General features: G+C 66.5%; 60 protein-coding genes, 1 tRNA gene and 1 pseudogene (2 of these 62 only partly in view). 36 read left to right on the top strand and 26 right to left on the bottom strand.

Annotated features, from left to right (window positions below):
- From PXD02_RS14750 to clpB, 3 genes are all read right to left on the bottom strand, one after another.
- Positions 1–76, bottom strand: the beginning of a protein-coding gene (locus PXD02_RS14750) for a hypothetical protein (protein WP_275104585.1). Its footprint begins 596 nt before the window's first position; the window shows 76 of its 672 coding nt (coding positions 1–76); the start codon lies at positions 74–76; its stop codon lies off the left edge, out of view.
- A gap of 55 nt (positions 77–131) precedes the next feature.
- Positions 132–1187 carry a glycerophosphodiester phosphodiesterase family protein gene (locus PXD02_RS14745; protein ID WP_275104584.1) on the bottom strand — a complete coding sequence of 352 codons (1056 nt, stop codon included), beginning with the start codon at positions 1185–1187 and terminating at the stop codon, positions 132–134.
- A gap of 141 nt (positions 1188–1328) precedes the next feature.
- Positions 1329–3968, bottom strand: a complete 2640-nt coding sequence (clpB, locus tag PXD02_RS14740; RefSeq protein ID WP_275104583.1) for an ATP-dependent chaperone ClpB — start codon at positions 3966–3968, stop codon at positions 1329–1331.
- Between the two features lie 156 nt (positions 3969–4124).
- Between clpB and pyrF the strand changes: the two genes are divergently transcribed.
- Positions 4125–4808: an orotidine-5'-phosphate decarboxylase gene (gene pyrF, locus PXD02_RS14735; RefSeq protein WP_275104582.1), complete on the top strand. Its 684-nt coding sequence runs from the start codon at positions 4125–4127 to the stop codon at positions 4806–4808.
- Between the two features lie 27 nt (positions 4809–4835).
- Complete coding sequence (locus PXD02_RS14730; RefSeq protein WP_275104581.1) at positions 4836–5555, top strand: hypothetical protein; 720 nt, start codon at positions 4836–4838, stop codon at positions 5553–5555.
- Here the strand turns inward: PXD02_RS14730 and PXD02_RS14725 are convergent.
- Genes PXD02_RS14725 through PXD02_RS14710 form a run of 4 tightly spaced genes read right to left on the bottom strand, consistent with a single transcriptional unit; the run spans position 5503 to position 8030 of the window.
- On the bottom strand, positions 5503–5994 hold the full coding sequence (locus PXD02_RS14725; protein WP_275104580.1) for an NUDIX hydrolase: 492 nt from the start codon (positions 5992–5994) through the stop codon (positions 5503–5505). The genes PXD02_RS14730 and PXD02_RS14725 overlap by 53 nt on opposite strands.
- Positions 5991–6251 carry a hypothetical protein gene (locus PXD02_RS14720; RefSeq protein WP_275104579.1) on the bottom strand — a complete coding sequence of 87 codons (261 nt, stop codon included), beginning with the start codon at positions 6249–6251 and terminating at the stop codon, positions 5991–5993. Before PXD02_RS14720 ends, PXD02_RS14725 begins: the two co-directional genes overlap by 4 nt.
- Positions 6248–7150 (bottom strand): SPFH domain-containing protein, encoded by a 903-nt coding sequence (locus tag PXD02_RS14715; protein ID WP_275104578.1) that lies wholly within the window; start codon positions 7148–7150, stop codon positions 6248–6250. Before PXD02_RS14715 ends, PXD02_RS14720 begins: the two co-directional genes overlap by 4 nt.
- Positions 7151–7163: 13 nt before the next feature.
- Entirely contained in the window at positions 7164–8030 is an 867-nt protein-coding gene (locus PXD02_RS14710) for an N-formylglutamate amidohydrolase (RefSeq protein ID WP_275104577.1), read from the bottom strand.
- 159 nt (positions 8031–8189) lie between these two features.
- On the opposite strand from PXD02_RS14710, the gene PXD02_RS14705 reads away from it, so the two are divergent.
- From PXD02_RS14705 to PXD02_RS14675, 7 genes are all read left to right on the top strand, one after another.
- Positions 8190–8264: transfer RNA gene (locus PXD02_RS14705), tRNA-Val, on the top strand.
- A gap of 77 nt (positions 8265–8341) precedes the next feature.
- The gene (gene ykgO, locus PXD02_RS14700) at positions 8342–8467 is read left to right on the top strand and encodes a type B 50S ribosomal protein L36 (RefSeq protein ID WP_042245282.1); all 126 of its coding nucleotides are present in this window, start codon (positions 8342–8344) and stop codon (positions 8465–8467) included.
- Between the two features lie 366 nt (positions 8468–8833).
- Positions 8834–9103, top strand: a complete 270-nt coding sequence (rpsO, locus tag PXD02_RS14695; RefSeq protein ID WP_103172335.1) for a 30S ribosomal protein S15 — start codon at positions 8834–8836, stop codon at positions 9101–9103.
- Between the two features lie 166 nt (positions 9104–9269).
- On the top strand, positions 9270–9821 hold the full coding sequence (locus PXD02_RS14690; RefSeq protein WP_275104576.1) for a hypothetical protein: 552 nt from the start codon (positions 9270–9272) through the stop codon (positions 9819–9821).
- Positions 9822–10098: 277 nt separating this feature from the next.
- Positions 10099–12243, top strand: a complete 2145-nt coding sequence (gene pnp, locus PXD02_RS14685) for a polyribonucleotide nucleotidyltransferase (protein ID WP_275104575.1) — start codon at positions 10099–10101, stop codon at positions 12241–12243.
- 83 nt (positions 12244–12326) lie between these two features.
- A complete protein-coding gene (locus PXD02_RS14680; RefSeq protein WP_275104574.1) occupies positions 12327–13076 on the top strand; it encodes a hypothetical protein in 750 nt (249 codons plus the stop codon).
- A gap of 81 nt (positions 13077–13157) precedes the next feature.
- Complete coding sequence (locus PXD02_RS14675) at positions 13158–13940, top strand: hypothetical protein (protein ID WP_275104573.1); 783 nt, start codon at positions 13158–13160, stop codon at positions 13938–13940.
- A gap of 52 nt (positions 13941–13992) precedes the next feature.
- Here the strand turns inward: PXD02_RS14675 and PXD02_RS14670 are convergent, their stop codons facing one another.
- Positions 13993–14649, bottom strand: coding sequence for a peroxiredoxin (locus tag PXD02_RS14670; RefSeq protein ID WP_275104572.1), 657 nt, complete (start codon positions 14647–14649; stop codon positions 13993–13995).
- 156 nt (positions 14650–14805) lie between these two features.
- Here PXD02_RS14670 and PXD02_RS14665 point away from each other — a divergent pair, with 156 nt between their 5' ends.
- The 10 genes from PXD02_RS14665 to rfbA all read left to right on the top strand — a co-directional run bounded on the left by PXD02_RS14665 (position 14806) and on the right by rfbA (position 25477).
- Positions 14806–16254, top strand: a complete 1449-nt coding sequence (locus PXD02_RS14665) for an aldehyde dehydrogenase family protein (protein ID WP_275104571.1) — start codon at positions 14806–14808, stop codon at positions 16252–16254.
- A 104-nt stretch (positions 16255–16358) separates the two neighbouring features.
- On the top strand, positions 16359–17096 hold the full coding sequence (locus PXD02_RS14660) for a flagellar motor protein MotB (RefSeq protein ID WP_275104570.1): 738 nt from the start codon (positions 16359–16361) through the stop codon (positions 17094–17096).
- Positions 17097–17164: 68 nt separating this feature from the next.
- A complete protein-coding gene (locus PXD02_RS14655; protein ID WP_275104569.1) occupies positions 17165–18481 on the top strand; it encodes a flagellar hook protein FlgE in 1317 nt (438 codons plus the stop codon).
- Between the two features lie 13 nt (positions 18482–18494).
- Positions 18495–19949 carry a flagellar hook-associated protein FlgK gene (gene flgK / locus PXD02_RS14650; RefSeq protein ID WP_275104568.1) on the top strand — a complete coding sequence of 485 codons (1455 nt, stop codon included), beginning with the start codon at positions 18495–18497 and terminating at the stop codon, positions 19947–19949.
- A gap of 2 nt (positions 19950–19951) precedes the next feature.
- Positions 19952–20962, top strand: coding sequence for a flagellin N-terminal helical domain-containing protein (locus PXD02_RS14645; RefSeq protein WP_275104567.1), 1011 nt, complete (start codon positions 19952–19954; stop codon positions 20960–20962).
- On the top strand, positions 20959–22062 hold the full coding sequence (locus PXD02_RS14640; RefSeq protein WP_275104566.1) for a flagellar basal body P-ring protein FlgI: 1104 nt from the start codon (positions 20959–20961) through the stop codon (positions 22060–22062). Before PXD02_RS14645 ends, PXD02_RS14640 begins: the two co-directional genes overlap by 4 nt.
- An 88-nt stretch (positions 22063–22150) precedes the next feature.
- Positions 22151–22711: a dTDP-4-dehydrorhamnose 3,5-epimerase gene (gene rfbC, locus PXD02_RS14635; RefSeq protein WP_275104565.1), complete on the top strand. Its 561-nt coding sequence runs from the start codon at positions 22151–22153 to the stop codon at positions 22709–22711.
- The gene (gene rfbB, locus PXD02_RS14630; RefSeq protein WP_275104564.1) at positions 22708–23748 is read left to right on the top strand and encodes a dTDP-glucose 4,6-dehydratase; all 1041 of its coding nucleotides are present in this window, start codon (positions 22708–22710) and stop codon (positions 23746–23748) included. The genes rfbC and rfbB overlap by 4 nt, the downstream gene beginning before the upstream one ends.
- The gene (gene rfbD / locus PXD02_RS14625; protein ID WP_275104563.1) at positions 23745–24602 is read left to right on the top strand and encodes a dTDP-4-dehydrorhamnose reductase; all 858 of its coding nucleotides are present in this window, start codon (positions 23745–23747) and stop codon (positions 24600–24602) included. The genes rfbB and rfbD overlap by 4 nt, the downstream gene beginning before the upstream one ends.
- Positions 24599–25477, top strand: a complete 879-nt coding sequence (gene rfbA / locus PXD02_RS14620; protein WP_275104562.1) for a glucose-1-phosphate thymidylyltransferase RfbA — start codon at positions 24599–24601, stop codon at positions 25475–25477. Before rfbD ends, rfbA begins: the two co-directional genes overlap by 4 nt.
- A 159-nt stretch (positions 25478–25636) precedes the next feature.
- On the opposite strand, the pseudogene PXD02_RS16920 reads toward rfbA, so the two are convergent.
- From PXD02_RS16920 to PXD02_RS14575, 10 genes and pseudogenes are all read right to left on the bottom strand, one after another.
- A pseudogene (locus PXD02_RS16920) lies at positions 25637–25933 on the bottom strand (glycosyltransferase); the annotation flags it as partial.
- Between the two features lie 54 nt (positions 25934–25987).
- Positions 25988–26548: a hypothetical protein gene (locus PXD02_RS14615; protein WP_275104561.1), complete on the bottom strand. Its 561-nt coding sequence runs from the start codon at positions 26546–26548 to the stop codon at positions 25988–25990.
- 9 nt (positions 26549–26557) lie between these two features.
- A complete protein-coding gene (gene flgH, locus PXD02_RS14610; RefSeq protein ID WP_275104560.1) occupies positions 26558–27283 on the bottom strand; it encodes a flagellar basal body L-ring protein FlgH in 726 nt (241 codons plus the stop codon).
- Positions 27284–27301: 18 nt separating this feature from the next.
- Positions 27302–27715: a flagellar basal body P-ring formation chaperone FlgA gene (gene flgA / locus PXD02_RS14605; protein ID WP_275104559.1), complete on the bottom strand. Its 414-nt coding sequence runs from the start codon at positions 27713–27715 to the stop codon at positions 27302–27304.
- A complete protein-coding gene (flgG, locus tag PXD02_RS14600; RefSeq protein ID WP_275104558.1) occupies positions 27715–28500 on the bottom strand; it encodes a flagellar basal-body rod protein FlgG in 786 nt (261 codons plus the stop codon). The genes flgA and flgG overlap by 1 nt, the downstream gene beginning before the upstream one ends.
- Positions 28501–28511: 11 nt before the next feature.
- The gene (locus PXD02_RS14595; protein WP_275104557.1) at positions 28512–29228 is read right to left on the bottom strand and encodes a flagellar hook-basal body complex protein; all 717 of its coding nucleotides are present in this window, start codon (positions 29226–29228) and stop codon (positions 28512–28514) included.
- Positions 29229–29231: 3 nt separating this feature from the next.
- Positions 29232–29498: a flagellar biosynthetic protein FliQ gene (locus tag PXD02_RS14590; RefSeq protein WP_126153031.1), complete on the bottom strand. Its 267-nt coding sequence runs from the start codon at positions 29496–29498 to the stop codon at positions 29232–29234.
- Positions 29499–29501: 3 nt separating this feature from the next.
- Positions 29502–29786 carry a flagellar hook-basal body complex protein FliE gene (gene fliE, locus PXD02_RS14585; RefSeq protein WP_275104556.1) on the bottom strand — a complete coding sequence of 95 codons (285 nt, stop codon included), beginning with the start codon at positions 29784–29786 and terminating at the stop codon, positions 29502–29504.
- 12 nt (positions 29787–29798) lie between these two features.
- Positions 29799–30191, bottom strand: coding sequence for a flagellar basal body rod protein FlgC (gene flgC / locus PXD02_RS14580; RefSeq protein ID WP_275104555.1), 393 nt, complete (start codon positions 30189–30191; stop codon positions 29799–29801).
- Positions 30191–30577: a FlgB family protein gene (locus PXD02_RS14575; RefSeq protein WP_275104554.1), complete on the bottom strand. Its 387-nt coding sequence runs from the start codon at positions 30575–30577 to the stop codon at positions 30191–30193. Before PXD02_RS14575 ends, flgC begins: the two co-directional genes overlap by 1 nt.
- An 86-nt stretch (positions 30578–30663) precedes the next feature.
- Here PXD02_RS14575 and PXD02_RS14570 point away from each other — a divergent pair, with 86 nt between their 5' ends.
- From PXD02_RS14570 to PXD02_RS14560, 3 genes are all read left to right on the top strand, one after another.
- On the top strand, positions 30664–31998 hold the full coding sequence (locus PXD02_RS14570) for a FliI/YscN family ATPase (protein ID WP_275104553.1): 1335 nt from the start codon (positions 30664–30666) through the stop codon (positions 31996–31998).
- Between the two features lie 110 nt (positions 31999–32108).
- Positions 32109–32896 (top strand): IS5 family transposase gene (locus tag PXD02_RS14565; RefSeq protein WP_275103592.1). Its coding sequence is split into 2 segments (ribosomal slippage): positions 32109–32448 and positions 32448–32896, totalling 789 coding nucleotides; the frame shifts between segments, so codons are not numbered across the junction.
- Positions 32897–33031: 135 nt separating this feature from the next.
- Positions 33032–33700: a Crp/Fnr family transcriptional regulator gene (locus PXD02_RS14560; protein WP_275104552.1), complete on the top strand. Its 669-nt coding sequence runs from the start codon at positions 33032–33034 to the stop codon at positions 33698–33700.
- A 15-nt stretch (positions 33701–33715) separates the two neighbouring features.
- Here the strand turns inward: PXD02_RS14560 and PXD02_RS14555 are convergent, their stop codons facing one another.
- Together PXD02_RS14555 and PXD02_RS14550 are read right to left on the bottom strand one after the other, a co-directional pair.
- Positions 33716–34468, bottom strand: coding sequence for an extensin-like domain-containing protein (locus PXD02_RS14555; RefSeq protein ID WP_275104551.1), 753 nt, complete (start codon positions 34466–34468; stop codon positions 33716–33718).
- Positions 34465–35748 (bottom strand): L,D-transpeptidase family protein, encoded by a 1284-nt coding sequence (locus PXD02_RS14550; protein ID WP_275104550.1) that lies wholly within the window; start codon positions 35746–35748, stop codon positions 34465–34467. Before PXD02_RS14550 ends, PXD02_RS14555 begins: the two co-directional genes overlap by 4 nt.
- Positions 35749–35920: 172 nt before the next feature.
- Here PXD02_RS14550 and PXD02_RS14545 point away from each other — a divergent pair, with 172 nt between their 5' ends.
- Positions 35921–37171 (top strand): TRAP transporter large permease subunit, encoded by a 1251-nt coding sequence (locus tag PXD02_RS14545; RefSeq protein ID WP_275104549.1) that lies wholly within the window; start codon positions 35921–35923, stop codon positions 37169–37171.
- Here PXD02_RS14545 and PXD02_RS14540 read toward each other — a convergent pair.
- Complete coding sequence (locus PXD02_RS14540) at positions 37168–37923, bottom strand: GntR family transcriptional regulator (RefSeq protein WP_275104548.1); 756 nt, start codon at positions 37921–37923, stop codon at positions 37168–37170. The genes PXD02_RS14545 and PXD02_RS14540 overlap by 4 nt on opposite strands.
- A gap of 211 nt (positions 37924–38134) precedes the next feature.
- On the opposite strand from PXD02_RS14540, the gene PXD02_RS14535 reads away from it, so the two are divergent.
- The 4 genes from PXD02_RS14535 to PXD02_RS14520 all read left to right on the top strand — a co-directional run bounded on the left by PXD02_RS14535 (position 38135) and on the right by PXD02_RS14520 (position 41772).
- On the top strand, positions 38135–39337 hold the full coding sequence (locus tag PXD02_RS14535; protein ID WP_275104547.1) for an MFS transporter: 1203 nt from the start codon (positions 38135–38137) through the stop codon (positions 39335–39337).
- A gap of 106 nt (positions 39338–39443) precedes the next feature.
- On the top strand, positions 39444–39923 hold the full coding sequence (locus PXD02_RS14530; protein WP_275104546.1) for an ureidoglycolate lyase: 480 nt from the start codon (positions 39444–39446) through the stop codon (positions 39921–39923).
- Positions 39920–40552, top strand: a complete 633-nt coding sequence (locus PXD02_RS14525; RefSeq protein ID WP_275104545.1) for a ribonuclease HII — start codon at positions 39920–39922, stop codon at positions 40550–40552. Before PXD02_RS14530 ends, PXD02_RS14525 begins: the two co-directional genes overlap by 4 nt.
- 113 nt (positions 40553–40665) lie before the next feature.
- On the top strand, positions 40666–41772 hold the full coding sequence (locus PXD02_RS14520; RefSeq protein WP_275104544.1) for a site-specific DNA-methyltransferase: 1107 nt from the start codon (positions 40666–40668) through the stop codon (positions 41770–41772).
- Positions 41773–41871: 99 nt separating this feature from the next.
- Here the strand turns inward: PXD02_RS14520 and leuD are convergent, their stop codons facing one another.
- From leuD to leuC, 3 genes are all read right to left on the bottom strand, one after another.
- Complete coding sequence (gene leuD, locus PXD02_RS14515; RefSeq protein ID WP_275104543.1) at positions 41872–42477, bottom strand: 3-isopropylmalate dehydratase small subunit; 606 nt, start codon at positions 42475–42477, stop codon at positions 41872–41874.
- A 149-nt stretch (positions 42478–42626) separates the two neighbouring features.
- Entirely contained in the window at positions 42627–43268 is a 642-nt protein-coding gene (locus PXD02_RS14510) for a VPLPA-CTERM sorting domain-containing protein (RefSeq protein WP_275104542.1), read from the bottom strand.
- 374 nt (positions 43269–43642) lie between these two features.
- On the bottom strand, positions 43643–45067 hold the full coding sequence (leuC, locus tag PXD02_RS14505; RefSeq protein WP_275104541.1) for a 3-isopropylmalate dehydratase large subunit: 1425 nt from the start codon (positions 45065–45067) through the stop codon (positions 43643–43645).
- 352 nt (positions 45068–45419) lie between these two features.
- Here leuC and rsfS point away from each other — a divergent pair, with 352 nt between their 5' ends.
- From rsfS to PXD02_RS14465, 8 genes are all read left to right on the top strand, one after another.
- Complete coding sequence (rsfS, locus tag PXD02_RS14500) at positions 45420–45803, top strand: ribosome silencing factor (RefSeq protein WP_275106445.1); 384 nt, start codon at positions 45420–45422, stop codon at positions 45801–45803.
- Positions 45804–45818: 15 nt separating this feature from the next.
- Positions 45819–46286 (top strand): 23S rRNA (pseudouridine(1915)-N(3))-methyltransferase RlmH, encoded by a 468-nt coding sequence (gene rlmH, locus PXD02_RS14495; RefSeq protein ID WP_275104540.1) that lies wholly within the window; start codon positions 45819–45821, stop codon positions 46284–46286.
- A gap of 117 nt (positions 46287–46403) precedes the next feature.
- On the top strand, positions 46404–47921 hold the full coding sequence (gpmI, locus tag PXD02_RS14490; protein ID WP_275104539.1) for a 2,3-bisphosphoglycerate-independent phosphoglycerate mutase: 1518 nt from the start codon (positions 46404–46406) through the stop codon (positions 47919–47921).
- Positions 47918–49093 (top strand): murein hydrolase activator EnvC family protein, encoded by a 1176-nt coding sequence (locus tag PXD02_RS14485; protein WP_275104538.1) that lies wholly within the window; start codon positions 47918–47920, stop codon positions 49091–49093. The genes gpmI and PXD02_RS14485 overlap by 4 nt, the downstream gene beginning before the upstream one ends.
- A 17-nt stretch (positions 49094–49110) precedes the next feature.
- Positions 49111–50541 (top strand): S41 family peptidase, encoded by a 1431-nt coding sequence (locus PXD02_RS14480; RefSeq protein WP_275104537.1) that lies wholly within the window; start codon positions 49111–49113, stop codon positions 50539–50541.
- Positions 50534–51025, top strand: a complete 492-nt coding sequence (locus PXD02_RS14475; protein ID WP_275104536.1) for an RNA pyrophosphohydrolase — start codon at positions 50534–50536, stop codon at positions 51023–51025. Before PXD02_RS14480 ends, PXD02_RS14475 begins: the two co-directional genes overlap by 8 nt.
- Positions 51026–51158: 133 nt before the next feature.
- A protein-coding gene (locus PXD02_RS14470; RefSeq protein ID WP_275103592.1) for an IS5 family transposase occupies positions 51159–51946 on the top strand; the annotation gives its coding sequence in 2 pieces (ribosomal slippage) (positions 51159–51498 and positions 51498–51946; 789 coding nt in all).
- Between the two features lie 9 nt (positions 51947–51955).
- Positions 51956–52351 (top strand): hypothetical protein, encoded by a 396-nt coding sequence (locus PXD02_RS14465; RefSeq protein ID WP_275104535.1) that lies wholly within the window; start codon positions 51956–51958, stop codon positions 52349–52351.
- 92 nt (positions 52352–52443) lie between these two features.
- Here PXD02_RS14465 and PXD02_RS14460 read toward each other — a convergent pair whose 3' ends face one another.
- Complete coding sequence (locus PXD02_RS14460) at positions 52444–53700, bottom strand: lytic murein transglycosylase (RefSeq protein ID WP_275104534.1); 1257 nt, start codon at positions 53698–53700, stop codon at positions 52444–52446.
- Positions 53701–53784: 84 nt separating this feature from the next.
- A complete protein-coding gene (locus PXD02_RS14455; RefSeq protein WP_275104533.1) occupies positions 53785–54120 on the bottom strand; it encodes a hypothetical protein in 336 nt (111 codons plus the stop codon).
- An 81-nt stretch (positions 54121–54201) separates the two neighbouring features.
- Here PXD02_RS14455 and PXD02_RS14450 point away from each other — a divergent pair, with 81 nt between their 5' ends.
- On the top strand, positions 54202–54537 hold the 5' portion of the coding sequence (locus PXD02_RS14450; protein ID WP_275104532.1) for a YbaK/EbsC family protein. The gene runs 135 nt beyond the window's last position; 336 of the gene's 471 nt are visible here — the first part of the coding sequence; its start codon is at positions 54202–54204; its stop codon lies beyond the right edge, outside the window.

The following is a 54537-nucleotide window of genomic DNA, read 5'->3' as shown; positions in this document are numbered from 1 at the left end:
TGGCGGCGGAAACGGGGGCCGACAGGACGGTCAGGACAAGCAGCGGCGCGGCGGCGCGCAGGATCGGATTGAACATGGTATCCTCGGAAAATCAGGGGAAAAAAAGGGCGGCGAAGGGCCGCCCGTTTGGGTCAGGCCCGGCGGCGGCGGATGCGCAGCGCGGTCAGCGCGCCAAGGCCCGCGGCCATCAGCGGCAGGCCCGCCGGCAGCGGCACCGGCGCCAGGTCAAGCGAATCGACGACTGCGCGGGCATAGTCGGGGTTGTCGGTGATGATGCCGTCCAGGCCCCAGTCCAGCAGATCCTTCAGCTGCGCGAAGGCCATGTCCTGATCGGCGGGGCGGAAGGTCCAGCCATAGACGCTGAGGCCCAGGCCATGCGCATAGTCGATCAGATCCTTGGTGATCGAGCCATAGCTGGCCGCCAGCGTATCGATATGGCCCGCGACCTGGCTGACCAGCACGCCGTCGATGGTCCACTGATCGCCAGCCTTGCCGATGCCGCCCAGCTGGGCCACGCCCATGTCCACGCCATATTCGCGCAGCAGGTTGCTGTAGGCGAAGACATTGCCGAAATCGAAGGACTGGACCATCGACTTTTCGCGGGTGGTATAGCCCTTGTCGATCAGCGTCTCGATCACCGCGCGGCTGGTGGCCTCGTCATAGGCGTATTTGCCCTCAGTCAGCATCCCGACCTGGGTGCCGTTCTTTTCGTTATAGGCGGTCAGCGCGTCCAGCATGTCGGCGAAGCTGGGGATGCGATAGGGATTCGGATCCTGGGGCGCGAAATCGGGATAGGTCCACTGACCCGAGCCGGTCGGCTCGACCGTCAGGGCCTGCAGTTCCTGATAGGTGAAATCCTTGACCGCATAGCCGCCGTTGCGCGGGGCATAGACGGATTCGACATTGGTGGTGCGGGCCAGGCTGGAATCGTGCATGACGACCAGAACGCCGTCCTTGCTCATCATCACGTCGGTCTCGACATAGTCGGCGCCCATCTTGGCCGACAGTTCGTTCCCGCCGATGGTGTTCTCGGGCAGATAGGCCGGGGCGCCGCGATGGGCGATCACGATCGGGGCCTGGCCGTTCAGCGTGGCATAAGGGTTGTCGACGGAAGCTGCCGCGAGGGGCAGCGCGAAAAGGGCCGAGGCGCAGACGGCTGCGGCGGTAAACTCTGCAATTCTTTGCATGATCTTGATCCTGAACAACGACTTCGCGTTTTTTCGCGATGCCGTCTGGGTATCAGGGCAAGATCAAGGAAACGTGGACAGGTCGTGACCGGTTGGTGACCGAAACATGAAAAGGCCCCGACGATGCGGGGCCTTTTCGGATCAATGGACGGTCAGGTCGGGTTTTGGCCCTTCGCCCACCGCGCCCAGCTTGTGGCCCGCGCGGCCGATCCGGTTGCCGACGATCAGCCCGTCCGGCCCGGCGCTGACATGGACGGTCTGGCCGTCCAGAACCTCGCCCGACAGAAGCAGCTCGGCCAGTGGATCCTGCAAGGCGCGCTGGATCACCCGTTTCAGCGGACGCGCCCCGAAGACCGGGTCATAGCCCTGGTCGGCCAGCCATTTGCGCGCCCCATCGTCCAGGTCCAGCGTGATCTTGCGCTGCGCAAGCCGCTGTTCCAGACGCCACAGCTGGATCTTGACGATGGCGTCCATATTGGCCCGCGTCAGGCGGCGGAAGATGATGATCTCGTCCAGGCGGTTCAGGAATTCGGGCCGGAAATGCGCCCGGACCGCCTCCATCACCTGGCTGCGCGCATCGCTGGAATCGGCGCCCTCGGGCAGATGCGACAGCGCCTGCGACCCCAGGTTCGAGGTCAGGATGATCAGCGTCTGCTTGAAGTCCACCGTGCGGCCCTGCCCGTCGGTCAGCTGCCCGTCGTCCAGAACCTGCAACAGCACGTTGAAGACGTCCGGGTGGGCCTTTTCGACCTCGTCGAACAGGATCACCTGATAGGGACGCCGCCGCACCGCCTCGGTCAGGACGCCGCCCTCGTCATAGCCGACATAGCCCGGAGGGGCGCCGATCAGCCGGGCCACGGAATGTTTTTCCATGAATTCGGACATGTCGATGCGGACCATCGCGCTGTCATCGTCGAACATGTATTCGGCAAGCGCCTTGGTCAGTTCGGTCTTGCCGACGCCGGTCGGACCCAGGAACAGGAAGCTGCCCAGCGGACGGTTCTCGTCGTTCAGGCCCGCCCGCGCGCGGCGGACGGCGTTGCTGACGGCGATCACGGCCTCTTGCTGGCCGATCACGCGGGCGCCGATTTCTTCTTCCATCTTCAACAGCTTCTCGCGCTCGCCTTCCAGCATCTTGCTGGTGGGGATGCCGGTCCAGCGTTCGACCACCTCGGCGATCTGTTCGGGGCGGACGGCTTCTTCCACCATCAGCCCGTCGGCGCCGCCGTTCTCGGCCTCGGCCAGCTTCTTTTCCAAGCCGGGGATGATGCCATAGGACAGTTCCCCCGCGCGGGCCAGATTGCCCTCGCGCTTGGCCTGGTCCAGTTCGGCGCGGGCGCGGTCAAGCTGTTCCTTCAGGTTGCGAGACCCTTCCAGCTTGTCGCGTTCGGCCTGCCAGCGGGCGGTCATCTCGGCGCTGCGCTGTTGCAGGTCGGACAGATCCTTTTCCAGCCGTTCCAGCCGGTCCTTGCTGGCCGCGTCGTCTTCCTTCTTCAGCGCCTCGGCCTCGATCTGCATTTGCAGGATCTGCCGGTCCAGCTGGTCCAGTTCCTCGGGCTTGCTGTCGACCTCCATGCGCAACCGGCTGGCCGCCTCGTCCATCAGGTCGATGGCCTTGTCGGGCAGGAAGCGGTCGGTGATGTAGCGATGCGACAGCGTCGCCGCCGCCACAAGCGCCGCGTCCGAGATGCGCACCCCGTGGTGCAGTTCGTATTTTTCCTTGATGCCGCGCAGGATGGAAATCGTATCCTCGACGGTCGGTTCCTCGACCATGACCGGCTGGAACCGCCGGGCAAGCGCCGCGTCCTTTTCGATATACTTGCGGTATTCGTCCAGCGTGGTGGCGCCGACGCAATGCAGTTCCCCGCGCGCAAGCGCGGGCTTGATCAGGTTCGCGGCATCCATCGCGCCATCGGTCTTGCCCGCGCCGACCAGCACGTGCAACTCGTCGATGAACAGGATGATCTCGCCCGCGGCGGTCTCGATCTCTTTCAGGATCGCCTTCAGACGCTCCTCGAACTCGCCCCGATATTTCGCACCGGCGATCAGCGCGCCCATGTCCAGCGCCATCAGCCGCTTGTCGCGCAAGCTTTCGGGCACGTCGCCATCGACGATGCGCAGGGCCAGCCCTTCGGCGATCGCGGTCTTGCCGACGCCGGGTTCGCCGATCAGGACCGGGTTGTTCTTGGTCCGGCGGCTCAGCACCTGCATGGCGCGGCGGATTTCCTCGTCCCGGCCGATGATCGGGTCGATCTTGCCGTCGCGCGCGGCCTGGGTCAGGTCGCGGGCATATTTCTCCAACGCCTCATAGCTGTCTTCGGCGCTTGCCGAGTCCGCCGTGCGGCCCTTGCGGATGTCGTTGATCGCCGCATTCAGGTTCTGCGCGGTGACGCCGCCCGCGGTCAGCGCGTCGCGGGCATTGGTGTTGACCATCGCCAGCGCCATCAGGATCCGCTCGGCCGGGACGAAGCTGTCGCCCGCCTTCTTGGCGACCTGCTCGGCCTCGTCCAGCAGGCGCACCAGGCTGGGGTCCACATAGACCTGGTTGTTGCCGCCCTTGACCTTGGGCAGCTTGGCGACGGCCTGATCGACCGCCTGCCGGACGGCGCGCGCGTCGCCGCCCGCCCGCGTGATCAGGTTGGCCGACAGCCCCTGATCGTCATCCATCAATGCCTTCAGCAGATGTTCCGGCACGACCCGCTGGTTTTCCTCGCGGATCGCGATGGTCTGGGCGGCCTGCATGAAGCCCCGCGACCGCTCGGTGAACTTTTCCATGTTCATCGGCAAATTCCCCTTTCAATAGCCCCCGTTACCCGGACACCCCGAAGGCACGCCCGATTCGGGTCTTCGGAAGAAGATTTGGGAAGTTTCCGGGCGCTTTCAAGCCGCCTGGGCCTGTGCCATAACGCCGCGATTTTCCTGCGGATGGGGACGACCATGGATGACCGGCTGATCGTGGCACTGGACGTGCCGAACGCCGTGGCGGGGCTGGAGCTTGCCGAACGGCTGGGCGATGCCGTGGGCTTCTACAAGATCGGCCTGGGGATGCTGACCGGCGGCGGGCTGGCGCTGGCGCAGGAGCTGAAGGCGGAACACGGCAAGCGCATCTTCCTGGACATGAAGCTGTTCGACATCGGCGCCACGGTCGAGGCCGCGGTGCGGGGGCTGGCGGCATTCGACCTGGATTTCCTGACCGTGCATGGCGACCCGCATGTGGTCCGCGCCGCCAAGCAGGGCGCTGCGGGATCGGGGCTGAAGATCCTGGGCGTGACGATCCTGACCTCGTTGGAGCGCGCCGATCTGGATGCGGGCATGATCCGGCCGGGCGACCTGCACGAGATCACCGTGGAACGCGCCGCCCGCGCCTTCGAGGCCGGCGCCGACGGCATCATCTGTTCCCCGCGCGAGGCCCAGGCGATCCGCGCCCTGCCGGGGTCGCGGCTGATCGTGACGCCGGGCGTGCGACCGGCGGGCGCGGCGCTTGGCGATCAGAAGCGGGTCGAGACCCCGGCCAGCGCCATCGGGGCGGGGGCCGATCATATCGTGGTCGGCCGCCCGATCTGGCAGGCCGCCGATCCGCGCGCGGCGGCGCAGGCGATCCTGGCGGATCTGCGGGGCTGACGGGCACCGGCGAAAGGAGGCAAGGCGATGGCGGACGATCACGGCATAAGGCAGAAATCGCATAACGATCTGGTCCTGTCCTTCCTGGCGGTCCGGCGGGCCATCGGCGCGCTTGGCTTCTTCCTGCCGCTGGCGCTGCTGGCCTATGGGCTGGCTGTCGGCGAATTGCTGCCCAGCATCTCCTCGGCCTATTACAGCCCGATGCGAGAGGTCTTCGTCGGCAGCCTGATCGCCCAGGCGGTGTTTCTGTGGAGCTACGAGGGCTTTCGCCCCGATGCGGGCGATCTGGTCACGGACAAAGGCACGGCGCGGGTGGCGGCGGTGGCCATCGCCCTGGTGGCCCTGTCGCCCACCTGCAAGGACGGTTGCGTCCTTCCCGACGAGGCGGCCTGCACGCTGCTGCAATGCCTGCTGAAGCCGCCGCTGGCGTCGCTGGTGCATCTGGTCGCGGCGGCGGTGTTCTTTGGCGCCCTGGCGGTCTATTGCCTGGTGCTGTTCACCAAGGGCGCGGTGGACGGGGCGGAAAAGGACGCCTCGAACCGGATCTATCGGATCTGCGGCTGGATGATCGTCGCCAGCATCGGGTTGATCGGCGTGCTGTTCGCGACCGGGCTGGACGACCGGCTGGCCGGTCTGCGCCCGGTCTTCTGGCTGGAAACCGTCGCCACCTTCGCCTTCGCGACAAGCTGGATGGTCAAGGGCGACGCGCTGCGCCCGCTGGTACGGGGCGTGGCGGCGCTGCGATAAGCTCGCGGACCAGGGCGCGGAATTGCGGGACCGCGCGGGGATGGGCGGCGAAGTCCGCCAGCGGCATCATCCGCCATTCCTGCCCCTCGTCGCCGAAGCGGATGGCGGCGATCTCGGCCGCGTTCAGTTGCCCGGTGAACAGCCAGGACCGCCAGCCGGGATGCCGGATCGAGGCGAAGGACCGCCCCACCAGCCGCGACGGCGGCAGCGTCAGACCGAATTCCTCGCGCAATTCGCGCAGGGCGCAATCCAGAGGCGATTCGTCGCCCTCGCGCCCGCCGCCGGGCAGATCCCAGCAGGCCGGAAACGGCAGACCCGGCCTGTCGTCGCGCAGATAGGTCAGCAGCTGCCCGTCATGGACCAGGACCAGCTTGGCGCCGTGAAAGGCCGCTTCTTCTTGGCCCGGAGACCCGGCCCCGGCATCCGCCCCAGCCGTCATTCGTTGATGTCGCGGTCCCAGATCCGCTTGTCGCCCCGGCTGGTCGGCCACAGCCGCCGGAACAGCAGCCAGGCTGCGGCCGACAGCAGCGCGGTGACGACCAGCGTCGCGGGCAGATCCGCCGTCCACAGCCCGGTCAGCAGCAGCACCCCCATCAACCCGACCGAGGCCGCAAGCCCCATGAAGGCCCAGCCCGGCACCAGCAGTTCGATTCCCGCCAGCACGAAGGCGGCGATCAGCCACAGCCAGCCGTTCATGACGACGACCGCCCACGCAGCAGGCCGAAAGCGTCGCCAAAGGCATCCAGCGCGGCGGCGGGCAGCAACACGACCTGCTTGCCGTCGCCCCGGCCGACCTCGGCCAGCGCCTCGACCTGTTTCAGCGCCACCTGATACTGCGCGGCCTCAAGCCCGTTCTTCTGGATCGCCTCGGCGATGGCGGCGGTGGCATAGGCCTCGGCATCGGCCAACACGCGCTTGGCCTTGGCAAGCTGTTCGGCGGCATACAGATCGCCGTCGGCGGCCAGTTCGACCGCGCGGCGCTTGCCCTCGGCCTCGGTCACCTGGGCGCGGCGGGCGCGCTCGGCGTTCAGCTGTTGCAGCATGGCGGCGCGGGTCGCCTGATCCAGGTTCACGTCCAGGATCTCGGCCCGCGTCACCTCGATCCCCCAGTCGTCGACGACATTGGCCAGCGATTCGCGGATCCGGGTGATCAGGGACGCGCGGTTCGACTGCACCTGGTCCAGTTCCATCGTGCCGATTTCCGACCGCACGATGCCCGCGACGGTGGTGGCGATGGCCGCGTCGATGTCGCGGATGCGGTAGACGGTCTTTTCCGGCTCGATGATGCGATAGAAGACGCTGGTTTCCACCTGCACCAGCACGTTGTCGGCGGTGATGGCGTCCTGGCTGCTGGTCGGCAACTGCCGTTCCAGGACCGAGATCCGGTGCGCCACGCGGTCCAGGAAGGGCACGGTCAGGTTGATCCCCGGCCCCAGCACGGCATGCAGGCGGCCGAACCGCTCGACCACGTATTTTTCCGATTGCGGCACGATCCTGACCGCCGACAGCACGGCCAGCAGGATCAGGACCGCCAGCACGATCAGGGCAATGTTCCGGCCCAAGGCATCGGCAATCAGGTTCGGCAGGTCGTCCATCCGTTCACTCCTGTCATTCGGCGGCGATGGCGGGGTCCGACCGGTCGTCGCCTTCCAGGACCGCCAGCTTGCGAATCACCCGCCCCATCCTGGCTGCGACATCGTCGAACCCGTCATGCGGGGCGACGGCCTTTTCGTCCATATACAGCGCCCGGTCGATTTCCAGCTGCACCACATGGATGTTCCGGGCGGGCCGGCCATAGGCCGAACAGATATAGGCCCCCGCGAAGGGCGAATTGCGCCGGATCCGCCAGCCCTCGGCCTCGACGGCGGCGACGATGGCATCCGACACGCGCGGGGCGGCGGACAGGCCGTGGCGGTTGCCCAGCACCATGTCGGGGCGCGGTCCGTGCAGATGGGCCAGGGCGTCGTGCGGCATCGAATGCATGTCGATCAGGATCGCCTGCCCGAACCGCGCCTGCGCCTCGGCGATCAGGGCGGTCAGGGCCTGGTGATAGGGCCGCCAATAGGCGTCGATGCGGCGTTCGGCCTCGGCCCGGTCCAGGGGGCGTTCCAGGATGGCGCGGCCCTGCGACACGACCCGAGGGATCACGCCCAGGCCCGCCAGGGTCCGCTGGTTCAGGGGATGGCGGGGCACGCCGCGCACCACCAGCGGGTCGATCTCGTCCGGGGCGCGGTTCAGATCGACGATGGCGCGGGGCACCTGCGCGCGAATCGTCACCGCGCCAAGGGACGGGGCGCAGGCGATCAGCCGATCCACGAAGGCATCCTCGGACGACCGCAGGGTTTCCGGCGGCAGCTTCGTGCCTTCCAGGAACCAGTCGGGATAGACGCGTCCCGAATGAGGCGATCCGAAAATGACGCCGCTGGCCCAGCGGTCGGGCCGGTCGATCAGGACAGGCAGGTCGGATTCGGTCAAGTCAGACCCCGGCGGGCGGTTTCTTCCTGAACCTTATAGACGATAAGTTTCCTGCTGCGATAGGGCTTGAAACCCCCAAGGCCCGCCTATATAGACACGCGGACCAAAGGCGGTTCGGGACGTTTCCCCAGAGGGAAGCGGACGGGATCACCCAAGGACGGGCGGTTAGCTCAGCGGTAGAGCACTACGTTGACATCGTAGTGGCCACTGGTTCGATCCCAGTACCGCCCACCATGTTTTCGCCGCCCCCGGCAGCCGTCGGGGGTCTTTCGTTTTCCTGCGGCTGCGAGCCGCGTGATGGAGAAAAACCGATGAAGGTTCGCAATTCGCTCCGCTCGCTGAAAAGCCGGCACCGCGACTGCCAGGTGGTCCGCCGCAAGGGCCGCATCTATGTGATCAACAAGACCAACCGCCGCTTCAAGGCCCGCCAGGGCTGACAGGCCACGATCACTGCGAAAACGAAACAAACCCGCCCGATCCGGCGGGTTTTTTCATGCGCCGGGGCCGCCCTGGACCTGTCCGGCAGCCGTGACGGGGACGACGATACCGGCGATCCCGCCCCCGGCGGCACGGTCCTGGTGACGGTGAACGGCGATCCGATCGCGCGGATGCCGCAAGGCGGCGGCCTGGCCGTCGCGGAAATCGTGATCGTCCGGGGTCCGGGATAACTTGCCCCTTTCCCTGGCCGCGCTTTCCCTGTATGGGCGCGCATCCGGCCCGGTGCTTCGGGCGGACCCTCCACGGGCCAGTGCTGGACGACATCCCGGCCTGCGCCATAACCCCGTTCCGAAAAGGAGACCCCGATGTCGATCACCGTTGAAGAAAAAGCCCGCGTCATCAAGGAATTCGGCACCGCCGCAGGCGACACCGGCTCGCCCGAGGTGCAGGTGGCGATCCTGTCCTCGCGCATCGCCACCCTGACCGAGCATTTCAAGACCCACAAGAAAGACAACCATTCGCGCCGTGGTCTGCTGATGATGGTCGCGCAGCGCCGCAAGCTGCTGGACTATCTGAAGAAGAAGGACGAAGCCCGCTATACCGACCTGATCGGCAAGCTGGGCCTGCGCCGCTGATCGCAGCCCGACCGGACAGGCAGGCGCCCGCGATCCCGTCGCGGGCGTCTTGCGTTTCAAGGCCCCTGAACTGGTTAATGCTTCATTAAAATTCAAAGGGCTATTTCGTCGACTCCCGTTTGACGGCCTCTAAAATCGGGGGCGTTATCAACGAGGAACCGCGGAAATGATACTTGGTATTCTGAAACCGATCTTGCAGCCCCTTCTGAACCCAACGATCCCCGCAGCGCCCGCCGCAACCCCGTCCCGCGCCGCGACGACATCGACCGGGGCCGTGGTCCCGGCCGCCGCCGCGTCCCAGCAGACGATCCAGCAGGCCGCAGAAACGCCTCTGGTGGCGGCATCCCCGCAGCAAGGCAGCGCAGCGGCGCAGACTGAAGGCGTCAAGTTCGACCTGTCCGACAAGGCGCTGCAACGGGTCGCGGCCGCCGCCGCAAACCAATCCTCGGACCCTGCTTCGGCCCCGGCATCGGCCGAACCTGTGGCGGCCGTTTCTGAAACAGCCGCCGACCGACCCGCCGAGGCGGCCGATCCGTCCGAGGAAGATCGCGCCCGCGCCTGGGCCATCCGCGGGATGGAGCGGGAAAAGCTGCTGAACCTGGTCGACATCCTGAAGGTCACGCCCAAGGCCGACCCGGCTCAGAAGGAGGTGGCCGAACATGCCGCCGCGCAGCCCAGCGTCCAGGCCGCGCCGGCGAGCCAGCCGGGGGCCGCGTAACGCCTGGCCCGCCCGAACCGCAAGGAACCCGCCCGCGGCCCCGGCTGCGGGCGTTGCCGTTGACGACGAACCCGTGCCCCGCCCCGCGCCTTGGCGGGCCTCCGGCGGCGGGCCGGTCTGGCCACTTCCCAAGCCCCCTGTTTTCCTGTAAGGCCCCGCCATCTGTGACGTGACGCCCATGCCCTGGGGCACATGCAAAGGATAGGGGCGGCGGCAATGGGGCCGCCATATGACACGGGCGCGAACCAGAGGGCTGGCGCGGCCCAGAGGAAATCAGATGTTTGATGAAGTGAAGAAATCCATCCAGTGGGGCCAGGAAACGCTCACGCTGGAAACGGGCAAGGTTGCCCGTCAGGCCGACGGCACGGTCATCGCCACCCTGGGCGAGACCAGCGTCATGGCCAACGTGACCTTCGCGAAAGAACCGAAGCCTGGGCAGGACTTCTTCCCGCTGACGGTTCACTATCAGGAAAAATACTATGCCGCGGGCAAGATCCCCGGCGGCTTCTTCAAGCGCGAGGCGCGCCCCTCGGAAAAGGAAACGCTGACCGCGCGCCTGATCGACCGGCCCTGCCGCCCGCTGTTCGCGCCGGGCTTCAAGAATGAAGTGCTGGTGATGTGCACCGTGCTGTCGCACGACCTGGTGAACGATCCCGACATCGTGGCGATGATCGCGGCCTCGGCGGCGCTGACCCTGTCGGGCGTGCCCTTCATGGGTCCGATCGGCGCCGCCCGCGTGGGGTTCGCCAACGGCCAGTATGTGCTGAACCCCGAAGTGTCGGACATGGACAACCTGCGGGCCAACCCGGAACAGCGGCTGGATCTGGTCGTCGCGGGCACCAAGGACGCCGTGATGATGGTCGAGTCCGAGGCCTATGAACTGTCCGAGGACGAAATGCTGGGCGCCGTGAAGTTCGGCCACGAGCAGATGCAGCCGGTGATCGACCTGATCATCGACCTGGCCGAGGCCGCCGCGAAGGAACCCTTCAACTTCCAGTCGCCCGATTACAGCGCGCTGTTTGCCCGCGTGAAGTCGCTGGGCGAAGCCGGAATGCGCGCCGCCTATGCCATCCGTGACAAGGGTGAGCGTCACGATGCCATCGAAGCCGCGAAAGCGGCCGTCAAGGCCGGCCTGTCCGAGGACGATCTGGCCGATCCGAACCTGGATTCGGCGCTGAAGAAGCTGGAATCGGGCATCCTGCGCGGCGACGTGATCAATGGCGGCGCCCGCATCGACGGCCGCGACAACAAGACCGTCCGCGCCATCGACAGCGAAGTCGGCATCCTGCCGCGCACCCATGGCAGCGCGCTGTTCACCCGTGGCGAGACCCAGGCCCTGGTCGTGACCACGCTGGGCACCGGCGACGACGAACAGATCATCGACGCCCTGCACGGCAACAGCCGCAGCAACTTCCTGCTGCACTACAACTTCCCGCCCTATTCGGTGGGCGAGGTGGGCCGCGTCGGTTCCCCCGGCCGCCGCGAGATCGGCCACGGCAAGCTGGCCTGGCGCGCGCTGCAAGCCGTGCTGCCCGCGCCGACCGATTTCCCCTATACCATCCGCGTCGTGTCCGAGATCACCGAATCGAACGGCTCGTCCTCGATGGCGTCGGTCTGCGGCGGGTCGCTGGCGATGATGGATGCGGGCGTGCCGCTGAAGGCGCCGGTCGCCGGGGTGGCGATGGGCCTGATCCTGGAAGACGATGGCCGCTATGCGGTCCTGACCGACATCCTGGGCGATGAGGATCACCTGGGCGACATGGACTTCAAGGTCGCCGGCACCGCCGAGGGCATCACCTCGTTGCAGATGGACATCAAGGTCGCGGGCATCACGCCTGCCATCATGGAACAGGCCCTGGCGCAGGCCAAGGAAGGCCGTCTGCACATCCTGGGCGAAATGGCCAAGGCCCTGACCGAAGGCCGCCGCGAATTTTCGGCCCACGCCCCCCGGATCGAGACGATGCAGATCCCGACCGACAAGATTCGCGAAGTGATCGGGTCCGGCGGCAAGGTCATCCGCGAGATCGTCGAGGTTTCGGGCGCCAAGGTCGACATCAACGACGACGGCACCATCAAGATCGCCTCGGCCAATGCCGATTCGATCAAGAAGGCCTATGACATGATCTATTCGATTGTGGCCGAGCCGGAAGAAGGCCGGATCTATACCGGCAAGGTCGTCAAGCTGGTCGATTTCGGCGCCTTCGTGAACTTCTTCGGCAAGCGCGACGGCCTGGTCCATGTGTCCCAGATCGCCAACAAGCGCCTGAACCATCCGAACGAACTGCTGAAGGAAGGTCAGGAGGTCAAGGTCAAGCTGCTGGGCTTCGACGATCGCGGCAAGGTCCGCCTGGGCATGAAGATGGTCGACCAGGAAACCGGCCAGGAGATCACCGAGACCAAGGAAGAACCGGCCGAGGGCTGATCCTTCCGCAAGATCGTGAAGCACCCGGCCTTGTCCGGGTTCTTCTTTTGACGGCATTCCAGTTCGGCAAGGGCCACAGGCGGATGGTCAGGCGCAGGAAATCCAGGATCGAGCGGTTCTTCTCGTTGAACCAGCACCGCAAACGCTGGGGCGCCCGGCGCCATATCGTCGCCGATCCCGATCTGGCCGCAATGCGGGACCGGATCATCGAGGCGGGCACGCCTGTGCAGACCCACGGGTCGGAAAAATCGCTCGACCAGCATCTGGCGAATCTGCGGAGAGAGTTCTCGGGGCAGGCGGAACTGCTTTTCCACCATGCCTCGCTGATTGTCCTGATTCGCCGCGAGGTGCGGCTGGCCGAAAACATCGCGCGGTTCGAAGCGCTTTGGGCGCAGGAGGCAGGGTTCCTGTGCCGACGCTTGAATCTGCGCTGGCTGATCTCGGCCGCGGATACGCTGGCCGACCATGCCGCCGATCCGCAGGCGCGGGCGGTGGCGATGATGGCCACGCTTCTGGGCAATATGGTCAAGATCGGCGAATCCGACCGCTATATCCACGGCGCCGAGACGCTGGCCCCGCTGCCCGAACGGATCGAGGGGCTTCAGGCGGGCATGGTCCCGCTGTTCGACGGGCTGGCCGTGTTCAAGGCGGGCAGCGATGACATGCTTCGCAACCTGTATTGGCGGCTGGAGCCTTATTTCGCCACCGGTCCCGCGGGGATGATCTTCAAGACGATCTATGACCGGATGCAGATCCATGACACGACCTTCGCCCGGCTGCGCGCGCTGCACCATCGCGATCGCACCGGCTGGTGGGACAGCGGCGAAACCTGAACCCGTCGGCTGGTCGTCACGTCCTTCTTGCCAGACCGATCCGGCCTGGCGCAAGCTGCCTCCCAACCACGAGAGCTGGACATGAATGGTGAGTCCCTGCTGATCCTGACAATGAAATGGGGCACGCTCTACAGTGCGGCGGATGTCAACCGGCTGGCCGCGCAGGTGCGCCGCCACCTGGACCGGCCGTATCGCTTCATCTGCTTCACCGATGATGCCGAGGGGCTGGCACCGGGGATCGAGGCCCTGCCGCTGCCCGAACTGGGGCTGCCCGAGGGCAGTTCCGATACGCGGTGGCGCAAGCTGGCGCTGTTTCGCCGCGATCTGGGGGGGCTTTCGGGGACGGCGCTGTTTCTGGATCTGGACTTGGTGGTCGTCGGCGATCTGGCGCCGTTCTTCGATTATCCGGGCGAGGTGCCGATCATCCGCGATGACGATCTGTTCCGTCCGAAACCCCTGCGCCGCCTCCGGCCCGCCCGCGACCGCTTCCTGCATCGGGTCGGCAATACCTCGGTCTTCCGCTTTACCATCGGCGCGCATCCCGAAGTGCTGGACCGCTATCTTGCCGACCCCGCCGACGCCTCGGCCCGTTATGAGCATGAACAGCAGATGGTCAGCGACCTGCTGGATCGGCAGGGCAAGCTGACCTATTGGCCGCGCGGCTGGTGCGTCAGTTTCAAGAATGACTGCGTGCCCCGGAATGTCGCCAGCTATCTGCGCGATCCAAGCCTGCCCCAGGGCGCAAGGATCGTGCTGTTTGCCGGGGCGCCGAAGATGGAGGAGGTCTTTGCCGGCCGGGGGCACAAGGTCTATCGCCGGATCGGCAAGATCGACTGGCTGCGCCGGGCCTGGGAAAACCCCTGAGGGCAGTCGGCCTGAGGATCGGCCGCACCCCCAGGCGCGGCCGAGAGGGGCCTTACGCCGGATCCCTGGCAAAGCGCAGATAGGGCAGCTTGATGTCCAGCGGGCCGTATTTTTCCTCGGCCGCCTTGTCGTCCAGCGACAGCGCCACGATCACGTCCTGGCCGGGCTGCCAGTCGGCGGGGGTCGCGATGGGCACGCCGTCGGTCTTGCGCACCGCGTCCAGAGCGCGCAGGATCTCGGCGAAGTTGCGGCCGATGGACATCGGATAGGTCAGCGTCAGGCGGATTTTCTTGTCGGGGCCGATGATGAACACGCTGCGCACGGTGGCCGAATGGGCGGGGGTTCGGCCTTCGTCCGGCAGGTAATACTCGGCCGGAAGCATGTCATAGGCCTTGGCGACGGTCAGGTCGCGGTCGTCGATGATCGCGAAATTCGCCGGGACGCCCGCGACCTGTTCGATGTCGCGCTTCCATTTGCCGTGATCCTCGACCGAATCGACCGAGACGCCCAGAACCTTGGTGTCGCGCTTCTCGAATTCTGGAACCAGCCGGGCCACGGCGCCGAATTCGGTCGTGCAGACCGGCGTGAAGTCGCGCGGATGGCTGAAGAGGATCGCATAGCTTCCGTCCAGCCAGTCGTGAAAGCGGATCTCGCCCTCGGTCGAGGAGGCGGTGAAATCGGGGGCGATGTCGTTGATGCGCAGGGACATGAGGGGCCTTTCGAGTGGGGTGACCCCGGCAGAATAGGGAAAACGAACCGGAATGCCAGTGATTTATCGACGTTCTTTGTCGAGATTTACAAGGCTTGCACAGGGCCGCCCGCCGCTTCACCTTGTGCGGGAAATCCGAACGGGGAAGGGATCGCCATGACCGGGCTTCTGGACAAGCGCAAGTTCTATATCGACGGGGCCTGGGTCGATCCCGCCCGCGCCAGCGACCTTGACGTGATCGACCCTTCGACTGAAGAGGCGGTGGTGGTCATCAGCCTGGGCGACCAGGCCGATACCGACCGCGCGGTCGCCGCCGCCAAGGCGGCCTTCGCCGACTGGTCGCGCACGGATCCCGCCGAACGGCTGCGCCATGTCGAACGGATCCTGGAGATCTACAACCGCCGGGCGCCGGACATGGCCTGGGCGATCAGTCACGAAATGGGCGCGCCGCAGGACATGGCGCTGGGCGACCAGACCGCCGCGGGCACCTGGCATATCCAGAATTTCATCAGTGCCTTCAAGGAATTCGACTTCATCCGTCCGCTGGGGGATCATGCCCCGACCTCGATGGTCGCATGGGAGCCTGTGGGCGTCGTGGGCCTGATCACGCCCTGGAACTGGCCCATGAACCAGGTCACGCTGAAGGTCATCCCGGCGATCCTGGCGGGCGATACCTGCGTGCTGAAACCGTCCGAGATCGCGCCCCTGTCGTCGCTGCTCTTTGCCGAGATCGTGGACGAGGCGGGCCTGCCCAAGGGCGTCTTCAACCTGGTGAACGGCGACGGGCCGGGGGTCGGCACGCAGCTTTCGACCCACAAGGATGTGGACATGATCAGCTTCACCGGCTCGACCCGCGCCGGGATCGCGATCACCAAGGCGGCGGCGGATACGCTGAAGAAGGTCGTGCTGGAACTGGGCGGCAAGGGGGCCAACATCGTCTTCGCGGATGCCGACGACAAGGCCGTGGTGCGCGGCGCGCGGCATTGCTTCTATAACAGCGGCCAGTCCTGCAACGCGCCGACCCGGATGCTGGTCGAACGCTCGATCTATGACCAGGCGGTCGAGACGGCGGCCAGGGTTGCCCAGGAAACCCAGGTGGCCAGCGCGCACCAGCCGGGCAAGCATATCGGCCCCGTGGTCAGCAAGCCGCAATGGGACCGGATCCAGGATCTGATCCAGAAGGGCATCGACGAGGGCGCGCGCCTTGTCGCCGGCGGCACCGGCCTGCCCGACGGCGTGAACCGCGGCTATTTCGTCCGCCCGACCGTCTTTGCCGATGTCGGCAACGACATGACCATCGCCCAGCAGGAAATCTTCGGCCCGGTCCTGTCGATCATCCCCTTCGACAGCGAGGAACAGGCCATCGAGATCGCCAACGACACGCCCTATGGGCTGACCAACTATGTCCAGTCCCAGGACGGCGCGCGCCGCAACCGCGTGGCGCGCCGCCTGCAGTCGGGGATGGTCGAGATGAACGGCCAGTCGCGCGGCGCGGGATCGCCCTTCGGCGGCGTCAAGATGTCGGGCCGCGCCCGCGAAGGCGGCGTCATGGGGCTGGAGGAATTCATGGATTCCAAGGCCATCAGCGGCTGGCACACCGACTGAGCCGGCCGTCCCGTCCGGGGATAATGCCTAGCATTTGAGGGGTCGGCTTGTTTCACGGCTGACTTGCCGCGACATTCCGCCTGAACAGCGACGGCGGGATGGCGATGGCACGGCAGAAGGGGGCGGCGGGCCCCACGATCATGATCAAGCGGGTGACCGCTTCGGACGAAGGCGGCCACCATGGCGGCGCCTGGAAGGTCGCCTATGCGGATTTCGTGACCGCCATGATGGCGTTCTTTCTGCTGATGTGGCTTCTGAACGCCACCACGGAACAGCAGCGCGTGGGCCTGGCCGAGTATTTCAACCCCACCATCGTGCGGACGCCCGGCGCCTCGGGCGAGGGGGTGGAACAGCTGGGCAAGGATGCCTCGGACGCGACCCTGGATCAGGTGGCCGAGGAGATCGGCCGCCAGCTTCGCGCCACCGGCGGCGAATCGCAGCAACTGACCAATCTCTTGCGCCACGTCGTCACCCGCATGACCGATGAGGGGCTGGTCATCGAACTGGGCGATCTGACCGACCAGGCGCTGTTCGTGGAAGACAGCGCCCAGCCGCAGCCGGTCCTGTCCGAACTGACGCGAATCATCGCCCGCGTCATTGCCAAGACCCGCAACCAGATCGCCGTTTCCGGCCATGTCCGGGCCTATCCCGAAATGTTGGTGAACTCTCCGGTCTGGTCGCTGTCGGATGCCCGCGCCCATGCGGTCCGCAACCTGCTGGAGGGATCCAGCCTGGACGCCAAGCGAATCCAGCGGGTTACGGGATATGCCGACCGCAAGAGCAAGACCGGAAACCCGATGGATCCGGCCAACAACCGGATCGAAGTGATTTTACTGAGATAGGCCGGCGCGATTAGGCGAATCTTAAGCCCTGCGTTGGATGATCAAGGCGAACTGAAAAAGGTGATGCCATGTCAATGTCTTCCGCGATGAGTGCCGGTGTTTCCGGGCTGGCGGCAAACTCCACCCGTCTTGCCACGATTTCCGACAATATCGCGAACTCGGGCACCTACGGCTACAAACGGATGGAAACGGACTTCAATTCCTTCGTGCTGAACCAGCATCGCATCGCCGGGCTGTATTCGGCGGGGGGCGTCACGGCCACGACGCAACGCCTGATCGAGGATGACGGGGCGCTGTCGACGACCTCTCACCCGCTGGATATCGCGGTGTCCGGGCGCGGAATGCTGCCGGTGACATCGGCGGTGGATCTGGACAACGGCTTTACCGACCTGCCCTTCATGATGACCCGGACCGGCTCGTTCCGCACCGATGCCGAGGGTATCCTGCGCACGGAATCGGGCCTGGTCCTGATGGGCTGGCCCGCCCAGGCGGATGGCAGCATCCCGGTGATGTCGCGCGATACCATGACCGGGCTGGTGCCCGTCCAGATCAGCGCCAACCAGACCGCCGGCGATCCGACGACCCAGATATCCCTTGGCGTCAACCTGCCCGCGACGGAAACGTTGCCCACGGCGTCAGGCGCGTCGATCCCTTTCAGGGTGGAATATTTCGGCAACCTGGGCACGTCCGAGGCCTTGAACATCACCTTCGCTCCCGACGCCTCGGACGCGACAGGCATGTCAAGCACCTGGGTGATGGAGGTGCGCGATTCGGCGTCGAATCCGGCGACCAACCTGGTCGGGTCGTATCGGATCGTCTTCGATGAAAGCCAGGCGAATGGCGGCAGCATCGCCAGTGTGACCACGCTCAGCGGCGGGGCCTATGACCCGGTAACGGGGGCGATCGGTCTGGCCGTGGCGGGCGGGTCCATGGATCTGGTCATCGGCACGCCGGGCGGGACGACGGGAATGCGCCAGCTTTCGGCCAATTTCTCGCCCACCAACGTCACCAAGAACGGCTCTCCGGTCGGCAACCTGACCACGGTCGAGGTGGATGCGGACGGGTTCCTGAAGGCCAGCTATGACACCGGCTTCGTCAAGACGCTGTATCAGATTCCGCTGGTGGACGTGCCCAATCCGAACGGTCTGATCTCGGTCGATTCGCAGGCTTTCAAGATCTCGCCAACCTCGGGCAGCTTCTTCCTGTGGGACGCGGGCGACGGTCCGACGGGTTCCGTTCAGGGCTATGCCCTGGAGGAATCGACCACCGACGTGGCCGAGGAACTGACCCATCTGATCATGACGCAGCGCGCCTATTCGTCGAACGCCAAGATCATCCAGACCGTCGACGAGATGCTGCAAGAAACCACCAACATCAAACGCTGAGGGGTAAGTTGGAATGAGCATCGCGCGCGCCCTTGGAAATGCCGTGTCGGGCTTGACGGCCACGGCGCGGGGCACCGAAACCGTCGCGGCGAACCTGGCCAATGCCGCGACCCCCGGCTATGCCCGGCGGGAACTGGCGGTCAGCGCCCAGACCGCGGGCGGCAATGCCGGGGGCGTGCGCGTCGATGGCGTCACCCGCGCCGTGAATGCCAGCGTGCTGTCCGAATCCCGCCTTGCCGAGGCCGCGCGGGCCGAGGCCTCCACCCGGCTGGCTTTCGCCACGACAATCGAGGATCAGATCGGCATCGCCGGCAAGGCCGGCAGCCTGGGCGCGGCGCTGACTGATTTCCAGACCGCGCTGTCATCGGCCGCCAGCCGCCCCGGCGACGAAATCCGCCTGACACAGGCCGTGGACAAGGCGCAGGCCCTGGCCTCGCGGCTGAATGCGGCCTCGAACCAGGTTCAGGCCGCCCGCAGCGCGGCGGATCAGGCGATTGCCGCCGATATCACCGCGCTGAACAAGTCCTTGGCCGAGGTCGCGCATCTCAATCGCCGGATCACGGTGATGGAAGCCGACGGTTCGGACCCCTCCTCGCTGATCGACCAGCGGCAGGGGATCATCAGCGAAATTTCCAAGATCGTCCCCATGCAAGAGGTGACGCGCGCCGCCGGTGCCGTGGCCCTGTTCACGACCGGAGGCGCTGTGCTTCTGGACGGGACCATGCCGACCGCATTCGCCTTCGACGCGGCAGGTCAGGTGACGGCTGGCCAGACGGTCGGATCCGGGCTGGCGCTTCTGACGCAGAACGGGGCCGAACTGACGCAGGCCCAGATGCGGCTTTACGCGGGCGGGTCGCTGGCCGCGAATTTCGCGATCCGCGACGAGTTGGCCCCAGCCGTCCAGGATTCGCTGGACGATCTTGCCTATGATCTTCACGAACGCCTGGCCGATCCTGCCGTCGACGGCACGCTGACCGCCACCTCGGCCGGATTGTTCACCGACGATGGCGCCCGCGCCCGTCTTGCGGACAAGACAGGGCTGGCCGGGCGGATCAGTGTGAGCGCCGCCGTCGTGGACTCCAAGGGCGGCGATGCCTGGCGTCTGCGGTCCGGGCTGGCGGCCGGTGCAGAAGGTGCCGTCGGCGACGCCAGCCTGCTGGTCGCGATGTCGGACGCCCTGAACCAGGCGACCGCAGCCTTGGCGGGCACCGGGTTCAGCGGTAAGGCCTCGTTGGCCGACCGCCTGGGCACGGTGGAATCGCAGGTTTCGACCGCGCGGGTCAATGCCCAATCCGACGCCGCAATCCGCAACGGGCAGGCCGATACGATCTGGTCGCGGCTGGCCGCGGACGGTGTGGATAGCGACGCCGAAATGCAGCGGCTGCTGCAATACGAACAGGCTTACGCCGCCAATGCGCGGGTCATTCAGGCGATCCAGACCATGATGGATCAGATACTGGGGATATGACGATGACGGTGCAATCCATCGGGGATCAGGCCCGCGCCTTCGCCATGCAGGCCGCGACGAACCGGATCAAGACCACCATGGCGACCTTGACCGCCGAACTGTCCAGCGGCGAAGTCGCCGACCTGGGCAGCAGGCTGCAGGGCAACACCCAGAACCTGGCCGGGATCGAATCGCGGCTGGCGGCGCTGGCGCAGTTCGGGCGCAACGCGGCCGAGGCCGCTGCCCATACCAAGGGAATGCAGGACGCGCTGACCTCGGTCCAGACGACGGCCGACAGGATGGGGCGAAGCCTTTACCTGGAACCCCAGGCCGCGACGGATGAGCTTGTGGCCACCCGCTCGGCGGAAGCGGCTTCGTCCTTGCAGGCGGTGATCGGCCATTTGAACGGCTCGGTCGGGCAACGCTTTCTGTTTTCCGGCACGCAAAGCGACACCCAACCCCTCGCCTCGGCAGAAGCCATCCTGACCGCCTTGACGGCCGAGGTCGCAGGGCTGACCACGGCGGCAGACGTGGCGCAGGCGGTGTCAAATTGGTTCGACGCGCCCCCCGGCGCGGGCGGTTTTGCGGATGTCGCCTATCATGGCGGGTCGGGCGGGCAGCTGGCCCCCATCGGCGAAAGCACGACGATCACCCTGACCACGACCGCTTTGTCGCCCGCCATCCGCGACAGTCTCAAGGGCCTGGCGACGGCGGCGATGGTCGATCGCGGTGCCTTGGCCGGGAAGGGAGCCGAAGAACGGAAGCTGTTGCAATCCGCAGGCAAGTCGTTGCTGGACAACTCGTCGCCCTTGATCGCCGAGATGTCGCGCGTCGGCTATGCCCAGCAGGTTATCGCCACGGCCCAGACGGAAGGGTCCGCCGCGACGGCCACGTTGCAAACCGCCCGCAACACCCTGCGAGAGGCCGATCCGCTGGCGACCTCGACCGCGCTCAACGATGCCGAAACCAGGTTGCAGACGCTTTATTCCGTGATCGGACGGCTGTCGCAGCTCAAGCTGGTGGATTATCTGTGATGCGGCGTCTTCTGGTGATGATCGTCATGGCGTTGCTGCCGGCGATCGCGGCTGCCGCCCCGGTCCGCATCAAGGATCTGGCCGATTTCGACGGTGTGCGCGGCAACGATCTGGTGGGTTACGGTCTGGTCGTCGGCCTGGACGGCACCGGCGACGGCTTTCGCAATGCCCCCTTCACCGAGGAGTTGCTGGCGGGGCTGCTGGAACGACTGGGCGTCAATGTCACGGACGAGGCGCTGCGATCCCGCAACGTCGCGGCTGTGGTCGTAACTGCGACCCTGCCGCCCTTCGCGCGTTCGGGAAGCCGCATTGATGTCAGCGTATCCACCATCGGGGACGCCAAAAGCCTGCTGGGGGGGACGCTGGTGATGACGCCGTTAAAGGCGGCGGACGGCAACATCTATGCGGTGGCCCAGGGCTCGATCATCGCCAGCGGTGCCGCGGTCGAAGGCGAGGCAGCCCGCGTGGTCGAAGGGGTGCCGACCTCGGGCAAGATTCCGGTCGGCGCGCGGGTCGAGCGAGAGGTCGAATTCGATTTCGCCGGCATCCAGAATATCCGTGTCGCCTTGCGGAACGCCGATTTCACAACCGCGACCCGGATCGAGGATGCGATCAACAGCGACTTCGATCGCCGCGTTGCCACGACCCAGGACAGCGGCACGGTTCTTGTCGAATTCCGCCAGCTCGGGGCGGTCAATCCGGCGCGCGTCCTGGGGCGCATCGAAAACCTGACCGTCGAACCCGAGGACCGCGCCAAGGTGGTCATCGACCACAAATCCGGCACTATCGTGATCGGGGAAAGGGTGCGCATCTCTCGTGTGGCGGTGTCGCAGGGGGCCTTGACGCTGAGCGTGAGCGAGGCGCCGATGGTTTCGCAGCCAAACCCCTTTGCGCGTGGCGAAACCGTGACCGTGCCCAGGACGGTTGCCGAATTGCGCAACGAACCCGGCATCGGTTTTGCCGAGGTGGCGGGCGAAACCTCGCTTAGCGATCTGGTCGAAGGGCTGAATGCCCTGGGTGTTCGGCCGCGGGAAATGATCGACATCCTGAAGTCGATTCACGCGGCGGGGGCGCTTCATGCCGATCTGGTGATCGAATGAAGGGACGGGATTCTTTCGCCTGACAAGTGACAGGCCCCGCCCTATCGCATAGACGTTGGGCGATGTTTCCAGTCCTTGGGTTGATCTGATGAAGATAGAAGCCACTGCCTTGCCCGATGTCCTGATCCTGACCCCCGAGCGTTTTGGCGATGAGCGGGGTTTCTTTTCCGAAAGCTGGAATCGCGAGACGTTGACGGATGCGGGGGTCGTGCTGCCCGATTTCGTTCAGGACAACCACTCGATGTCGCGCCGCGCGGGAACGGTGCGGGGGCTGCACTATCAGGCCCCGCCCTTCGCGCAGGGCAAGCTGGTGCGCTGCGGACGGGGCGCGCTTCTGGACGTGGCGGTCGATGCCCGGCGGGGCAGCCCCACCTATGGTCAATCGGTCACGGTCCAGCTCAGCCACGAAAACGGCCGCCAGCTTTGGATACCGGCGGGGTTTCTGCATGGCTTCGTGACCCAGGAACCGGATACGGAGATCATTTACAAATGCACTGCCCCTTATGACCGGGACAGCGATGGGGCCGTCCGATGGGACAGTCTGGGCATCGACTGGGGGGTGGACGATCCGCTGCTCTCCGACAAGGACCGCGATGCCCCGGCCTTTGCCGAATGGACATCTCCTTTTGAATACGGGGCCGCAGCATGAAGATCCTTGTGACCGGCGGTGCCGGCTTCATCGGTTCGGCCGTGGTGCGCCTGGCCGTTTCGCGCGGGCACGATGTGGTCAATGTCGACGCCCTGACCTATGCCGCCAATCCCGCGAATGTGGCCGAGGCCGCAGACAGTCCGCGCTATCGTTTCGAACATGTCGACATCCGTGATCGGGCGGCGTTGGACCGGGTTTTCAGGGACCATCGGCCTGACGCGGTGATGCATCTGGCCGCCGAAAGCCATGTGGACCGGTCCATCGACGGACCCGCCGCCTTCATCGAAACCAATGTGATCGGCACCTTCAACATGCTGGAGGCCGCGCGCGCCTACTGGACCGCGCAGGGCCGGCCAGAGGCATTCCGGTTCCACCATATCTCGACCGACGAGGTTTTCGGATCGCTGGGCGAGACCGGTCAGTTCACCGAAACCACCCCCTACGATCCGCGCAGCCCCTATTCCGCCAGCAAGGCGGGGTCCGATCACCTGGTGCGCGCCTGGCACGAGACCTATGGCCTGCCGGTGGTGCTGACCAACTGTTCCAACAATTACGGGCCTTATCATTTCCCCGAAAAGCTGGTGCCGGTCGTGATCCTGAAAGCCCTGGCGGGCGCGCCGATCCCCGTCTATGGCGACGGCGGCAACGTGCGCGACTGGCTCTATGTCGAGGATCACGCCGATGCGCTGCTGCTGGTTGTCGAAAAGGGTCGGGTCGGCAGCAGCTATAACATCGGCGGCGAAAACGAGGCAAAGAACATCGACCTGGTGCGCACCATCTGCGCGCATATGGACGATCTTCATCCCGAAGGCGCGCCACATGCGGACCTGATCACCTTCGTCGCCGACCGCCCCGGACATGACCGCCGCTATGCGATCGATCCTTCGCGGATCCGCACCGAACTGGGCTGGCGGCCATCCGTGACGGTCGAGGAGGGCCTGCGCAGAACCGTCGACTGGTATCTGACCCATCGAGACTGGTGGCAGCCGCTCTTGTCGCGCGACGGGGTCGGTCAACGCCTGGGGCAGTCCGGATGACCGGGCTGCTGGTTCTTGGGAAGTCCGGGCAGCTTGCGCAGGCCCTGGCGCGCCTGGCGCCGGAGGCGACCGTCTGGGGCCGCGCGGAAGCCGATCTGTCAGATCCTCAGGCCGTCGTTCCGCGGATCCGGGCGCTGCGGCTGCGGGCGATCATCAACGCCTCGGCCTATACCGCCGTGGACCGCGCCGAATCCGAGCCCGAGGCGGCGGCGATGCTGAACGCCACCGCGCCCGGTCTGCTGGCCGCGGCGGCGGCCGATCTGGGGATTCCGTTCCTGCATGTCTCGACCGATTATGTCTTTGACGGGACGGGCGATGGGGCGCGCGACGAGGATGCGCCGACCGGCCCCCTGGGCGTCTATGGGCAAACCAAGCTGGACGGCGAAGGACGGGTCGCGGCGGCCGGCGGGCAATGGGCGGTGATGCGGACATCCTGGGTGTTTTCGCCGGATGGCGCGAATTTCGTCAAGACGATGCTGCGCCTGGGGGCCGAGCGCGACCGGATCAACGTGGTCGCCGATCAGGTCGGCGGACCGACGGCCACCAGCCGGATCGCCGCCGCCCTGCTGGAGATGGCGCGCCAGATGCAGGCGGATCGCGGCAAGGGCGGGCTTTACCATTTCAGCGGTGCGCCCGATGTCAGCTGGGCGGATTTCGCGCGCCGCATTTTCGCGCGCGCGGGGCTGGATTGCGCGGTCCAGGACATCCCCGGAAGCGATTATCCCACGCCTGCGCGGCGCCCGGCCAATTCGCGGCTGGACTGTTCGCGCATCGCGCGCGATTTCGGTATTGCCCGGCCGGATTGGCGGGCCGACCTCGACCAGGTTTTGACGCAGTTGGGATATGCAAGATGACGGGACGCAAGGGCATCATTCTGGCGGGCGGGTCGGGGACGCGCCTTTATCCGATCACGATGGGCGTGTCGAAACAGCTTCTGCCGCTGTATGACAAGCCGATGATCTATTATCCGATCAGCGTGCTGATGCTGGCCGGAATCCGCGACATCGCGATCATCACCACGCCCGAGGATCAGGCCCAGTTCCAGCGGCTGCTGGGCGACGGCGCCCAATGGGGCCTGCGCTTCGAATGGATCGTCCAGCCCTCGCCCGACGGGCTGGCCCAGGCCTACATCCTGGCCGAGGATTTCCTGGCGGGCGCGCCCTCGGCCATGGTGCTGGGCGACAACATCTTTTTCGGCCATGGCCTGCCGGAACTGCTGAAGGCGGCGGACGGGCGGACCAGCGGGGGGACGGTCTTCGGCTATCGCGTGTCGGATCCCGAACGCTATGGGGTTGTTGATTTCCAGCCCGACGGCCGGGTTCGGGCGATCATCGAAAAGCCGGAACTGCCGCCATCGAACTTTGCCGTGACCGGGCTTTATTTCCTGGACGGCACGGCCTCGGAACGCGCCAGGCAGGTCTCCCCGTCCGAGCGGGGCGAGCTTGAGATCACCACGCTTCTGGAAAGCTATCTGCGCGATGGCAGCCTGACAGTGGAAAAGATGGGTCGCGGCTTTGCCTGGCTGGATACCGGCACCCATGGCAGCCTGCTGGATGCGGGCAATTTCGTGCGCACCCTGGAAAAGCGGCAGGGGCTGCAGACCGGCTGCCCCGAGGAGATCGCCTTCGAGGCGGGCTGGATCACCGAGGATGCCCTGCGCGACCAGGCGCAGCGGTTTTCCAAAAACTCCTATGGTCGTTACCTGATGGGGTTGCTGGGTCCGCGCTGACGCAGCCTGCCCAACATGGCCGCCGCGAACAGGGTGGCGTCGGTGATGACCGTGCGGGCCGCGTAATGGACGGGGCCGTCCCGCCGCCGCACAGCGCCGCCGCGGCGCGGGCCAGCTTGTCGGGAAACCGGATATCGTCCCGGTCGCAAAATCCTGGTCGCAAAAGGCGATGGCCCCGTGCGGTGCGGCGGTCAGCAGGTGCAGGAAATTCTGCGTGGCGCCTCGGCGCGGCCCGTCGATCATTTGCACCTGTCCGGCCGGGCGCGAGGCCGCGAACTCCGCGACGATGCCGGGGGTTCCGTCGTCCGATCCGTCATCGGACAGGATCAGGCGCCAGTTCTGGTAGGTCTGTGCCGCGATGCTGTCCAGTTGCGCCCGGATGAAGCCCGCGCCGCGATAGCTGGCCAGCAGGATCGTGATGCGGTCGCTTTCGGAGAAGGGTCGGTCCACCGGCATGTCCTTGATCGGGCAGGGCCGGTTTCTGCCCTGCCGCCCTTGCCGATGCAACCGTCAGCTTGCCTGGCGCGCGATATCCTCGATCAGGACGGCATTGACGGGCAGGTCGGTGCTGGCCTGCGCGGCTTTTTGCAAGCGCTCGCGCAGCGGCGCCAACCGCGCTTCGGAGGTGAAGTTGCCGTCGAAGCCGCCGGTATTGGCGTGGATCAGCAACTCGCGCAGCAGCGCGTCGCGCAGACGGTGTTCCTGCTGTTCCATCGCGGGCAGTTCGGCGGCGCCGGTTTCGATGGTCAGGGTCAGGATCATCACCGCACCCATATCGCCGTTGCGCATCAGCGGCACGAAGAACTGGGACGGGAAGGTGAACCAGGCCTGGGAGGGAACCGCGCCCCCCTTCCCGTTGACGCCGCCATGATCGGCAGCGGCGGCATGGCCGTCGGCCGGGGCAGCGTGGTTCGCGGCGGCGTGCCCATCATCGGCGGGTTTCGCATCGCCATGATCGCCCGCAGCCGCGGCCTGTCCGGTTCCCTCGGGCGCGGGCCGCAGGATGTCGCCGGCCGCGATTCCCGCGACAAGGGCCAGGATGGGGATCAGCAGGGTCAGGATCTTTTTCATGGACCGCCCTCAATACGGCAGGATCACATCGGCGATCTGCTGGCCGAAGCGGGGTTGCTGCACATCGGTGATCTGCCCGCGCCCGCCATAGCTGATGCGCGCGCCCGCGATGCGGTCATAGGCGATCTCGTTGCTGCGGTCGATGTCGGCGGGACGCACGAAGCCGCTGACGGTCAGTTCGCGCAGTTCAAAGTTCACCCGGACTTCCTGAGTCCCCTCGATCTGCAGGGTGCCGTTGGGCAGCGTGTCGATCACGGTCGCGGCGATGCGCAGCGTCAGCTTGTCGCGCCGCGTGATGTTGCCGCTGCCCTTGTAGGTCGAGGACGATTCCGCCTCGGCCAGGTTGTCGAAGCTGGCGCCCTCGGGCAGTTTCCTGTTCAGGCGCTGCGGAATGCCGATCATCTGCGGAACGCTGACGCTTTCCCCCGAGGAGCGGCTGCGGCCCGAGGTGTTGGTCATCTGCGCCTCGTCGTCGATCTCGATCACCACGGTCAGGATGTCGCCGCGCGTGGCCGCCCGCCGGTCGCTGATCAGCGACGAGGTGGTCCCCGCCCACAGCGAGGCCGCGGCCTCGGGGCGGCCGGAATCGACGGGGATTTCCAGCGGCGGATTGGTCATGGCGATGAACTCCTCGCTGTTGCGGGGCGAGGTGAGGGTGGGCGGCTTGCCCAGGTGGTCGGCCCGCGCGCAGGCGGTCACGGCAAGGGCAAGGCAGATCAGGGCGGTCGGTTTCATCGGATGTCCTTGGTCGGATTATTGCGCGGCCAGCAGGCTGCCGTCGGGCTGGACGACCGCGCTGATCGTGTTGCGGGATTCGAGGTTCATGACACGGATCACATCGCCCGCCGCGCCATCGGACAAGGTTCGCGCCTGGGCGACGATCCGCAGCCCGCCGCGCTGGAAGACCAGCGGATGGATCTGGTTTCGCCCGATCAGCTTCGGCGCCTGCAAGAGCGAGGCTTGCAGCGGGCGGCCTTCGTGGATGGTGATGCGGGTCTGCAAGCCGATGGCTTCCGATGGATCGGACAGACCGGGCCGGTCGCCATCGACGGCGCGCAGGTCGGCAGCCGTGATGACCGTGCCCGCGGGCAGCGTGCGCGCCGCCGCCAGCACCGCCGCCGAGGCGGGCAGGGGGGCAAGCGCCAGAAGAAGGGCCAGCCACCGCATCAGCGCACCTGGGTCGTGGCCGCCAGCATCTGGTCGGCGGCGGTGATGACCTTGGCGTTCAGCTCGTATCCGCGCTGCGCCTTGATCAGTTCGGTGATCTCGCGCACCGAATCGACCGAGCTGTCCTCCAGATAGCCCTGGCGCAGAATGCCCAGCCCGTCGACGCCGGGCGTCGTCACCTGGGGCGTGCCGGATGCGGCGGTTTCCAGGAACAGGTTCGAGCCGATCGCCTCGAGGCCCTTTTCGTTGGAGAAGCCCGCCATGGTCAGCTGGCCCAGCAGTTCCGGTTCGACCTGATCGTTGAAATAGGCGTGAACCTCGCCCGCGGCGTTGATGGAAATCGTGCGCGCGTCGTCCGGGATGGTGATGTTCGGGACCACCGGATAGCCGTCCGAGGTGACGACCAGCCCGTCCGGCGACCGCTTCAGCCCGCCGTCGCGCGTATAGGCCGAAATGCCCGAGGGCAGCGTCACCTCCAGATAGCCGTCGCCGTCGATGGCCAGATCCAGGTCGCCCCCGGTCTGGGTCAGCGATCCCTGTTGCAGGTTGATGCTGACCGCCGTGGGCCGCACCCCCAAGCCCAGCTGCACGCCCGCCGGGATGACGGTGCCGTCGGCGGCCGTCACGGTGCCCGGGCGCGTCGCCTGCTGATAGGTCAGGTCGGCGAATTCGGCGCGCCGGGCGTTGTAGCCGGTGGTCGACATGTTGGCGAGGTTGTTCGAGATGACCTCGACACGGGTTTGCTGCGCGCTCATGCCGGTCGCGGCGATTTGCAAGGCTCTCATCGGTAGTCCTTTCAGCGGCTCATGCCGGCGATCGCGCTGCGGATGCGCTGATCTTCGCGGTCAAGGAAGGATTGGCCCAGTTCGTAGGCACGCTGGACTTCGATCATGCGGGTGATCTCGAACACGGAATCGACGTTCGATTCCTCGAGGAAGCCCTGGCGGATGCGGACGTCGTCGACGGGTTCGGGCTGTCCGTCGATGGTGAAGGAGGTGCCGCCCTGATGGGCCAGTTGCGCATCCTCGGGCGCGGTGAAGACGCCGATCTTGCCGAAGGCCACGTCGTTCGCGGACAGCGTGCCGTCCGCGCCCACCGCCACGCCGCTGGCCCCGGCGGGGACGATGATCGGGGCCATGCCCTCGTCCAGCAGGCGGAAGCCTTCGGCGGTCATCAGCTCACCCTCGGCGGAGGGCAGGAAGGCCCCGGCGCGGGTCAGGCGGTTGCCCTCGGGCGTCTCGACCAGGAAGAAGCCGTCGCCCTCGATGGCCAGGTCGTAATTGCCGCCCGTCTGGGTCAGCACGCCCTGGTCGAGGTCGATGATCCGGCCCCGCGCATGGGCCATGGACAGCGTGTCGCCGCGCCGGTCCAGCGCCGACAGGTGTTCGGCGAAGATCACGCCTTCGCGCCTGAAGCCGGTGGTGTTGGCGTTGGCGATGTTGTTGGCCACCACCCGCATTTCCGCCATCAGCCCGGATTGCCGGGTCAGAGTCGCATAGATCGCGTTGTCCATCGCTCAGCTTCCTGCAATCAGGGGGATGATCTGGCCCAGGTAGAAATCGGACAGCGCCGTGGTCATGAAGCTCATCGTGACCCAGAAGACCCCCAGCATCAGCCCGACCTTGGGCACGAAGGTCAGCGTCATTTCCTGGACCGAGGTCAGCGCCTGGAACAACCCGATCACCACGCCTGCGATCAGCGCCACCGCCAGCATCGGGGCCGAGATGCGGACCGCGATCAGCAGGGCCTGGCGCAGCATGTCGAACAGCAGCGTCTCATCCATGGCTCACACCGGCATCCGCAGGATTTCCTGATAGGCTTCGACCACCTTGTCGCGGATGGCGACCACCGTTTCCATCGCCATCTCGGCCTCGGCCAGGGTCTGGACCAGGCGGTGGGTTTCGACCTGGCCGGTCATGGCGCCGGTGGCGACCTGGTCGACCTGGCCCATCTGGGCGGCGAAATCCTCGGCCGCGTTGGACAGGGCCTCGAGGGCGGGGGCGGGCTGGCCCGGCGCCACGGCGGTGCGGGCGGCGGAATAGGCGCTGGCTGCATTCAGACTGGTAAACATGGGGCGACCTTTCTAGCGGCGCAGAAGTTCCAGAAGCGACGCGCCCATCTGGCGTGTCTGCTCGAACATTTTCAGATTGGCTTCGTAGCTGCGGCCCGCCTCGCGCGAATCGGCGATCTCGATCACCAGGTCGACATTCGACCCCAGGTAATAGCCGTCCTTGTCCGCCATGGGGTGCGAGGGGTCGTAGACGCGGGGCAGATCCTTCCGGTCCAGGCGCAGCTTCGAGGCCTCGACCTCTCCGGTCGGGCGGCCGAAACGTGTCGCCTCCTCGAAGGTGACAAGCTTGCGGCGATAGCCGGGCGTGTCGAGATTGGCGATGTTCTCGGCGGTATGGCGCAGGCGTTCGCTTTGCGCGCGCATCCCGGACGCGGCCAGGTTCAGGGCGGATACGGGCTTGTCCATCACGCTCTCCTTCCGATGCTGGTGCGCATCAGGTCCAGGGCCGAGCTGTAGATGCCCAGCGACAGGTCGTGGCTGCGCTTGACCTCGGCCGCCTTCAGCATCTCCTCCTCCAGCGAGACGGAGTTGCCGTTGGGCGACAGGCCGGTCTCATCGACCGTCCGGCGCGTCATGGGCGACCAGTCGGGCGTGGCAAGGTGGCGCGGATCGGTGACCCGCATCGGCGCCAGGTCCGCGCTGCGATAGCTGTCGGCAAAGGACGCCGTATCGGCGGCCTTGAAGCCGGGGGTATCGGCATTGGCGATATTGCGCGCAACGACAAGGTGCCGCTGGCTGGCATGGGCGCCTAGGGCGCGGGCCATGCGCATCATCTCGATCTTTTCAAACATGAGGCTTTCCCCATTGGCGATAACCCGGTCTTAACTCCGATTCGTTTAGAAACCGTTTGCAGGCTGGGAAAAAACGGATGGCGGAGATGGATCACCTGACCTCGATCGCGACACGGATCGCGGATTTGCGCATGACGCGGCACTTTGGCCGGGTGCATTCGATGCAGGCCGGCCTGATCCGGGTCGACGGGTTGAACAGCCATGCCTCGGTCGGCGACAGAGTGCTGATTTCGCTTCAAAAAGGCCATGTCGCGGGGGAGATCGTGGGGCTTGCGCCGCGCCATGCCGATGTGCTGCCCGAGGGCGATTCCGAAGGGTTGTCGGTGGGCGCCGGGGTCGAACTGCTGTTCGCCCCCTCGATCGCGCCCTGCGATGCCTGGGTGGGCCGAATCATCGACCCGCTGGGCCAGCCCCTGGACGGCCGCCCCCTGACGCCCGGCCGCGAACCCCGTCCCTATCGCCGCGAGGCCCCGCCCGCCGTGCGCCGCAAACGGCTGGGCGCGCGCCTGCCCACGGGATTTGCCGTCTTCGACACGCTGCTGCCCCTGGTCACCGGCCAGCGGATCGGGCTGTTCGCCGGGTCTGGCGTCGGCAAATCCACGCTGCTGTCGGGGCTTGCCAGGGGCGTTCAGGCCGATGTGGTGGTCATCGCCATGATCGGCGAACGCGGGCGGGAATTGCGCGAATTCGTCGAAAAGACCCTGGGGCCAGAGGGCATGGCGCGGGCGGTGATCGTCGCCGCGACCTCGGACCGGTCGCCGCTGATCCGGCGGCGCTGCGCCTGGGCCGCTATGGCGGTGGCCGAACATTTCCGCGACCAGGGCCACCATGTGCTGTTCCTGGCCGATTCGATCACCCGATTCGCCGAGGCGCATCGCGAGATCGCCTTGGCTGCGGGCGAGCCGCCCAGCTATCGCGGCTTTCCGCCGTCGGTGTCGAACCTGATCATGGCGCTTGCCGAACGGTCCGGGCCGGGGCTGGAGGGGACGGGCGACATCACCGGCATCTTCAGCGTCCTGGTCGCGGGTTCCGACATGGAGGAGCCGGTGGCCGACATCCTGCGGGGCACGCTGGACGGGCATGTGGTCCTGGACCGCACGATCGCCGAACGCGGGCGCTTTCCGGCGATCGATGTGGTAAAGTCGGTGTCGCGGTCCTTGCCCGATGCCGCCACGCCTGACGAAAACAGGATGATCGGCAAGGCCAGGGCCGCCCTGGGCGCCTATTCGGAATCGGAACTGATGATTCGCGCCGGTCTTTACGCCCCAGGGGCCGACCCCCGGCTGGACGAGGCCGTGAAGCTGTTTCCCCAGCTCGACGACCTGATCACCGTCAGGACGCCGGGCATCGACGAGAGTTTCGCGGCCCTCGGCAGCGCCCTGCGGGTTCCGGCGCATGGGCGGCAGGCCGCGCGCGGCTGAGCAAGGTGAAACCGAGAGCCAAGCATTTGAGTTGGCTTAATGAATGTTAGGCCGTGTTGACAAAAGGGATTCACAGGACGTGCTGAACGTGATTCAAGCTGGTATCTGCGATGGAGACCAGCTTGGCACGAGACCTGATGTCTGACGAGGAATGGGCGTTTCACGAACGCTTCATTCTGGCCGTCCGCGCACCGAACGGGCGCAAACCCATGAACCATCGTCTTGTTCTGGATGGGATTTTCTGGATAGCCCGCACAGGTTCGCCGTGGCGTGACCTGCCGGAAGAGTTCGGCAAGTGGTCGTCGGTCTACCGCCAGTTCCGGCGCTGGACCCTGGCCGGGCTGTGGGAAGGGATACTGGAGGCCCTGAACGAGAGCGGGGTGGTTCCAGCGGCCTTGCAGATGATCGACAGCACCGTGGTCCGCGCCCATCATCAGGCAGCGGGCGCTAAAGGGGGACTCCGCGACAGGGTTTTGGCCGTTCGCGAGGTGGCTTCACGACAAAGATCCACCTCCGCGTCAATGGCGCAGGCCTGCCCATGAGGTCGGACATCACGCCGGGCCAGACATCGGACTATCTGGGCTTTGACCTCATCATGGACGACAACCTGCCAGAGCCCTCCGTCCTGCTGGCGGATCGCGGCTATGACTCTGACAGGGTTCGAGAAACCATGGAGGCGCGCAACGTCGTGCCGGTGATCCCGATGCGAAAGTCCCGCAAGCTGCGCGTGGCCGTGGACCGAACCCTTTACCGGCTGCGCAACCTCGTCGAGCGCTGCTTCAACAAGCTCAAGAATGCCCGCCGCGTCGCCACCCGCTACGACAAAACCGCAGAGAGCTTCCTGGGCTTCATCGACATCACCTCGATCCGCATCTGGCTCCGCCATTTGTCAACATGACCTAGATGAAACCTGATCCCATTGCGCCGGTCAGGGCGATTTGCCACACCACGGGAAAGGATGGGTAAAGAATTGGCGATTACCGAGTATTTTGTCCGCTATCTTCAAAGGCGTGACAGCCTCAGCACGAAAGACTTGGAACGCCTGCGGACGTTGAAGACCGTACATGCCAGCTATGCCCCTGGGGAGGTGATCGTTCCTGCGGGCAGCAGCCCCGATCGCAGCTGCATGATGCTGCGCGGGCTGTCGGCGCGGTCCCATCCGCTTGTCGGGCGGCCCGACGACCGGGTGATCACGGCGCTGCATGTGCCGGGGGATTTTGTGGATCTTCATGCCCTGGTGCTGGCCAGGCTGGATCATTCGATCATCGCCGTCGGCCCGACCGAGGTGGAATTCGTCGACCATGCCGAACTGACCGAGATCACCGAGAATTTTCCCCACCTGACCCGGCTGTTGTGGATGGCGACCTTGCTGGACGCGGCGATCCATCGGCAATGGCTGGTGGCGGCGGCGTCCCTGCGGTCCAGCGCGCATCTGGCCCATCTGCTGTGCGAAATCTATACGCGGCTGAACGCCGTGGGCGCGGCGTCCGAGCATCAGTTCCACCTGCCGCTGCTGCAACGCGAACTGGCCGATATCCTGGGCTATTCGCCGATCCATGTGAACCGCGCGGTGCGGGATCTGCGCGATCGCGGGCTGATCCGCTGGCTGGGCGCTGAGATTACCATCACCGACTGGAAGGGGCTGACGCTGCTGGCGCGGTTCGATCCATCCTATCTGGATCTGGAACGCAGCAGGCGCTGAGGGCAGGTCAGAGGATCACTGGCACAGCCGCCAGCCGCCGCGCCGGGCGGCGATGTCCAGATGCAGGTGGTCGTCATGCGCCGCGTTCGATCCGGGACCAAGCACGGTCGTGAAGAACAGGCAGCCCGCCGCACGGACGGTGCGCTGGAACGCCTCGGCCATGTCGCCGGTGTCGGCGCGGGGCTGCACGACCAGCGGGTCGGCGCCGTCAAGGACGAAGGCGGCGATGTCGATGGCATTGCCAAGCGCGTGTTCGGACAGCTTGGGCTGGTCCGCGCCGGTGCCGATGCGCGGGCGGCAGTCATAGGTCGTGCCCAGCTGCAATCCCGTGACGCGCGGCGCGCCCGGCAGCATCAGCGAGGCGGGCCGCAGGAAATCGCGCGCCCAGAAGCCCAGCGACCGGGCCGTGTCGCAGCGCATCACCGCCCCGCCCTCCAGCGTCAGGTCGGGCAGGATGCGTTCGACCCGGATCGGGCGGGCGATGCCGCAATCGGGATCGTCCGGGTCGGTGATCGGCGGTTCCTCGGAATAGACGGTGCCCAGGAAGGACAGGGCCAGCTTGCAGGCCGCGTAGTCCTGATCCGTTTCGCGCAGGCTGAACCAGCGGGGCGGCGCGGGCGGGCCGAAGACCGGGGCGGGATCGGGCCGCGGTTCCGCGGCGGCGGGCTGTTCGGCCGGGATGGGCCGTTCGGGCGGGCGGTCCTGCGCGGCGGCGGGCGCGGCCTGGCCCAGGGCCAGGACCAGCAGGATCGCGCCCCGCCGGGTCACGGCTGTTCGTCCAGCGGCGGGGCCACGAAGCTGTCGGGCAGCGCGCCCGTCAGGGCATCGGTCAGCGCATCGCCCGCCGGGACCAGGGCGTCCGCCTCTTCCTCGGAGGTGTTTTCATAGACCGGCTCGGACGGGGCGCGCTTGGCCGCCAGCGGGTCGGCCGGGAAATCCAGCGGCGCGGCGGGGACTGTCTGCACGGGTTCGGCCAGGGGCGCGGCCGCAGCGTCGACGGGCGCGGCGGGCTGTGCCGCCGGGGCGGGCGCCGCGCCGGTCGCATCGGCGATGGTCACGCCCTGGGGCAGGAATTCCACCGCCGTGGTCTCGGCCGTCACCATCCGGGCCAGTTCCTCGGCATCCCAGTTGGTCAGCCGGACGCAGCCCATGGACTGATTGCGGAACAATTGCGACGGCGTGGGCGTGCCGTGGATGCCATAGGTCGGTTTCGACAGGCCGATCCAGACCGTGCCCACCGGCCCGTTCGGCCCCGGCGGCACCACCAGCACCTTGTCGTTGTCGCCCTGCTGGAAATTCTTTTTCGGATCATAGGTATAGTTCGGATTCAGCGCGACTGCCCTGACATGGTGGTTCCCCGAGGGCGAGGGGGTGGCCGAAGATCCGATCGTGGCCGGATAATCGACCAGCAGCCTGCCGTTCGCATCGAATCCCGCCACCCGGCGGGTGTTCACGTCGACCAGGATCCGCGCCACGCTGCCGCGCATCCGTCCGCCGGTCTCGACGACCTTGATGGTGGCGCCCGGCGCCAGATCCACGCCGGGGTTCAGGAAGGCGATGAATTTCTCGTCCATGTGAAACCGCTCGCCCAGGCGTTCGGCGACGCTGGTATGGGCCATCGCGGGCATGGCGGCCTTTTCGGCGTAATCGGTGGGGATCGCATCGGCAAGGCCCTGCGCATCCTCGACCGTGATGGTGTAATCCTTGGTCGCGGGCAGGGCGGCGAAGGATTGCAGCAGGTTCCAGACATGCGGATCCATCACCCCGTCGATGGGCAGGCCCGACCGGCGTTCAAAGGCCATGATCGCGCTCTGGCTCATGCCGCCCTTGAAGCCGTCGATTACGCCCGGAGAGATCCCCGAGCGGTCCAGAAGCACCTGCACCTTGGTCGTCAGCGCCGACCGCCCCGAGGGCAGGTCGCCGCCGTCATAGGCCGCCGCCTCGATATCGGCGGCGGTGAAGGGCAGGTCGGTCCGGGCCGCCGCAGGCAGGCCCGACAGCGCCGCCAGGATCAGGGCAAGCGGGATTCGCAGGGGGAATCGCGGCATCAATCTCTCCGTCGGGGTGGGCGCAGCATTCAATGTCTTGCGCGAAATCGCCAGATAGACCGGCGGTCACATTCCGGTCAATTCCAGTTTGAGTTTGCCGGGCCGCCGCACTAGCGTTTTCGGACGGCAAGGGATCCGGGGGCGCGGTGAGACAGGAAGGGTCGGATCGGCGATGGAGATGACCGGCTTTGCCGCGATGGCGGCGGTGATCGCCTTGCTGGTCCTGCGGATGCCCGTCGCGCTGTCGCTGATGATACCGGGCGCGGTCGGCCTGGCGCTGATGGGCGCGGGGGACCGGGCTTGGGACCAGCTGGCGGCCCTGCTGACCGCGCCCGATCTGGCGGCCATGCCGCTGGTGGTCCTGCTGGGCAACCTGGCCTTCTATGCGGGTTTCGCGACGCGGGTCCATGACGCGGCGGCGGTGCTGTTGCAGAACAGGCGCGGCGGTCTGGCCGGGGCGGCGATCCTGGGCTGCGCGGGCTTCGCCGCGACCTGCGGATCGTCCGTCGCCTGCGCCGCCACCATGTCGCGCATCGCCGTGCCCGAGATGCTGCGCGCGGGCTATGACCCGCGCCTGGCGGGCGCCTCGGTCGCCATCGGCAGCACGCTGGGGGCGCTGCTGCCGCCGTCCATGCTGCTGATCCTGTGGGCGCTGCTGACCGGAACCCCGATTGCCGCGATGTTCCTGGGCGCGCTGATCCCTGCGGCCCTGTCGCTGGCGGGAATGATCGCGGTGCTGTTCTGGTGGGTCCACAGCGATCCCCCGGCCGCGCCCCCGTCGCGGGCCTTGCCGATGCCGCGCGGCGCGGCGTTGCGGGCGGTCTGGCCCGCGCCGCTGCTGTTCGGCATCATCCTGGGCGGCCTCTGGACGGGCCAGCTCTCGGCGGCGGCCGCCCTGGCGATCTGCGTGGTCCTGACCCTGGCCGCCGCCCTCGTCCAGCGTCGCCTGACGGCCGAGACGCTGTGGGCCGCCCTGCGCGACAGCGCGATGCAGGCGGCGTCGATCCTGCTGATCCTGATCGGCGCGCGGCTGTTCCTGACCGTCCTGGATCTGACCGCGATTCCGTCGCTGCTGGTCCGGGACGCCGGGTTCCTGCCGCATCTGGCCGCCGTCGCGCTGCTGGCCTTGGCCTGCGCGGTGCTGGGCCTGCTGGCCGAGCCGGCGGCGATCCTGGTCCTGGCCCTGCCATTCGCCCTGGGCATCGGCGGGGCCCATGGCCTGGATCCGGTGTGGTCGGGCATCCTGCTGGTCAAGATGGTCGAGATCGCGCTGATCCTGCCGCCGCTGGGCCTGAACGCCGTGGTGGTCGCTGCGGCTGTCCGCGACATCCGGACCGGCACGGTTCTTGCGGGACTTGGCCGATTCCTGTTCCTGGACCTTCTGGTCCTGGCCGCCCTGGCGCTGTTTCCGGCGCTGGCCTAGTCCTCGGACACCAGGCGGTGCTGGGGGGGATAGAACTGGCGGGCAAAGGACACCGGATGGGTATCCGCCCAATTCGTCCGCTCGATGCTCAGGACCGCCGTGCCTTCGGAAATGTTCAGGTGAAAGGCGCAGTCGCCCTTGGCGGCATCTGCCAGGATCGAGAACCGCCCATGCGTCAGGGCGACCCGGCTGGCCAGCCATTCATGCGCCGATTGCTGTTCGACATCCTCGCGCGTCAGGGGCGGCAGAAGGTCGGGGTTCAGCCAGACCGCCTCGCAGCAATGCGGCTGGCCGTCGGCGGTGTATTTCGCCGTGATCAGAAGCAGTTCCTGGGACGGGGGCACTTGCAGCGCCCGCGCGGCGACGGGGGTGGGGTGGCGGGTCGTGAAGCGCGCCAGCTCATAGGAATAGGCGGCGCCCATGTTCTCGATCTCGGTGCGGATGGCGGGCATGTCCAGCACCCTCCGCCGGGCCACGGTGGCGGCCACGCGGGTGCCGACCTTGCGCCGGCGTTCCAGGATGCCGCTGTCGGCCAGTTCCCGCAACGCACGGTTGACAGTGGCCCGCGCGCATCCCAAGGTGACGGCCAGTTCCTGTTCCGTGGGGATCAGCTCGCCGGGCGGCCATTCGCGCGACCGGATCCGTTCCAGCACGTCGGCGCGGACGGATTGCCAGGTATTCATACGCCGCCCGCCGCCCGCCGCGCCCGATGAGCGCAGCGACCTGACAAGGTTGCCGGGAATTTTTGCCATTATTTTAACTTTGTTACTCGAAACACATACGGCCCCAGTGTCGGGGCCGGGCGACGTTTAGGGAAGCTGTCCAAATCGTCAGTGGGCCGGGATCGGCCAAGACCCGCGCAGGCCAAGACCCGCGCAGGTCGGGCGCCCCGGCGGCAACAGCCCGCTTGCGCCCGCCCGCCTGGCTGGTATTGCAGCATATGCAGGTAAGCGTGGGGGACCGATGCGCGCCGACATCCCGACATCCAGCCCGATGGCAGCCACCGGCACGGCCTGGGGCGTCCTGACCGCCATCAGCCTGTGCCACATGATCAACGACGTGATGCAGTCGATGCTGGCGGCGATCTATCCGCTGCTCCAGGTCGAATTCTCGCTGAGCTATGCGCAGATCGGGGTGATGACCTTTGCCTTCCAGGTCACCGCATCCCTGCTGCAACCGCTGATCGGCATGGCCACCGACAGGCATCCGCAGCCCCGGTCGCTGCCCTTCGGCATGGCCTCGACCTTCTGCGGGGTGCTGCTGCTGGCCTTCGCCCATCGCTACGAGATGCTGCTGATGGGGGCGATGCTGATCGGCGTCGGCTCGGCCGTGTTCCATCCCGAAAGCTCGCGCGTGGCGCGGCTGGCCTCGGGCGGGCGGTTCGGGACGGCGCAGTCGCTGTTCCAGATGGGCGGCAATTTCGGGCAGTCGCTGGGTCCGCTGCTGGCGGCCTTCATCGTCGTGCCGCTGGGCCGCCCGGCGGTGGCCTGGTTCGCCGTCGCCGCCGCCTTGGGTTCGGCGCTGCTGTGGCATGTCGGCGGCTGGGCCGAGGGCCGCCGCCGCGCCGCCACCGCCCGCGCCGACACCACGCTGCGCTATCCGCGCGATCTGGTGATCCGGTCGATCGTCGTGCTGGCGGTGCTGACCTTCACCAAGAACATCTATACCGCCTCGATGAGCAGCTATTTCACCTTCTTCACCATCGAGAAATTCGGCCTTGGCCCGCAGGGCGCGCAGATGATGCTGTTCCTGTTCCTGGGCGGAATGGCCGCCGGGGTGATCCTGGGCGGCATCGTCGGCGACCGCATCGGGCCGCTGCGGGTGATCTGGTTTTCCATCCTGGGCGTCCTGCCCTTCACGCTGCTGCTGCCCCATGTCGGACTGGTCGCGACGGGGGTGCTGGCCGTGATCATCGGGCTGATCCTGGCATCCGCCTTCCCGGCCATCGTGGTCTTCGCGCAGGAGCTGGTGCCGGGCCGCACCGGCACCATCGCCGGGCTGTTCTTCGGCTTCAGCTTCGGCATGGGCGGCATCGCCGCCGCCGCCTTGGGCGTGCTGGCCGACGCGCAGGGGATCGATACGGTGTTCCTGCTGTGCTCGTTCCTGCCGATCCTGGGGATCCTGACGGTCTTCCTGCCGCGGCCGGGGCGGCTGATCGGCGGCTGATGGCCCGATGACGGGCGCGCTGCCGCTGCCACGCGCCGGGCGATCCTGGCCCGGATCCTCGACGGGCTGGCCGCGGCAGGCTAAGCCAGGGGGCAAGGAGGAACCCATGACCCGCATCCGCATCGAACCGATCACCGCCGACGCCTTCGCCCCCTTTGGGGATGTTCTGACCCCGCGCGCCACGCCCGACCGCATGATCAACGCGGGCCGCTGCGAACGCCACCACGCGCTTGCCACCGTCGAGACCGGCGGGGGCGACGCGATCATCTCGATCTTCCGGTCGCAGGCGGTCAGCCTGCCCTATGACTGCGCCCTGCTGGAACGCCATCCGCTGGGCAGCCAGGCCTTCATGCCGCTGGGGCCGGGGGCCTGGCTGTCGGTGGTGGCCCCCGACGACGACGGCACGCCCGGCCAGCCGCGCGCCTTCCTGGTGCCCGCAGGCACCGGCGTCAACCTGCGCGCGGGCGTCTGGCACGGGGTGCTGACGCCGCTGGACAGCCCGGCGGATTTCCTGGTGGTGGACCGGGAAGGCGCGGGCGTGAACCTTGAAGAGGTGACCATTCCCGCTGTAACCATCACCGCATGAGCCTGCCGGACTTCAGCGTTGAACATGCCGCCCTGGCCCGAGGCGCCCGCCATGTCGCGGGCGTGGACGAGGTCGGGCGCGGCCCCCTGGCCGGGCCCGTGACCGCCGCCGCCGTGATCCTGGACCCCACCAGCATCCCCGACGGGCTGAACGATTCCAAGAAGCTGACCGCGAAACGCCGCGAAGCCCTGGCCGAATGGCTGGCCGCCAACTGCGATCATTGCATTATCCATGTCGGCGTCGAGGAGATCGACCGCCTGAACATCTATCACGCGGCCCATCTGGCGATGTGCATGGCGGTCGCGGGCCTGCGCCAGCGGCCCTGCCTTGTGCTGGTGGACGGCAACCGCATCCCCCGCGACCTGTCCTGCCCCGGAGAGGCGATCGTCCAGGGCGATGCGCGCTGCGTGACGATCGCCGCCGCGTCGATCCTGGCCAAGGTGGCGCGCGACCGGCTAATGGTGGATTTGGCGCAACAACATCCCGGCTATGGCTGGGAGGCGAATGCCGGTTACGCCACGCCCGTCCACAAACGCGCGCTGCTAGATCTGGGCGTCACCCCCTTTCATAGGCGTTCCTTCGAGCCGGTGCACAACATCTTGTGTAAAGAGCTGCAATCAACCCCTTGATTCAAAAAAAGAAATTGACGCCGATTCGGGTCTGAATCATGGTAGCGGGACACAGACCGGCCCAAGCCGGCACCACTCCCGAGGCAGAGATGATAAAGACCAAGGATCAGCGCATGGCAGCCGCGCGACCGTTACCCCTGAATCAAATCCTGGCAGGCGACTGCATCCAGGCGATGAACGCGCTTCCCGAAGCCAGCGTGGACCTGATCTTCGCCGATCCGCCCTATAACCTGCAACTGCGCGGCGACCTGCATCGGCCCGACAATTCCAAGGTCGATGCCGTCGACGATCACTGGGACCAGTTCTCCAGCTTCGCCAGCTATGACGCCTTCACCCGCGACTGGCTGGCCGCCGCGCGCCGCTTGCTGAAACCCGACGGCGCGATCTGGGTCATCGGCAGCTATCACAACATCTTCCGCGTGGGGGCCGAGATCCAGAACCAGGGCTTCTGGATCATGAACGACGTGATCTGGCGCAAGGCGAACCCGATGCCGAATTTCCGGGGCAAGCGGCTGACGAACGCCCACGAAACGCTGATCTGGGCCGCGAAGTCCGAGGCTTCGAAATACACCTTCAACTACGAGGCGCTGAAGTCGCTGAACGAAGGCGTGCAGATGCGGTCCGACTGGGTGCTGCCGATCTGCAACGGCGGCGAACGGCTGAAGGACGCGGCGGGCGACAAGGCCCATCCGACGCAGAAGCCGGAATCGCTGCTGCACCGGGTCATCATAGGCACCACCAATCCCGGCGACGTGGTGCTGGATCCGTTCTTCGGCACCGGCACGACCGGCGCGGTCGCCAAGATGCTGGGCCGCGACTTCATCGGCATCGAGCGCGAGGAGGCCTATCGCACGGTCGCGGAAAGGCGGCTGTCCCGCATCCGCCGCCTGGATGCCGAGGCACTGGCCACGACCCGCGCCAAACGCGCCGAACCGCGCATTCCCTTCGGCCAGGTGGTCGAACGCGGGATGCTGCGGCCGGGCGAGGAATTGTATTCCATGAACAACCGCCACAAGGCCAAGGTGCGCGCCGACGGCTCGGTGATCGGCAATGACGTGAAGGGGTCGATCCATCAGGTCGGTGCCGCCCTGGAAGGCGCGCCCAGCTGCAACGGCTGGACCTATTGGTGCTACAAGCGCGAAGGCAGGATGATCCCCATCGACATCCTGCGCCAGCAGATCCGCGCCGAGATGGAAGGCGAGGTTTCCCGCCCCAACTGAGGCGTCCCGGTTCGCCAGGTTCCCCCCAGGCTGCCGCCATCGGGGGGAACCCCCTTGCCCCGCCATCCACGCATGGCGGGGCCTTTTCAGGCCGTCCGCTCAGACCCAGGGCCGGGCCTGAGCCATCTGCGTTTCATAGTTTTCGATGCGGGGCGCCTTTTCCATGGTCAGCCCGATATCGTCCAGCCCGTTCAGCAGGCAATGCTTGCGGAACGGATCGACATCGAACGCAAAGACCACCCCGTCCGATGTGGTGACGGTCTGGCTTTCCAGATCCACCGTCATCCGGGCATTGGCGCCCTTGCGCGCATCCTCCATCAGCGCGTCCACGGCATCCTGCGGCAGGACGATGGGCAGGATGCCGTTCTTGAAGCAGTTGTTGAAGAAGATGTCGGCGAAGCTGGTCGAGATCACGCAGCGGATGCCGAAATCCAGCAGCGCCCAGGGCGCGTGTTCGCGCGACGACCCGCAGCCGAAATTGTCCCCGGCCACGATGATCTCGGCCTGCCGATAGGCGGGCTTGTTCAGCACGAAATCCGGCAGCTCGGTCCCGTCGCGGTCATAGCGCAATTCGTCGAACAGATTGACCCCCAGGCCCGACCGCTGGATCGTCTTGAGGAACTGTTTCGGGATGATCATGTCGGTGTCGATATTGACCAGCGGCATGGGTGCCGCGATGCCGGTCAGGGTGGTGAACTTGTCCATCGGATATCCTGTTTCCTGCGGGCGGATGCGATCATAGCCATCGGCCATACGGTCTTCAAGCTGCCGATACGACATGGCAAGCGGCCGGACGAAACGAACAAGCCCCGCGATGATCGCGGGGCTTGGGTTGGTCGGGTCGTTCGCAGGGATCAGGCGGCCTTGCGACGACGCGCGGCAGCCCCCAGGGCGCCCATACCGCCCAGCAGCAGGAAGCCCGCGGCAGGCAGCGGAACGGGGGCCACGTCGATGCGCAGCACCAGATCGTCGAAGTCGCGGTCGTTCTGCGCGATATCGTCGAACAGCGCGTACCACGAAGTATCGCTGATACGGAGGTAACCGATCGCATAATCCCCGGTCGCCGGATCGGCAACATCGTGATTGTGGAAATAGGACAGGGGGTTTGCGGTGTGGAACGTAAAGTTCACGAGGTCGGCACCGGCTTGCGTGTAGGTGTAGCTGCTGCCGACGGTAGCGGTCGCATTCTCGAACAGGAAATTGCCGTCAATGCCGAAACCATAGGAACTGTTCTGGTGCCCCGCCTCGTAGCCCAGATAGGTAAACGTGACCCTGGCCGGACCGCTGACCGACAGACCGTTCGATGCGGTCTTCTTGTCGCCCGAGATGAACTCGATATCCTGGCCATTCAGATCGACGGGGCTGCCTGTCGGATTGAAGCCGGAAAGATTGAATTGCGTTTCGGTCGGAGCCACAAGGCTCAGCGTGGCGGCGCTCGCGCCGGTTGCCATCAGAGCGGCAACAGCAGTCGCCGTGGCGAATGTTGCGATGTTCATCTCATTCCTCCCAATTATTACCGAATGACTCATTATGGCACGTCTGGCGGGCGATCATCGCCGCACCGTGGTTTCAAAGTGGTAACATAAAATTTGATTCAAGTCTCCGCGAAAGCCCGTTCGGCGGGGGGAATCACATGCTCTTTTCGACAGGTGTTCCCGTCCTGATTGTGCCCGGAAAACGGCCTATATCAGAGGCTGTCGGGGAATTTGCATCGCCTGCAAAAACGTGCCGCCATCCTGATTCGCGCGGTGGCGTGGGGTGAATCAGGCGGCCGCCGCAGCAGCCGCCGCAGCAGCCGCCACAGCAGCCGCCATGACCGCGCCCGCGGGATCAGGCGGCCACAGCAGCCGCCATGACCGCGCCCGCGGGATCAGGCGAAATCGCGGATGTCGACCAGATGGCCGGCGATGCCCGCCGCCGCCGCCATGGCCGGCGACATCAGATGGGTGCGACCCTTGTATCCCTGCCGCCCCTCGAAATTTCGATTGCTGGTCGCGGCGCAGCGTTCGCCGGGGGCCAGCTGGTCGGGATTCATGCCCAGGCACATCGAACAGCCCGCCAAGCGCCATTCGAAACCAGCCTCCTTGAAGATCGCGTCCAGCCCTTCCTCCTCGGCCTGGGCGCGGACCAGGCCCGAACCCGGCACGACCATGCCGCGCACGCCGGGCGCCAGCCTGCGGCCGCGCAGCACCTCGGCTGCGGCGCGCAGATCCTCGATCCGGCCGTTGGTGCAGGAACCGATGAACACCGCGTCGATGGCGATGTCGGTCAGCCGCGTGCCGGGGGTCAGGCCCATATAGTCCAGCGACCGCCGCGCGGCCTCGACCTTGCCGCCGGTGAAATCCGAAGGATCGGGGACCGTCGCGGTGATCGGCAGCGCGTCCTCGGGCGAGGTGCCCCAGGTGATGGTGGGGGCGATATCCTCGCCGCGCAGGGTGACGACCTTGTCCCACTGCGCGCCCTCGTCGGAAAACAGCGTCTTCCACCAGGCGACGGCCGCTTCCCATTGCGCGCCCTTCGGCGCATGGGGACGGCCCCTGACGTAATCGAAGGTGGTCTGGTCGGGCGCGATCAGGCCCGCGCGGGCGCCGCCCTCGATGGCCATGTTGCAGATCGTCATGCGGCCTTCCATGGACAGGCCGCGGATCGCCTCGCCGCAATATTCGATGACATGGCCGGTGCCGCCCGCCGTGCCGGTCCGGCCGATGATCGCCAGCACCACGTCCTTGGCGGTGACGCCGGGGGCCAGGCGGCCCGTCACCTCGACCTTCATGTTCTTCGATTTCTTCTGGATCAGCGTCTGGGTGGCCAGCACATGCTCCACCTCGCTGGTGCCGATGCCGTGGGCCAGCGCGCCGAAGGCGCCATGCGTGGCGGTATGGCTGTCGCCGCAGACCACCGTCATGCCGGGCAGGGTCCAGCCCTGTTCGGGACCGACGATATGGACGATGCCCTGGCGGATGTCGTTCACCGGGTAATAGACCACGCCGAAGTCGCGGGCGTTGCGGTCCAGCGCGTCGACCTGGATGCGCGATTCCTCGTTGTCGATGCCCTGTTCGCGGTCCCAGGTGGTCGGCACGTTGTGGTCGGGCACGGCGATGGTGCGGTCGGGGGCGCGGACGGTGCGGCCGGTCATGCGCAGCCCTTCGAAGGCCTGCGGGCTGGTCACTTCGTGGACCAGATGGCGGTCGATATACAGAAGGCAGGTGCCGTCGTCCTGGCGGTCGACGACATGGGCGTCCCAGATCTTGTCGTAAAGCGTCCGCGCGGCGGCGGATTGGGGTTCGGTGATCATGGCTGTTTGGCTTTCGGCTGTGATGTGATCATGACGGACAGGCGGCTGCGGCAGGACCGCAGCCCGTCACAGTCGCGCCGTCACGCAGTTTGCTTCGCCGAAGAATCGCGAGGGCAGGCGGGCGCGGTCATGGATGTCGAAATAGATGAACCCGGACATGCGCCTGTTCTAATCGTCTTTGCCCATTGACGCAATATTGCCGACAAGCCCCGGTACAATCGGACCGGGAACATTGAGATGGCCTGAAAAGGTGCTATCTTTGATCCATCCCCTGCGCCGGGGGCGATCGGCGCGCTGACCGGAGGATTGAACCCTGTCACAAGACGTCTCGCCGGCCACGGGGCCGGCAGCGATCCCCGCGGCGCAGGATCTGACCAGCGACCAGATCCTTGACCGCATCCTGTCCTCGCTTGACGACGACAAGGCCGAGGACATCGTCACGATCGACCTGCGCGGCCGGTCGGCCATGGCGGATCACATGGTGATCGCATCGGGCCGCAGCGCGCGCCAGGTCGGCGCCATCGCCGAAAAGCTGGCCGAGCGGATGAAGCAGATCACCGGCCGCACCCCCCGGATCGAAGGCAAGGACACCGGCGACTGGGTGCTGATCGACACCGACGATGTCATCGTCCATGTCTTCCGGCCCGAGGTGCGCGAATTCTATCAGCTTGAAAAGATGTGGATGCCCGCCGACGCGCTCAGCCGCGTGCGCGACCAGGCCCGCCCCGCGCATTAGGCCGGGCGGGACACCATGCGGATCGACATCGCCGCGGTCGGACGGCTGCGCAAGGGCCCCGAGGCGGCGATGGTGGCGGATTACCTCGACCGTTTCGCCAGGACCGGCCGCAGCCTTGGCCTGCCCCCCGTCACCCTGACCGAGGTCGAGGACAAGCGCGGCGGCGGCATGGCCGCCGAGGCCGAGCTTCTGTCCCGCGCCATCCCGCCGGGCGCGGCCCTGGTGGTGATGGACGAACGCGGCGACCAGCCCACGTCGCCGGACTTCGCGGGGCGGCTGGCGGGATACCGGGACCGGGCCCGCGATCTCTGTTTCGTGATCGGCGGTGCGGACGGGGTGGATCCGTCGCTGTGCGCCCGCGCCGACTGGCAGATCAGCCTGGGCCGGATGGTCTGGCCGCATCTGCTGGTTCGGGTGATGCTGGCCGAACAGCTCTATCGCGCCGCCACCATCCTGGCCGGATCGCCCTATCACCGCGAATGATCGTCTTCTTCACGCAAATATCCTCTGGGGGTCCGGGGGGCGAAGCGCCCCCGGCCTTGCGGTTGCCGCAAGCGCCGCACAGGCGTAACAAGGCGCAAACCATCCCCGAGGGACGATATGACGAAACCTGTGGTCCTGTGCATCCTTGACGGCTGGGGCATATCCGACCGGCCCGAACAAAGCGCGCCCGACCAGGCGGCGACGCCGAATTTCGACCGGCTGATGCGCGACTGCCCCCATGCCATGCTGACGACCTTCGGCCCGGATGTGGGCCTGCCGCGCGGCCAGATGGGCAATTCCGAGGTCGGCCACACCAATATCGGCGCGGGCCGGGTCGTCGCCATGGACCTGGGCCAGATCGACCTTGCGATCGAGGACGGCAGCTTCGTGGGCAACGAAGGGCTGGTGCGATTCGTGGAACGGCTGCAGGCCACGGGCGGAACGGCGCATCTGATGGGCATCGTCTCGGACGGGGGGGTGCATGGCCATGTCGTCCATGTCCAGGCCGCCATCCGCGCCATCGCCGCCGCTGGCGTGCCGGTCGTGGTCCACGCGATCACCGACGGGCGCGACGTGCCGCCGCAATCCGCCATGGGATTCATCACCGAATTGCAGGGCAGCCTGCCCGAGGGCGCGCGGATCGGCACCGTCATCGGCCGCTATTACGCGATGGACCGCGACAACCGCTGGGAACGGATCGAACGCGCCTATCGCGCCATCGTCGCGGGCCAGGGCGAAGCCGCGCTGTCGGCCGACCTGGCCGTCACCATGGCCTATGCGCGGGGCGAGACCGACGAATTCATCCAGCCCTTCATCATCGACGGCTATAACGGCGCGATGGACGGGGACGGGTTCTTCTGCCTCAACTTCCGGGCCGACCGCGCGCGAGAGATCCTGACCGCCCTGGCCGATCCGGCCTTCGATCGGTTCGACACCGGCGACCGTCCCGAATGGGCGGCGCTGCTGGGCATGGTCGATTACAGCACCCGCCACGACGAATACATGGCCGCCGCCTATCCCAAGCGGCAGGTGGTCAACACGCTGGGCGCCTGGGTGGCGGCCAAGGGCCTGCGCCAGTTCCGCCTGGCCGAGACCGAGAAATATCCCCATGTCACCTTCTTCCTGAACGGCGGCAAGGAGGCCCCCGAACCGGGCGAGGACCGCTTCATGCCCTCCAGCCCCAAGGTCGCGACCTATGACCTGGCCCCGGAAATGGCCGCCGACCAGGTGGCCGACAAGCTGGTTCAGGTGATCGGCGCGGGCTATGACCTGATCGTGGTGAATTTCGCCAATCCCGACATGGTGGGCCATACCGGCAGCCTGCCCGCCGCCATGCTGGCCTGCGAGGCGGTGGATCGCGGCCTGGGCCGGATGCTGGACGCGCTGGACCGGGCGGGCGGCGCGGCGGTGATCTGCGCCGATCACGGCAATTGCGAAACCATGATCGACCCGGTGACCGGCGGCCCGCATACCGCGCATACCACCAACCCGGTGCCGGTGATCGTCTATGGCGGGCCGGCGGGCGCGCGCCTGCGCAGCGGGCGGCTGGCCGATCTGGCGCCCACCGTCCTGGACCTGATGGGCCTGGACAAGCCCGCCGAGATGACCGGCGAAAGCCTGATCGAGACCGCATGAAGCTCTTTCGCTCTCTGGCGCTTGCCGCGCTGATCGCCGCGCCGGGATCGGCCCAGGAACCCCAGCCCTCGGTCACGGCCGCGGTGGCCGAGGCGCAGGACGCCGCCGCCCAGTTGCGCGCCGCCGTCGCCAAGCTGGCCGATGCCGTATCGGCCGATGACCAGGTCGTCGCCCTGACCGAGGTGATCCGGGGCTATGAACAGGGCCTTGCCGCCCTGCGCGAGGGCCTGCGCCAGGCAAGCGCGCGCGAAGCCGACCTGCGCGCCCGCTTCGAATCGCAGCGCGGGCGGCTGGCCTCGGTCCTGGGGGCGATGACGGCGCTGCAACAGGCGCCCGAAACCACCCTGCTGCTGCATCCGGCGGGCGCGCTTGCCAATGCCCGGTCGGGGATGGTCCTGGCCGATGTCACCCCCGGCCTGCGGGCCGAGGCGGAACGGTTGCAGGACGACCTGGCCGAAATCGCCACCGTGCGCGACTTGCAGGCGGGCGCGGCGCAGATGCTGGCGGCGGGGCTGGCCTCGGTGCAGGAGGCGCGCCGGCTGCTGGCCAGCGCCGTCACAGACCGCTCCAGCCTGCCCGTCCGCTTTGCCGAGGCCCCAGCGGAACTGCAAAAGCTGCGCGACGCGGCGCAGTCGCTGGACGAATTCGCCGCCGGGGTCGCCAAGGTCCAGATGGATGTCGGCCCGCCGATGGAGGATTTCGAAGGCGCGCGCGGCGCCCTGCCGCTGCCGGTGGTGGGCACCATCCTGCGCCTTTACGACCAGCCCGATGCCGCCGGGGTCGAACGGCCCGGCTGGGTGATCGCCACGCCGCCCGCCGCCCTGGTGACGACGCCCTGGCCCGCCACCATCCGCTATCGCGGGCCGCTGCTGGATTACGGCAATGTGATGATCGTCGAACCCGCGCGCGGGTATCTTCTGGTCTTCGCGGGCATGTCGCAGGTGTTCGGAGAGGTGGGCGACGTGCTGCAAGCGGGCGATCCGCTGGGCCTGATGGGCGGGACCGAGGCGCCGGCGCAGGAATTCGGCGCGCAATTCGTGACCGATGCCGCCATTGGCGGTCATGCAGGGCAGACCGAATCCCTGTATCTGGAATTGCGCAAGGGACAGGAAACTCTGGACCCGGCGGACTGGTTCGTGCTGAATCCCGTCGTGGAGCCTGAACAGGATTGAAGGCAGGAAAGGCCGTCATGAAACATTATCTGATCGCAGGGGTGGGCGGGGTTCTGGCCGGGGCGCTGTTGACCACCCAGATCGCCGGGCCGCTGGTGGCCCAGGAAACCGGCTCCAACGCCTCGATCTATGAACAGCTCGAACTGTTCGGCAACGTCTTCGAACGGGTCCGCGCCGATTTCGTCGAGGCGCCCGACGACAAGAAGCTGATCGAGGCCGCGATCAACGGAATGCTGACATCGCTGGATCCGCATTCCAGCTTTCTGTCGGCCAGCGATTACCAGGACATGCAGACCCAGACCCGCGGCAGCTTCGGCGGCTTGGGGATCGAGGTCAGCCAGGAGGAGGGGCTGGTCAAGGTCGTCTCGCCCATCGACGACACCCCTGCGGCGCGGGCGGGCGTCAAGACCGGGGATTTCATCACCCATGTGAACGGCGAATCGCTGATGGGCCTGACGCTGGATCAGGCCGTGGACATGATGCGCGGCCCCATCGGGTCAGAGATCACCGTCACCATCCTGCGCGAGGGCGAGACCGAGCCGTTCGATCTGACCATGACCCGCGACACGATCAAGCTGACGGTCGTCAAGACCCGGATCGAGGGGAAATCGGTCGTGCTGCGCGTCTCGACCTTCAACGACGAGACCTATGACACGCTGAAATCCGAACTGGACAAGGCGGTCAAGGAAGCGGGCGGCATCGACAAGGTGACCGGCTTCGTGCTGGATCTGCGCAACAACCCCGGCGGGTTGCTGAACCAGGCGATCAGCGTGTCCGACGCCTTCCTGGACGCGGGCGAAATCGTCAGCACCCGCGGCCGCAACCCCGAGGAAAGCGAACGCTGGAACGCCGAGCCGGGCGACCTGGCCCAGAGCAAGCCGATGGTCGTGTTGACCAATGGCGGTTCCGCCAGCGCGTCGGAAATCGTCGCGGGCGCCTTGCAGGATCATCGCCGCGCCATCGTGGTGGGCGAAAAGACCTTCGGCAAGGGCTCGGTCCAGACGGTGATGCCGGTGACGGCCGACAGCGCCATCCGGCTGACCACGGCGCGCTATTACACGCCGTCGGGCCGGTCGATCCAGTCGCTGGGCATCCAGCCCGACATCCTGGTGGCCCAGCCCTCGCCCCCGCCCGCCTCGGAAGAGGACGAGGCAGGCCCCCGCAGCCAGTCGAATTTCGGCCGGTCCGAAGCCGATCTGCGCGGCGCGCTGAACAACGATTCGGTCAGCGACGACGAAAAGCAGCAGATGGAGCAGGAGGCCGCCGAGGTCGAGGCCACCGCCAAGCTGCGCGAGGAAGACTATCAGCTCGCCTATGCGGTCGATATCCTGAAGGGCCTGGCGGCGGTCGATTTCCGCGCCGGTCAGGTGCCTGCGGAAGCCACCCCCGCCGTCACCGGCGAGGGGTCGGGGACCGATGGATCGGGCGCGGCCAACACGAATGGCTGAGCCGGAGCGGACCGGACCGGGCGGGCTGCCCTATCGCCCCTGCGCCGGGGTGGTGCTGATCAATGCCGATGGCCTGGTCTTCGCTGGCCAGCGCATCGACATGCCCGGCGCCTGGCAGATGCCTCAGGGCGGCATCGACAAGGGCGAGGATCCCCGCCAGGCCGCCCTGCGCGAACTGGCCGAGGAAACCGGCCTTCCCGCCGACAAGGTCGAGGTTTTGGGCGAAACCCCGGACTGGGTCTATTACGACCTGCCGCCCGAATTGCTGGGCAAGGTCTGGAAGGGCCGCTATGGCGGGCAACGCCAGAAATGGGTGCTGATGCGGTTTCTGGGGGACGACAGCGACATCCGCATCGAAACGGATCACCCCGAGTTCGAGGAATGGCGCTGGATGCCTGCCGCGGCGCTGCTGGAGAATATCGTGCCGTTCAAGCGCGGGGTTTACGAGGAGGTGCTGGCGGCGTTCCGGGAGTGGGTGAGATAAAGTGACACTAATGTTCACTACTTAAGCTGGAAACGCAGAAGGAAAGATCTGTAATGTGGGCGGCAATCATTAGGCCGTGTTGACAAAAGGGATTCACAGGACGTGCTGAACGTGATTCAAGCTGGTATCTGCGATGGAGACCAGCTTGGCACGAGACCTGATGTCTGACGAGGAATGGGCGTTTCACGAACGCTTCATTCTGGCCGTCCGCGCACCGAACGGGCGCAAACCCATGAACCATCGTCTTGTTCTGGATGGGATTTTCTGGATAGCCCGCACAGGTTCGCCGTGGCGTGACCTGCCGGAAGAGTTCGGCAAGTGGTCGTCGGTCTACCGCCAGTTCCGGCGCTGGACCCTGGCCGGGCTGTGGGAAGGGATACTGGAGGCCCTGAACGAGAGCGGGGTGGTTCCAGCGGCCTTGCAGATGATCGACAGCACCGTGGTCCGCGCCCATCATCAGGCAGCGGGCGCTAAAGGGGGACTCCGCGACAGGGTTTTGGCCGTTCGCGAGGTGGCTTCACGACAAAGATCCACCTCCGCGTCAATGGCGCAGGCCTGCCCATGAGGTCGGACATCACGCCGGGCCAGACATCGGACTATCTGGGCTTTGACCTCATCATGGACGACAACCTGCCAGAGCCCTCCGTCCTGCTGGCGGATCGCGGCTATGACTCTGACAGGGTTCGAGAAACCATGGAGGCGCGCAACGTCGTGCCGGTGATCCCGATGCGAAAGTCCCGCAAGCTGCGCGTGGCCGTGGACCGAACCCTTTACCGGCTGCGCAACCTCGTCGAGCGCTGCTTCAACAAGCTCAAGAATGCCCGCCGCGTCGCCACCCGCTACGACAAAACCGCAGAGAGCTTCCTGGGCTTCATCGACATCACCTCGATCCGCATCTGGCTCCGCCATTTGTCAACATGACCTACGGCGATGGCTACGATTCTGGTTTCTGCTGGAACGTTCTTCTTCACAAAAAAGGCTGAACGGAGCGCGGTCTGGCGTTCTAAGAAGCTAGCCTACTATGAGGAGTTCTTTGGAGCGGCAAGTGGGATTGTTGGAGATGCAACACCAATTGAAGCAAAAATGAGGTTTGCCACTTCTGTCAACAACTTACATTTAGTCGGATCACCTGGTGTTATAAAGTCTCTGCACCAATTTATTGACGAAATTGCAGTTTCAAATGATAATCGAACGCAATCCAAACACGATGAACTTTGGTCGGCGTTAGTTTGGGAAATTCGCGCCGATTTGAACGATCCTCCCAGCAAAGATCCGTTGACGTTTTCTGCTAGGCTGTGGGCCTCAGGAGTGGGGCGCAATTCCTAATTTCATGGATCCTTTTCTTTCGCGAGCGTCCATACAGATTTTGGAACTGTCATGTTAGAAAGGGGCGCCCATATTGGATGCCCCTCTTTCCCTCACCGCCGCAACTGCTCCAGCAGGATCGAGGTCGGATAACCGTCCGGCGTCACCCCGATGGACCGCTGGTAGGCCGCGACCGACTCCATCGTGGCGGACCCGAACAGCCCGTCGATCTCGCCCTGATAGAAGCCCTTGGCGCGCAGGCGCTGCTGGATTTCCTGGCGCTCGCCGGTGGACAGGGTGCGGTCGTTGCGGGGCCACGATCCCTGCACGCCCGGACGGCCGGCGATGCGCTCGCCCAGAAACGCCACGCCCAACGCATAGTTGTCGGAATTGTTGTAGCGCAGGATCGACCGGAAATTGTCGAGGATCAGGAAGGCCGGGCCGTTCGCCCCCGCCGGCATGATGATCGACCCGTTGCCGCCGGGCAGCGGACCGCCGCCGATCCGGCGGACGCCCTGCGCCGCCCAGTCGGACCGGCGCGTGCCCTTGCCGACCAGGCCCATGTTGAAGCCTTGGGGCAGTTGCACCTCGGCCCCCCAGGGCTGGCCGGGCACCCAGCCGTTGCGGCGCAGATAGTTCGCGGTCGAGGCCAGCGAATCGGTCGGATCCTCGGACCAGATGTCGCGGCGGCCGTCGCCGGTGAAATCGACCGCGTAATCCAGATAGGAGGTCGGCATGAACTGGGTATGGCCCATCGCACCGGCCCAGGAACCCAGCATGTGTTCGGGATCGGTATCGCCCGCTTGCAGGATCTTCAGCGAGGCGATCAGCTGGTTCTGGAACATCTCGCCCCGGCGGCCGTCATAGGCCAGCGTCGCCAGCGACGGGATGATCTGCATCTTGCCGCGATTGGCGCCGAAATTCGATTCCATCCCCCAGACGGCCAGCACGATCTCGCGCGGGACGCCATAGCGCGCCTCGAGCGCCGACAGGGTGCCCGACAGTTGCGCGGATTTCTGGCGGCCGGTGGTGACGCGCACGTCCGACACGGCGCTGTCCAGATACAGCCAGACCGGGCGGCTGAACTCGGCCTGCTTGCGGTCCAGGCGGATCACGTCGGGGTTGTAGCGGGCGATGCGCATGGCCCGGTCATAGGTCGCGGGCGACACGCCCGAGGCCAGGGCGCGCGGCCGGAAGGACTGGACGAAGCGTTGCAGCCCGGCCTCGTCCCCGGCGGATGCGGCGGGGATCGGCGCGGGCGTGACGGGACCGCCGCCCGACGGACCGCCGGGCGCGCGGTTGATCGGCGTGGCGCAGGACGCCAGCGCGCCCACCAGGGCGGTGGTCAGGAAGATGCGGGGAAAGCTCATGAGGATCGCCTGTTCGTGACTGCTTCGATTGTTGTTGTGAAGCAGCGTAACAAACCCCGTCCGCCTTGGGTAGGCCCGCGCGGGCTAATGCAGGATGTCGTCCGCGTCGCCCTCGCAACCTTTGAAGAAGGGCTGCATCTGCGCGATGACGACCGAGTTTTCGTTCAGGGCACGCTGCATCAGGGCGCGTTCGTCCGCGTCGATCTCGTGGCCCTCGGCCAGCCGGTCCTCCAGCGTGCCGTAGCCGGTCACGTCCAGCGGCGCCAGATCCGCCTGCTTAAGGATGGCCACGGTTTCACGCACCGCCTCGGCCTCGTCCCCGCCCGCGGCATAGCAGATGAGCGCCGCGCCGGTCGATCCGTCGGGCAGGCCGTCATCCTTGGTGCGGCCCACCTCGACCAGCAGGGTATAGACGTTCATGCGGGCCTCCGTGATGATCGGTCCTGCAACAACACGGCTGACGCCAAAGCGCAAGACGCTTGGCGCGAGGGGACAGAGGACATGAGCAAGAGCCTGGCGCGGGTCAGGGCCGCCCTTGACGGGGCAGGCGTGGCGGTCGAAATCCTGGAGATGGCGGACAGCACCCGCACGGCGGCCGAGGCCGCGCAGGCGGCGGGCTGTCATGTGGACCAGATCGCCAAGTCGATCATCTTCCGGGGCGAGGCGTCGGGTCATGCGGTCCTGTTCCTGACCGCCGGCGGCAACCGCGTCGATCCGGCCAGGGCGACGCAGGTGGCGGGCCAGCCGCTGGGCAAGGCCGACGCCGCGCTGATCCGCGAGGAAACCGGTTTCGCCATCGGCGGCGTGGCCCCGGTCGGGCATCTGAAGCCGGTGGCG

Source organism: Paracoccus sp. S3-43 (assembly GCF_029027965.1).
GTDB lineage: Bacteria > Pseudomonadota > Alphaproteobacteria > Rhodobacterales > Rhodobacteraceae > Paracoccus.
This window is presented reverse-complemented; position numbering and strand designations above follow the sequence as displayed.

Bases quoted from the DNA above. Each gene is read 5' to 3' on its own strand.
- PXD02_RS14655 (WP_275104569.1), top strand. From the start codon at position 17,165: ATGTCAATGTCTTCCGCGATGAGTGCCGGTGTTTCCGGGCTGGCGGCA.
- PXD02_RS14485 (WP_275104538.1), top strand. From the start codon at position 47,918: ATGAAGCTCTTTCGCTCTCTGGCGCTTGCCGCGCTGATCGCCGCGCCG.
- PXD02_RS14675 (WP_275104573.1), top strand. From the start codon at position 13,158: ATGAATGGTGAGTCCCTGCTGATCCTGACAATGAAATGGGGCACGCTC.
- PXD02_RS14665 (WP_275104571.1), top strand. From the start codon at position 14,806: ATGACCGGGCTTCTGGACAAGCGCAAGTTCTATATCGACGGGGCCTGG.
- leuC (WP_275104541.1), bottom strand. From the start codon at position 45,067: ATGATCACCGAACCCCAATCCGCCGCCGCGCGGACGCTTTACGACAAG.
- PXD02_RS14575 (WP_275104554.1), bottom strand. From the start codon at position 30,577: ATGTTTGAAAAGATCGAGATGATGCGCATGGCCCGCGCCCTAGGCGCC.
- PXD02_RS14545 (WP_275104549.1), top strand. From the start codon at position 35,921: ATGGAGATGACCGGCTTTGCCGCGATGGCGGCGGTGATCGCCTTGCTG.
- PXD02_RS14590 (WP_126153031.1), bottom strand. From the start codon at position 29,498: ATGGATGAGACGCTGCTGTTCGACATGCTGCGCCAGGCCCTGCTGATC.
- rfbD (WP_275104563.1), top strand. From the start codon at position 23,745: ATGACCGGGCTGCTGGTTCTTGGGAAGTCCGGGCAGCTTGCGCAGGCC.
- leuD (WP_275104543.1), bottom strand. From the start codon at position 42,477: ATGGACAAGTTCACCACCCTGACCGGCATCGCGGCACCCATGCCGCTG.
- PXD02_RS14570 (WP_275104553.1), top strand. From the start codon at position 30,664: ATGGATCACCTGACCTCGATCGCGACACGGATCGCGGATTTGCGCATG.
- PXD02_RS14745 (WP_275104584.1), bottom strand. From the start codon at position 1,187: ATGCAAAGAATTGCAGAGTTTACCGCCGCAGCCGTCTGCGCCTCGGCC.
- PXD02_RS14455 (WP_275104533.1), bottom strand. From the start codon at position 54,120: ATGAACGTCTATACCCTGCTGGTCGAGGTGGGCCGCACCAAGGATGAC.
- PXD02_RS14535 (WP_275104547.1), top strand. From the start codon at position 38,135: ATGCGCGCCGACATCCCGACATCCAGCCCGATGGCAGCCACCGGCACG.
- PXD02_RS14615 (WP_275104561.1), bottom strand. From the start codon at position 26,548: ATGAAAAAGATCCTGACCCTGCTGATCCCCATCCTGGCCCTTGTCGCG.
- PXD02_RS14465 (WP_275104535.1), top strand. From the start codon at position 51,956: ATGGCTACGATTCTGGTTTCTGCTGGAACGTTCTTCTTCACAAAAAAG.
- PXD02_RS14480 (WP_275104537.1), top strand. From the start codon at position 49,111: ATGAAACATTATCTGATCGCAGGGGTGGGCGGGGTTCTGGCCGGGGCG.
- flgC (WP_275104555.1), bottom strand. From the start codon at position 30,191: ATGGACAAGCCCGTATCCGCCCTGAACCTGGCCGCGTCCGGGATGCGC.
- PXD02_RS14645 (WP_275104567.1), top strand. From the start codon at position 19,952: ATGACGGTGCAATCCATCGGGGATCAGGCCCGCGCCTTCGCCATGCAG.
- PXD02_RS14550 (WP_275104550.1), bottom strand. From the start codon at position 35,748: ATGCCGCGATTCCCCCTGCGAATCCCGCTTGCCCTGATCCTGGCGGCG.
- PXD02_RS14730 (WP_275104581.1), top strand. From the start codon at position 4,836: ATGGCGGACGATCACGGCATAAGGCAGAAATCGCATAACGATCTGGTC.
- PXD02_RS14725 (WP_275104580.1), bottom strand. From the start codon at position 5,994: ATGACGGCTGGGGCGGATGCCGGGGCCGGGTCTCCGGGCCAAGAAGAA.
- rpsO (WP_103172335.1), top strand. From the start codon at position 8,834: ATGTCGATCACCGTTGAAGAAAAAGCCCGCGTCATCAAGGAATTCGGC.
- PXD02_RS14720 (WP_275104579.1), bottom strand. From the start codon at position 6,251: ATGAACGGCTGGCTGTGGCTGATCGCCGCCTTCGTGCTGGCGGGAATC.
- rfbB (WP_275104564.1), top strand. From the start codon at position 22,708: ATGAAGATCCTTGTGACCGGCGGTGCCGGCTTCATCGGTTCGGCCGTG.
- rfbC (WP_275104565.1), top strand. From the start codon at position 22,151: ATGAAGATAGAAGCCACTGCCTTGCCCGATGTCCTGATCCTGACCCCC.
- flgA (WP_275104559.1), bottom strand. From the start codon at position 27,715: ATGCGGTGGCTGGCCCTTCTTCTGGCGCTTGCCCCCCTGCCCGCCTCG.
- PXD02_RS14670 (WP_275104572.1), bottom strand. From the start codon at position 14,649: ATGTCCCTGCGCATCAACGACATCGCCCCCGATTTCACCGCCTCCTCG.
- pyrF (WP_275104582.1), top strand. From the start codon at position 4,125: ATGGATGACCGGCTGATCGTGGCACTGGACGTGCCGAACGCCGTGGCG.
- PXD02_RS14715 (WP_275104578.1), bottom strand. From the start codon at position 7,150: ATGGACGACCTGCCGAACCTGATTGCCGATGCCTTGGGCCGGAACATT.
- ykgO (WP_042245282.1), top strand. From the start codon at position 8,342: ATGAAGGTTCGCAATTCGCTCCGCTCGCTGAAAAGCCGGCACCGCGAC.
- PXD02_RS14520 (WP_275104544.1), top strand. From the start codon at position 40,666: ATGGCAGCCGCGCGACCGTTACCCCTGAATCAAATCCTGGCAGGCGAC.
- flgH (WP_275104560.1), bottom strand. From the start codon at position 27,283: ATGAAACCGACCGCCCTGATCTGCCTTGCCCTTGCCGTGACCGCCTGC.
- PXD02_RS14530 (WP_275104546.1), top strand. From the start codon at position 39,444: ATGACCCGCATCCGCATCGAACCGATCACCGCCGACGCCTTCGCCCCC.
- flgK (WP_275104568.1), top strand. From the start codon at position 18,495: ATGAGCATCGCGCGCGCCCTTGGAAATGCCGTGTCGGGCTTGACGGCC.
- gpmI (WP_275104539.1), top strand. From the start codon at position 46,404: ATGACGAAACCTGTGGTCCTGTGCATCCTTGACGGCTGGGGCATATCC.
- PXD02_RS14690 (WP_275104576.1), top strand. From the start codon at position 9,270: ATGATACTTGGTATTCTGAAACCGATCTTGCAGCCCCTTCTGAACCCA.
- PXD02_RS14475 (WP_275104536.1), top strand. From the start codon at position 50,534: ATGGCTGAGCCGGAGCGGACCGGACCGGGCGGGCTGCCCTATCGCCCC.
- PXD02_RS14660 (WP_275104570.1), top strand. From the start codon at position 16,359: ATGGCACGGCAGAAGGGGGCGGCGGGCCCCACGATCATGATCAAGCGG.
- clpB (WP_275104583.1), bottom strand. From the start codon at position 3,968: ATGAACATGGAAAAGTTCACCGAGCGGTCGCGGGGCTTCATGCAGGCC.
- PXD02_RS14510 (WP_275104542.1), bottom strand. From the start codon at position 43,268: ATGAACATCGCAACATTCGCCACGGCGACTGCTGTTGCCGCTCTGATG.
- fliE (WP_275104556.1), bottom strand. From the start codon at position 29,786: ATGTTTACCAGTCTGAATGCAGCCAGCGCCTATTCCGCCGCCCGCACC.
- PXD02_RS14540 (WP_275104548.1), bottom strand. From the start codon at position 37,923: ATGGCAAAAATTCCCGGCAACCTTGTCAGGTCGCTGCGCTCATCGGGC.
- PXD02_RS14680 (WP_275104574.1), top strand. From the start codon at position 12,327: ATGGTCAGGCGCAGGAAATCCAGGATCGAGCGGTTCTTCTCGTTGAAC.
- rfbA (WP_275104562.1), top strand. From the start codon at position 24,599: ATGACGGGACGCAAGGGCATCATTCTGGCGGGCGGGTCGGGGACGCGC.
- rlmH (WP_275104540.1), top strand. From the start codon at position 45,819: ATGCGGATCGACATCGCCGCGGTCGGACGGCTGCGCAAGGGCCCCGAG.
- PXD02_RS14595 (WP_275104557.1), bottom strand. From the start codon at position 29,228: ATGGACAACGCGATCTATGCGACTCTGACCCGGCAATCCGGGCTGATG.
- flgG (WP_275104558.1), bottom strand. From the start codon at position 28,500: ATGAGAGCCTTGCAAATCGCCGCGACCGGCATGAGCGCGCAGCAAACC.
- PXD02_RS14525 (WP_275104545.1), top strand. From the start codon at position 39,920: ATGAGCCTGCCGGACTTCAGCGTTGAACATGCCGCCCTGGCCCGAGGC.
- pnp (WP_275104575.1), top strand. From the start codon at position 10,099: ATGTTTGATGAAGTGAAGAAATCCATCCAGTGGGGCCAGGAAACGCTC.
- PXD02_RS14460 (WP_275104534.1), bottom strand. From the start codon at position 53,700: ATGAGCTTTCCCCGCATCTTCCTGACCACCGCCCTGGTGGGCGCGCTG.